Annotated in this window: 40 protein-coding genes and 1 pseudogene; 20 read left to right on the top strand and 21 right to left on the bottom strand. The window is 71.8% G+C overall.

The window, feature by feature from the left end:
* Positions 1-215: 215 nt before the first annotated feature.
* Positions 216-1,114 (bottom strand): annotated as a pseudogene (locus IE294_RS40535) (NADP-dependent oxidoreductase).
* A 134-nt stretch (positions 1,115-1,248) separates the two neighbouring features.
* Between IE294_RS40535 and IE294_RS40530 the strand changes: the two are divergent.
* The 4 genes from IE294_RS40530 (at position 1,249) to IE294_RS40515 (ending at position 3,241) form a co-directional block, all read left to right on the top strand.
* On the top strand, positions 1,249-1,653 hold the full coding sequence (locus IE294_RS40530; protein ID WP_189894395.1) for a winged helix-turn-helix transcriptional regulator: 405 nt from the start codon (positions 1,249-1,251) through the stop codon (positions 1,651-1,653).
* Positions 1,654-1,905: 252 nt separating this feature from the next.
* Positions 1,906-2,244 (top strand): YnfA family protein, encoded by a 339-nt coding sequence (locus IE294_RS40525; RefSeq protein WP_103817826.1) that lies wholly within the window; start codon positions 1,906-1,908, stop codon positions 2,242-2,244.
* A gap of 62 nt (positions 2,245-2,306) precedes the next feature.
* Positions 2,307-3,083, top strand: coding sequence for an SDR family NAD(P)-dependent oxidoreductase (locus IE294_RS40520; protein WP_189894394.1), 777 nt, complete (start codon positions 2,307-2,309; stop codon positions 3,081-3,083).
* Positions 3,080-3,241, top strand: coding sequence for a hypothetical protein (locus tag IE294_RS40515; RefSeq protein WP_189894393.1), 162 nt, complete (start codon positions 3,080-3,082; stop codon positions 3,239-3,241). The genes IE294_RS40520 and IE294_RS40515 overlap by 4 nt, the downstream gene beginning before the upstream one ends.
* Before the next feature lie 10 nt (positions 3,242-3,251).
* Here IE294_RS40515 and IE294_RS40510 read toward each other — a convergent pair whose 3' ends face one another.
* Positions 3,252-4,097 (bottom strand): SDR family oxidoreductase, encoded by an 846-nt coding sequence (locus IE294_RS40510; protein ID WP_189894392.1) that lies wholly within the window; start codon positions 4,095-4,097, stop codon positions 3,252-3,254.
* 80 nt (positions 4,098-4,177) lie between these two features.
* Here IE294_RS40510 and IE294_RS40505 point away from each other — a divergent pair, with 80 nt between their 5' ends.
* Positions 4,178-4,774, top strand: coding sequence for a TetR/AcrR family transcriptional regulator (locus IE294_RS40505; protein WP_189894391.1), 597 nt, complete (start codon positions 4,178-4,180; stop codon positions 4,772-4,774).
* Between the two features lie 177 nt (positions 4,775-4,951).
* Entirely contained in the window at positions 4,952-5,752 is an 801-nt protein-coding gene (locus tag IE294_RS40500; RefSeq protein ID WP_189894390.1) for an SANT/Myb-like DNA-binding domain-containing protein, read from the top strand.
* Positions 5,753-5,795: 43 nt separating this feature from the next.
* Here IE294_RS40500 and IE294_RS40495 read toward each other — a convergent pair whose 3' ends face one another.
* Complete coding sequence (locus tag IE294_RS40495) at positions 5,796-6,989, bottom strand: RtcB family protein (RefSeq protein ID WP_189894389.1); 1,194 nt, start codon at positions 6,987-6,989, stop codon at positions 5,796-5,798.
* 214 nt (positions 6,990-7,203) lie between these two features.
* Here IE294_RS40495 and IE294_RS40490 point away from each other — a divergent pair, with 214 nt between their 5' ends.
* The 3 genes from IE294_RS40490 (at position 7,204) to IE294_RS40480 (ending at position 10,490) form a co-directional block, all read left to right on the top strand.
* Complete coding sequence (locus tag IE294_RS40490; RefSeq protein WP_189894388.1) at positions 7,204-8,076, top strand: DUF3558 domain-containing protein; 873 nt, start codon at positions 7,204-7,206, stop codon at positions 8,074-8,076.
* A 126-nt stretch (positions 8,077-8,202) separates the two neighbouring features.
* Positions 8,203-9,105, top strand: a complete 903-nt coding sequence (locus IE294_RS40485; RefSeq protein WP_189894387.1) for a DUF3558 family protein — start codon at positions 8,203-8,205, stop codon at positions 9,103-9,105.
* 140 nt (positions 9,106-9,245) lie between these two features.
* Positions 9,246-10,490, top strand: a complete 1,245-nt coding sequence (locus tag IE294_RS40480) for a DUF2637 domain-containing protein (RefSeq protein WP_189894386.1) — start codon at positions 9,246-9,248, stop codon at positions 10,488-10,490.
* A gap of 61 nt (positions 10,491-10,551) precedes the next feature.
* On the opposite strand, the gene lysS is transcribed toward IE294_RS40480, so the two are convergent.
* Positions 10,552-12,291 carry a lysine--tRNA ligase gene (lysS, locus tag IE294_RS40475; RefSeq protein WP_189894385.1) on the bottom strand — a complete coding sequence of 580 codons (1,740 nt, stop codon included), beginning with the start codon at positions 12,289-12,291 and terminating at the stop codon, positions 10,552-10,554.
* Between the two features lie 128 nt (positions 12,292-12,419).
* Between lysS and argS the strand changes: the two genes are divergently transcribed.
* The 4 genes from argS (at position 12,420) to IE294_RS40455 (ending at position 22,199) form a co-directional block, all read left to right on the top strand.
* Entirely contained in the window at positions 12,420-14,183 is a 1,764-nt protein-coding gene (argS, locus tag IE294_RS40470; RefSeq protein WP_189894384.1) for an arginine--tRNA ligase, read from the top strand.
* A gap of 229 nt (positions 14,184-14,412) precedes the next feature.
* Complete coding sequence (fxsT, locus tag IE294_RS49185) at positions 14,413-19,875, top strand: FxSxx-COOH system tetratricopeptide repeat protein (RefSeq protein WP_268252844.1); 5,463 nt, start codon at positions 14,413-14,415, stop codon at positions 19,873-19,875.
* 6 nt (positions 19,876-19,881) lie between these two features.
* Entirely contained in the window at positions 19,882-21,153 is a 1,272-nt protein-coding gene (locus tag IE294_RS40460; RefSeq protein WP_189894382.1) for a CHAT domain-containing protein, read from the top strand.
* A complete protein-coding gene (locus IE294_RS40455; protein ID WP_229917846.1) occupies positions 21,150-22,199 on the top strand; it encodes a hypothetical protein in 1,050 nt (349 codons plus the stop codon). The genes IE294_RS40460 and IE294_RS40455 overlap by 4 nt, the downstream gene beginning before the upstream one ends.
* Here IE294_RS40455 and IE294_RS40450 read toward each other — a convergent pair.
* Positions 22,174-23,172, bottom strand: coding sequence for a helix-turn-helix transcriptional regulator (locus tag IE294_RS40450; protein ID WP_189894381.1), 999 nt, complete (start codon positions 23,170-23,172; stop codon positions 22,174-22,176). The genes IE294_RS40455 and IE294_RS40450 overlap by 26 nt on opposite strands.
* 73 nt (positions 23,173-23,245) lie before the next feature.
* Here IE294_RS40450 and IE294_RS40445 point away from each other — a divergent pair, with 73 nt between their 5' ends.
* Both IE294_RS40445 and IE294_RS40440 read left to right on the top strand, forming a co-directional pair.
* The gene (locus tag IE294_RS40445) at positions 23,246-23,635 is read left to right on the top strand and encodes a VOC family protein (RefSeq protein WP_189894380.1); all 390 of its coding nucleotides are present in this window, start codon (positions 23,246-23,248) and stop codon (positions 23,633-23,635) included.
* 80 nt (positions 23,636-23,715) lie between these two features.
* On the top strand, positions 23,716-24,540 hold the full coding sequence (locus IE294_RS40440; protein ID WP_189894379.1) for a DUF4253 domain-containing protein: 825 nt from the start codon (positions 23,716-23,718) through the stop codon (positions 24,538-24,540).
* A gap of 10 nt (positions 24,541-24,550) precedes the next feature.
* Here the strand turns inward: IE294_RS40440 and IE294_RS40435 are convergent, their stop codons facing one another.
* Entirely contained in the window at positions 24,551-25,876 is a 1,326-nt protein-coding gene (locus IE294_RS40435) for a transcriptional regulator (protein WP_189894378.1), read from the bottom strand.
* Between the two features lie 189 nt (positions 25,877-26,065).
* Between IE294_RS40435 and IE294_RS40430 the strand changes: the two genes are divergently transcribed.
* A complete protein-coding gene (locus IE294_RS40430) occupies positions 26,066-26,800 on the top strand; it encodes a DUF4232 domain-containing protein (RefSeq protein ID WP_189894397.1) in 735 nt (244 codons plus the stop codon).
* Here IE294_RS40430 and hemB read toward each other — a convergent pair.
* Positions 26,790-27,800 (bottom strand): porphobilinogen synthase, encoded by a 1,011-nt coding sequence (gene hemB, locus IE294_RS40425; RefSeq protein ID WP_189894377.1) that lies wholly within the window; start codon positions 27,798-27,800, stop codon positions 26,790-26,792. The genes IE294_RS40430 and hemB overlap by 11 nt on opposite strands.
* A 265-nt stretch (positions 27,801-28,065) precedes the next feature.
* Between hemB and IE294_RS40420 the strand changes: the two genes are divergently transcribed.
* Complete coding sequence (locus IE294_RS40420; protein ID WP_229917844.1) at positions 28,066-28,917, top strand: hypothetical protein; 852 nt, start codon at positions 28,066-28,068, stop codon at positions 28,915-28,917.
* Between the two features lie 73 nt (positions 28,918-28,990).
* Here IE294_RS40420 and IE294_RS40415 read toward each other — a convergent pair whose 3' ends face one another.
* The 5 genes from IE294_RS40415 to IE294_RS40395 form a co-directional block, all read right to left on the bottom strand.
* The gene (locus IE294_RS40415; protein ID WP_189894376.1) at positions 28,991-30,700 is read right to left on the bottom strand and encodes a bifunctional uroporphyrinogen-III C-methyltransferase/uroporphyrinogen-III synthase; all 1,710 of its coding nucleotides are present in this window, start codon (positions 30,698-30,700) and stop codon (positions 28,991-28,993) included.
* Complete coding sequence (gene hemC, locus IE294_RS40410) at positions 30,697-31,668, bottom strand: hydroxymethylbilane synthase (RefSeq protein ID WP_189894375.1); 972 nt, start codon at positions 31,666-31,668, stop codon at positions 30,697-30,699. The genes IE294_RS40415 and hemC overlap by 4 nt, the downstream gene beginning before the upstream one ends.
* Positions 31,665-33,359 carry a glutamyl-tRNA reductase gene (locus tag IE294_RS40405; RefSeq protein ID WP_189894374.1) on the bottom strand — a complete coding sequence of 565 codons (1,695 nt, stop codon included), beginning with the start codon at positions 33,357-33,359 and terminating at the stop codon, positions 31,665-31,667. The genes hemC and IE294_RS40405 overlap by 4 nt, the downstream gene beginning before the upstream one ends.
* Positions 33,356-34,132, bottom strand: a complete 777-nt coding sequence (locus IE294_RS40400; protein ID WP_189894373.1) for a redox-sensing transcriptional repressor Rex — start codon at positions 34,130-34,132, stop codon at positions 33,356-33,358. Before IE294_RS40400 ends, IE294_RS40405 begins: the two co-directional genes overlap by 4 nt.
* A 280-nt stretch (positions 34,133-34,412) precedes the next feature.
* On the bottom strand, positions 34,413-34,694 hold the full coding sequence (locus tag IE294_RS40395; protein ID WP_189894372.1) for a glutaredoxin family protein: 282 nt from the start codon (positions 34,692-34,694) through the stop codon (positions 34,413-34,415).
* 117 nt (positions 34,695-34,811) lie between these two features.
* On the opposite strand from IE294_RS40395, the gene IE294_RS40390 reads away from it, so the two are divergent.
* The 3 genes from IE294_RS40390 (at position 34,812) to IE294_RS40380 (ending at position 38,266) form a co-directional block, all read left to right on the top strand.
* On the top strand, positions 34,812-35,732 hold the full coding sequence (locus IE294_RS40390; protein WP_078611795.1) for an HAD family hydrolase: 921 nt from the start codon (positions 34,812-34,814) through the stop codon (positions 35,730-35,732).
* A gap of 286 nt (positions 35,733-36,018) precedes the next feature.
* The gene (locus tag IE294_RS40385; RefSeq protein ID WP_189894371.1) at positions 36,019-36,798 is read left to right on the top strand and encodes an ECF subfamily RNA polymerase sigma factor, BldN family; all 780 of its coding nucleotides are present in this window, start codon (positions 36,019-36,021) and stop codon (positions 36,796-36,798) included.
* 235 nt (positions 36,799-37,033) lie between these two features.
* A complete protein-coding gene (locus IE294_RS40380) occupies positions 37,034-38,266 on the top strand; it encodes a DUF5667 domain-containing protein (protein ID WP_189894370.1) in 1,233 nt (410 codons plus the stop codon).
* Positions 38,267-38,337: 71 nt separating this feature from the next.
* Here IE294_RS40380 and IE294_RS40375 read toward each other — a convergent pair whose 3' ends face one another.
* The 9 genes from IE294_RS40375 to IE294_RS40335 all read right to left on the bottom strand — a co-directional run bounded on the left by IE294_RS40375 (position 38,338) and on the right by IE294_RS40335 (position 46,065).
* Entirely contained in the window at positions 38,338-39,402 is a 1,065-nt protein-coding gene (locus IE294_RS40375; protein ID WP_189894369.1) for a lysophospholipid acyltransferase family protein, read from the bottom strand.
* A 14-nt stretch (positions 39,403-39,416) separates the two neighbouring features.
* Positions 39,417-40,478 (bottom strand): NAD-dependent epimerase/dehydratase family protein, encoded by a 1,062-nt coding sequence (locus IE294_RS40370; protein WP_189894368.1) that lies wholly within the window; start codon positions 40,476-40,478, stop codon positions 39,417-39,419.
* Between the two features lie 187 nt (positions 40,479-40,665).
* Complete coding sequence (locus tag IE294_RS40365) at positions 40,666-40,764, bottom strand: 30S ribosomal protein bS22 (protein ID WP_003948845.1); 99 nt, start codon at positions 40,762-40,764, stop codon at positions 40,666-40,668.
* A 135-nt stretch (positions 40,765-40,899) separates the two neighbouring features.
* Positions 40,900-41,112 (bottom strand): helix-turn-helix domain-containing protein, encoded by a 213-nt coding sequence (locus tag IE294_RS40360; protein ID WP_121791081.1) that lies wholly within the window; start codon positions 41,110-41,112, stop codon positions 40,900-40,902.
* A 129-nt stretch (positions 41,113-41,241) separates the two neighbouring features.
* Complete coding sequence (locus IE294_RS40355; RefSeq protein ID WP_189894367.1) at positions 41,242-42,057, bottom strand: phosphatase; 816 nt, start codon at positions 42,055-42,057, stop codon at positions 41,242-41,244.
* 102 nt (positions 42,058-42,159) lie between these two features.
* A complete protein-coding gene (locus tag IE294_RS40350; RefSeq protein WP_189894366.1) occupies positions 42,160-43,332 on the bottom strand; it encodes an acetoin utilization protein AcuC in 1,173 nt (390 codons plus the stop codon).
* A complete protein-coding gene (locus IE294_RS40345; RefSeq protein ID WP_189894365.1) occupies positions 43,283-44,500 on the bottom strand; it encodes an MFS transporter in 1,218 nt (405 codons plus the stop codon). Before IE294_RS40345 ends, IE294_RS40350 begins: the two co-directional genes overlap by 50 nt.
* A gap of 114 nt (positions 44,501-44,614) precedes the next feature.
* Positions 44,615-45,328 carry a VC0807 family protein gene (locus IE294_RS40340; RefSeq protein WP_189894364.1) on the bottom strand — a complete coding sequence of 238 codons (714 nt, stop codon included), beginning with the start codon at positions 45,326-45,328 and terminating at the stop codon, positions 44,615-44,617.
* Positions 45,329-45,420: 92 nt separating this feature from the next.
* Complete coding sequence (locus IE294_RS40335; protein WP_189894363.1) at positions 45,421-46,065, bottom strand: HAD family hydrolase; 645 nt, start codon at positions 46,063-46,065, stop codon at positions 45,421-45,423.
* Positions 46,066-46,184: the final 119 nt, after the last annotated feature.

The raw sequence follows: 46,184 nt of genomic DNA, 5'->3' as shown, positions 1-46,184 counted from the left end.
CGCGATGGCGACCATGGCCTTGATCCGCTCGCGCTCGGTCGGAGTCCGCCCCGTGGTCGGGTCCGGCGTGACATCGCCGACCGAAAAGATCCCGAACTGCATGGTCGCTCACCCTCCAGGTTGTTGAGCGTTCAACTATACCCCTCCAACGGCCACCCCGCCCCGCGTATTCCAGCCCCCTCCACCGCTCCCTCCCCACACCCCCTCCCCGGCCCTTACGGCACCAGCACCACCCGCCCCCGCACCCCGCCCTCCGCCAGCCGGGCATGCGCCTTGACCGCGTCCTCCAGGGCGAAGGTCCCGGCCACGCGCAGGGTCAGCACCCCCTCGTCCACCAGCCGGACCAGCTCCGCGAGCCGGGCCCCGTCCGCCGTCACCGCCACGGCCCCCGTCCGCACCCCGCGCACCGACGCGGGGTGCGCCCCGGGCCGCACCCCCATGTACGCGCCCCCGTCCCGCACCCACTCCAGCGCCGGCTCACCGAGCACCGCCGCGTCCAGCACCGCGTCCACGCTCCCCGGCTCGACGCCCTCGGCCCGCCCGCCGTGAAGTGCGCGGCCCCCAGCGACCGCACCAGCTCCTCGTCGCCCGCCCGGGCGTGCCCGGTCACCTCGATCCCCCGGTGCGCGGCGAGCTGCACGGCGAAGGCGCCGACCGCGCCCGCCGCCCCGGTCACCAGCAGTGACGCACCCGGCGCGAGGTCCAGCAGGTCCAGTGCCTGCACGGCGGTGAGCCCGTTCAGCGGCAGGGTCCCCGCGTGCACGGCGTCCACCGTGGCCGGCGCCTTCGCCACCGCGCCCGCGTCCACGACGACGTACTCGGCGTGCGCGCCCAGCGGGTCGGACACCCCCGGCACCAGCGCCACCACAGGGTCGCCCACCTGCCAGGCGGCGGCCACCCCGACCGCGTCCACCGTCCCGGCCGCGTCCCAGCCGAGCCCGAGCGTCTTGCCGGCCCCGCCGAAGAACCCGGCGCGCACCCCGGCGTCCACGGGGTTCAGCGCGCCCGCGGCCACCTTGATCCGCACCTGCCCGGCCCCCGGCTCCGGCACCGGAACCTCGGCGATCTCCACCGCGTCCGGACCGCCGAACGTCCTCACCACAGCAGCACGCATGACAACTCTCCTCAGCCCTAAGGCAGTTGACGGATTCCGCGGCACCTTTCCGGCCGCACGACCCACCGTAGGAGAGCTACTATCCACAGGTAAGTAGTTACCTGAGAGTGCGTAGCCGACCCGGAGGAGAGCCCATGGCGACCACGACCGCCGCCCAGCGCCGCGAACAGGCCCGCGCCGACTACGACGCCTTCCTGCGCAACTGCCCCACCAACCAGCTCCTCGGGCGGCTCAGCGACAAATGGGTCAGCCTGGTCGTCGCCGCCCTCTCCACCGGCCCCCTGCGCTACAGCGACCTCGGCCGCAAGATCGCCGGCGTCAGTCCCAAGATGCTCACCCAGACCCTGCGCACGCTGGAGCGGGACGGCATCATCAGCCGCACGGTCACCCCGTCCGTCCCGGTCCGCGTCGACTACGCGCTCACCCCGCTCGGCACCGGCCTCGCCGGCCTGCTCACCGCCGTGAAGACCTGGGCCGAGACCCACTTCGACGAGGTCCGCGAGGCCCGCGAACGCTACGACACCGAGAACCCCGCCTGAGCCGACGGCCGCTCCCGCAGCCGGACCGTGACGGCGGCGGGGCTGTTGTCGCGCGGGATCAGCAGCACCTCCACCTGGTCGCCAGCCAGGCCCGCATCCGCCTGCCCTCACCCCTCCTCGCGCGCGACCGCACCGCCGTATCCCCGGCCGCCGTACGGAGGTACGCCACGCGAGCCGCCCGCCAGGCGCCCTCCCGCCAGGTGACGCGCCCTCCCCGCCGGTGGCGCGGGAACGGCGTGCGAAGCTGCCCCCATGCCGATCCTCCGCTCCGCCGCCCTGTTCGTCGTCGCCGCGCTGTTCGAGATCGGCGGCGCCTGGCTGGTCTGGCAGGGCGTGCGGGAACACCGGGGCTGGCTGTGGATCACCGGAGGCGTCCTCGCCCTCGGCGCGTACGGCTTCGTCGCCACCTTCCAGCCGGACGCCCACTTCGGCCGCATCCTCGCCGCCTACGGCGGGATCTTCGTGGCCGGCTCGATCCTGTGGGGCGTCGTCGCGGACGGCTACCGCCCCGACCGCTGGGACATCACCGGCGCGCTGATCTGCCTCGCCGGGATGGCCGTCATCATGTGGGCGCCGAGAAACGGCGGCTGAGGCTCACTTACGCTGGACGGAACCGCTCGACCGACCGCCCAGCCGCAGCCCCAGGAGCAGCCATGGCCACCGCCGCACCGTCCGCCGCCTCCCGCATCGCCGTCGTCACCGGCGCGAGCAGCGGCATCGGCGCCGCCACGGCCCGGCAGCTCGCCGCGGCCGGCTACCGCGTCGTCCTCACCGCCCGCCGCAAGGACCGCATCGAGGCCCTGGCCGAGGAACTGACCAAGGCCGGCCACTCCGCCGTGGCCTACCAGCTGGACGTCACCGACCGCGCCGCCGTGGACGAGTTCGCCACCGCCTTCGAGACGATCGGCGTCCTGGTCAACAACGCCGGCGGCGCCCTCGGCGCGGACCCGGTGGCCACCGGCGACCCGGCGGACTGGCGCACGATGTACGAGACGAACGTCATCGGCACCCTGAACCTCACCCAGGCGCTGCTGCCGAAGCTCGTCGCGAGCGGCGACGGCGTGGTCGTGGTCGTCTCCTCCACCGCCGGCCACGGCACCTATGAGGGAGGCGCCGGCTACGTGGCCGCCAAGCACGGTGCCCACGTCCTCGCCGAGACCCTCCGACTGGAGATCGTCGGCCAGCCGGTCCGGGTCATCGAGATCGCCCCCGGCATGGTCAAGACCGACGAGTTCGCGCTCACCCGCTTCGGCGGGGACACGCAGAGGGCCGAGAAGGTGTACGAGGGCGTCGCCGATCCCCTCACCGCGGACGACGTGGCCGAGACGATCACCTGGGCGGTGACCCGCCCCAGCCACGTCAACGTCGACCTCCTGATCCTGCGCCCGCGCGCCCAGGCGTCCAACACGAAGGTGCACCGGGAACTGTGACGGACGAGAACTCCCCGGCGGAGGACACCTTCGAAAAGCGGCGCCTGGCACAGGAGACGAAGGACGAACGCCAGGTCTGGTACTTCCTGGCCTACTTCCTCTTCGGCATCCACTTCATCGCGTTCGTCATGATCTACGCCGTACGGCACGCGAAGTAGCCCGCCGGGCCTAGGCGAACACCGGCAGGTTCCGCGCGACCCACGCGGCGAAGGGCGCGGCCGGGCGCCCCAGGACCGCCTCCACGTCCACGCTCGCCCTGCGCTCGGCCGGCAGCGGTGCGCCGAGGACGTCCAGGGTGCCGGCGACGACCTGCTCCGGCATGAACCGCGCCATTCCCGCGTGCGCCGCCCCACGGGACAGCTCGACGAAGGTCACCTCCTCGCCGAGGGCCGCGGCGATGACCTCGGCCTGCTCGCGCGGGCTGATGGGCTCGGGCCCGGTCAGCTCGTACACCCGGCCGGTGTGCCCGTCCTCGCGCAGTGCGGCGGCGGCCACGGCGGCGATGTCCGCCGGGTCGACCACGGGCAGCGCGACATCGCCGAAGGGGGCGAAGACGGTGCGCTCGGCGCGGACCGCATCGGCCCAGGCGAGGGCGTTGGAGGCGAATCCGCCGGGGCGCAGGATGGTGAACTCCCGCCCGGACGCGCGTACCGCGGCCTCGAAGGCCCGCAGCCGGGCGTGCGAGGGCGCGTCGGGCCGGGTGGCGCTGGCCTGCGAGGACACCAGCACGATCCGCTCGGCCCCGGCGTCCGCGACCGCATCGAGCAGGGCGTCGGGGCTCTCCCCCCGGAAGTTCAGCTCGCCCCCCAGGACCAGGAACACGGCGCGGGCACCGTCGAGGGCGGCCCGCATGCCTGCCGCGTCCCCGGCCCCGCCCGGGACCCACCGCACCCCGGCCGCGGGCGGCGCGCTTCCCGGCCGCCGCGACACGGCCACGACCTCCTCACCGGCCCCCGCCAGCAGCTCCACCAGCACACGCCCGATGTTCCCGGTGGCACCGGTCACAGCGATCATCACGAACCCCCACTGAGTCAGTCAGCTAACTAACTGTGAACCTAGCAGCCCACCACCCCCGGCTGTCTATAGTCAGTCAGGTGACAAACTCAGTGGACCGGCGGGCACAGGCGTCACAGAAGCGCCGGCGACTCACGGCGGCGGCGGCCCGGGTCCTGCACGAGCAGGGCGTCGAGCGCACCACCCTCGCCGACATCGCCCGCGAGGCCGACGTCCCGGTCGGGAACGTCTACTACTACTTCAAGACCAAGGACGAACTGGTCCAGGCCGCGCTCGCGGAACACCGCGCCCACCTGGACGAACTCACCGGCGAACTGGACCGGTTGGCGACCCCGCGCGACCGCCTCAAGGCCCTGGTCGAGGCATGGACCGCCCAGCGCGAGACCGCCGCCCGCCACGGCTGCCCCACCGGCACCCTGGCCGTCGAACTGGACAAACGCGCGGACGGCACGCTGGACGCGGAGGCCGGCGCGGTGATCCGCCGCCTCCTGGACTGGACCGCCGGCCAGTTCCGCACCTGGGGCATCCCCGACCCCGACGACCACGCCCTCACCCTGATCGCGGCCTACCAGGGCATGTCCCTCCTGACCAACGCCCTGCGCGACCCGGACATCATGACGAAGGAGGGAGCCCGCCTGCTGCGCTGGCTGGACTCGCTGGAACCGGGGGGCAGGTAACCCACACGGGCGAACCTCTTCGATCACCCGATCAGCGCACGAACATCCGCCCTAGGCTCGCGACACACGATCAACTCGACGGCCCTCGCCCGGGATACCGGTCCCGAACGAGGGCCTGACCAGCAAGGAAGTGGAGGCTTCCCTGTGGCTGACTGCGAGCCTAACGCCCCACGGTTCATGGACCTCACGGTCCCCGAGTACGCGTACATGTTCGGGTTCTTGCAGGCGGACGGGCACTTGCACCAAGGACCGGGACAAAAAGGCCGCCTGACGGTCGAACTCAATGTCAGGGACATCGACCTGCTGTACAGGTTCAAGCACCTGACGCCGTACAGCAGCAGCGTCACCGAGCGAGAGCGGTCCACGAACTACGCCGAGAATCAGCACTCGGCAACCTGGACGCTGTGTTCTTTGGAAGGCAGGATTAGGCTCAACGAGCTGGGCCTGCCGTACGGTAGGAAATCCAGGGCGATTGCTCCCCCGAACGGTGGATTCTCCGAGCGCGACTACCTTCGCGGACTCATCGACGCCGACGGCTCGCTGGGCTTCACAGATCGCGGCTGGCCCATTCTCTCACTGACCACGTCAAGCACGGCCATCAGCACCTACGTGTGTTCCTATGCCCAGCAGGTCACTGGCGTGGAACGCACCGTCAACCGGAACACACGCGACGAGGCTTACAACATCCTGTACGCGAAGGAGGCCGCTCAGGACCTGGCAGCCGACCTGTACTACCCAGGCTGCATGTCACTCGGGCGCAAGCAGGTCAAAGCGGACGCGATCGCATCCTGGAGGCGACCGCCCGACATGCGTGTCGTGCACTCGCGCCGCAACTGGACGGCCCAGGAGGACCTCACCCTGCTTCGGTCTCACGACATCACTGCGGTGGCCCACGAGCTGGGCCGCACCGAGCAAAGCTGTCGCCTTCGTCTGTGGAGACTCCGCAACGGCCGGTTGCTGATGCCCAGCGAGCAATGACCAAATAGCGAGGGGCCTCCGGCTCCAGCCGGGACCCCTCGCGTCACCCCTTGACGCAGACGACCTGCTTCAGCTTGGCCACGACCTGGACCAAGTCCCGCTGCTGGTCGATGACCTGGTCGATCGACTTGTAGGCGCCCGGGATCTCGTCCACGACACCGGAGTCCTTCCGGCACTCCACGCCCCGGGTCTGCTCCTCCAGGTCCCTGGTCGAGAAGCGCCGCTTGGCCGCGTTCCGACTCATCCGCCGACCGGCGCCGTGCGAGGCGGAGTTGAAGGCCAGTTCGTTGCCGAGACCCTTCACGATGTAGGAACCCGTGCCCATCGAGCCCGGGATGATCCCGTACTCACCGGCGCCGGCCCGGATCGCTCCCTTACGGGTCACCAGCAGGTCCATGCCGCCGTACCGCTCCTCCGCCACGTAGTTGTGGTGGCAGGAGATCTCCGGCTCGAAGGTCGGCTTCGCCTTCTTGAACTCCTTGCGGATCACGTCCTTCAGGAGCGCCATCATGAGCGTGCGGTTGTACTTGGCGTACTCCTGCGCCCAGAACAGATCGTTGCGGTAGGCCGCCATCTGCGTGGTGTCCGCGACGAAGACGGCGAGGTCCCGGTCGACCAGGCCCTGGTTGTGCGGAAGCTTCTGGGCCACGCCGATGTGGTGCTCGGCGAGTTCCTTGCCGATGTTCCGGGAGCCGGAGTGGAGCATGAGCCAGACCGAATCATCTTCACTTACACAAACCTCCACAAAGTGATTCCCCGACCCAAGTGTCCCCATTTGTCCGATTGCTCGACTCTTGCGGAAGTGCACCGCCTCCGCGACCCCCTCGAACCGCCCCCAGAAGTCCTCCCACCCGGACGTGGCCAGACCGTGGAAGTCCCCCGGCTCCACGGGATCCTGGTGCATCCCCCGCCCCACCGGAATCACCTGCTCGATCCTCGACCGCAGTCGCGACAGGTCCCCGGGGAGGTCGTTCGCCGTCAGGGACGTCTTCACCGCCGACATCCCGCAGCCGATGTCCACCCCGACCGCCGCCGGGCACACCGCGCCCCGCATCGCGATGACCGAGCCGACCGTGGCGCCCTTGCCGTAGTGCACGTCCGGCATCACGGCCAGGCCCTTGATCCACGGCAGGGTCGCCACGTTCTGGAGCTGGCGCAGGGCCACGTCCTCGACCGTCGCCGGGTCCGTCCACATCCGGATCGGGACCTTGGCGCCCGGCATCTCCACGTACGACATACGTTCCTCATTCCCCCGGAAGCGATAACAAAAGTCTTGAAAGCGGCAAAACGCAAAAGCGGCGCCAAGGTCGATGAAAAGGGACAAGGGACCGGCGTCCACGGCAGTGCGTGCGATACACATTGTCTCCAGGGGACGCCCCGCCGCGGCAAGCGAATAACCAGCGGGGACACTGGAGCACCAGCGATCGCACACCGTCGAGAGGAGCCCGACCGTGCAGCGGAAGGCGTACGTAACCGGCACCGCCGCCCTCCTCGCGGCGCTGCTGGCCGGCTGCACGAGCGGCTCCGGGGACACGGGACCGGCGGACAACGCCAACCCGGGTGACGCCGGCTCGGCCACCGCCGCCGCCCAGCCCGGCAGGTACCGCACGCTCCCCGAGCCCTGCGGCGCGGTCGGCCACGACACCCTGGACGCGCTGCTGCCCGGCATCCAGCAGATCACCGACCCGGCGCAGCGGGACAAGGCCTACCAGGGCGACGCCACGCTCACCTACGACACCGATCGCAAGGTCGGCTGCCACTGGAAGGTCGAGTCGGCCGACGCCACGGACCGGCTGTCCGTCGACTTCGAGCGCGTGGTGTCGTACGACAACACGGTCAGCGACGACGACCAGGCGCATAGGCTGTTCCTGGAGAAGGAGACGGCCGCCGACCTCCCGGCGCCGGCGACCTCCTCGGCGCCGCCCTCGTCCCCGACGCCCACCGCGTCCGCGTCCTCGTCGGCGAAGGGCCTCCCGGGTGGTGCAGCCTCCCCGGGCTCGACGCAGCCTCCTTCCTCCAACTCCCCTGCTTCCCCGGGCTCCTCCGAGTCCTCCGACGCGTCCTCCGGTGCCGCGTCCTCCGACCTCCAGCCGCGCGTGCTGACCGACCTCGGTGACGAGGCGTATCTGGACGACGGGCTCAGTACGTCCGGTTCGACGGCCGAACAGCGGACGGTGACTGTGGTGTTCCGCACGTCCAACGTCATCGTCACCATCCAGTACGAGGAGCAGCCGATGGCCATGGGAACGGTCCCCGACAGCAAGGAAATGCAGGACAGGGCCCGTGATCTGGCCTCTCGGCTGGATGACGCGCTGGGCGGCTGACGGTCTCGCCGGTCCCGTCCGCCCGCGCCCGCGTAGCGCGCGAACGGAAACGGCACAGGTCCTTCACCGCGTACCGTGGCCCCGCAGGAACCCGCACGAACACCGAGCGTCATGAGTGAAGGAACCATGCAGCGAGCAGCCCAGCGAGACGACCGTGCCCAGCGACACCAGCGAGCCATGCGCCTGCGCCGCGTTCTTGTCTGCGCGGCAGCCGTTCCCGCGGTTCTGATCACCGCGGCGTGCTCCTCCGACTCGGGTGACTCCAAGGCCGGGTCGAGTGGCGGGAGCGGCGGGCAGTCGGCGGGGAGCAGCAGTGCGAAGCCGTCGGTGAGCGCGTCGCCGACGGTGCGGGCGGCGGCGTACGGGAAGCTTCCCGACGCGTGCGCGGTGCTGTCGAAGAAGACGCTGGGCGATCTGGTCCCGAAGAGCGACAAGTCCGGCAAGAAGGGCAGTTCGGACGAGCCGTCCTCGCGTGCCTCCTGCTCGTGGAACAGCCTGGACAACAACGGCGTCAAGGGCTCCCAGTTCCGCTGGCTGAACGTCTCGCTGCTCCGCTTCGACTCGGACGTCACGCGCGGCTCCGGTGACGACCAGGCGCACGCGTACTACGCCCGGCAGGTGAAGGACGCGCAGGCGGTGGACGGTGCGAAGAACACCAAGGCGATACCGCTGTCCGGCACGGGCGCGGAGGCGATGGCGGTGCGCTACGACCTGAGGAAGAAGGAAGGTCTGTTCAAGCAGCAGACGGTCGTGGCCCGGGTGGAGAACGTCGTCGTGACGGTCGACTACAACGGTGCCGGTCTCGCGGGTGAGAAGACGCCGGACGCCGACGACCTGACGAAGGCCGCGGAGAAGGCCCTGAAGGAGGCCGTGGCGTCGGTGTCGTCGGCCAACGGGGCTGGTGGTACCGCTACTTCGCCGGCGTCTCCCTCGAAGTCGGCGTCGTCTTCCGGGGCTCCGTCGAAGTCCCCGTCCAAGTCGGCCTCCGCCGACGCGTCCGCGTCCGCGTCGGCCGCGAAGGACAGCTGACCGGAGGGCTGTGGCGGCTGACGGAGGGCCGTGGCGGCTGACCGGCACCACGTTCGCCGTACACGTGTGCCACTCTGTTGCGCGCACCAACACGCAATGGGAGGGGAGTACGAGTGGCCGCGCCACTACAGCTGACTCGGATGCACCGCGTGCTGATCGGCGTGGTCGTGACCGGCGCGTTGATCATCGCCGGCATCGGCTTCGCCGGTTCGTACGCGGCCGTCCGGGCGCTGGCCGTCAAGAAGGGCTTCGGGAACTTCTCCTATGTGTTCCCGGTGGGCATCGACGCGGGCATCTGTGTCCTCCTCGCCCTGGACCTGCTGCTGACCTGGATCCGGATCCCCTTCCCGCTGCTGCGCCAGACGGCGTGGCTGCTGACGGCGGCAACGATCGCGTTCAACGGCGCCGCCGCCTGGCCGGACCCGCTGGGTGTCGGGATGCACGCGGTGATCCCGGTGCTGTTCGTCGTGGCGGTCGAGGCGGCCCGGCACGCGATCGGCCGGATCGCCGACATCACGGCCGACAAGCACATGGAGGGGGTCCGCCTCACCCGCTGGCTCCTCTCCCCGGTGCCCACGTTCCTGCTGTGGCGCCGTATGAAGCTGTGGGAGCTGCGCTCCTACGACCAGGTCATCAAGCTGGAGCAGGAACGCCTGGTCTACCAGGCCCGCCTGCGGTCCCGTTTCGGCCGTGCCTGGCGCCGCAAGGCCCCGGTGGAGTCCCTGATGCCGCTGCGGCTGGCACGGTACGGCGTCCCCCTGGCGGAGACGGCCCCGGCGGGTCTGGCGGCGGCGGGCATCGAACCGGTCCTGCTGCCCCCGGCTCCCCAGCCGCAGCTGGAGGCGGCGGCACGCCCCGCGGTCGCGGGCCCTCGTCCCGCCGGGGCGGCGCCCGTCCCCCGGCAGGCTGCGCCGCCGAGCGAGCAGCACCCCGACGAGCCTCCGGTGGAGGAGCAGAGCCCCTGGTTCCAGACCCCCCGGGAGGTCGAGTACCACGGCGGTTACGACCCCACCTACGACCCCATGCTCCAGGAACCCCAGTACGCCCCCGAGGAGCAGTACGAGGGCTGGTACGAGGACCAGCCCCCGGAGCAGTTCCAGCAGCCGTCCCCGGAGGAGACCGGCAGCTTCCCCATTCCGGTGGGTCCGAACCGCACCCGTGAGCTGGGCGAGGGCGGGGGCACCCCCCAGCCGGACCCGACGGAGGAGGACTACTACCAGGTCTTCCGCAAGTCGATCGACGGCAGCTTCCCCACCCCGCACCAGTTCGGCGAGGCGGTGGAGGCGACGTACGGCATCACGCTGCCCCCGCGCGACGCCGACCGCATGGTCAACCGCTTCACCAACCGCTTCAACGCGGAGCTGGAAGAGGACCACATCGCGTGAACGGCATGAAGAAGGGGCCCTCCGCCGGTGGAGGGCCCCTTCTTCATGCCGGTTACGCGCCCTACTCGCCGAGCAGGCGCCGCACCCGGTCCTGTCCCACGGCCAGCAGCAGCGTGGGCAGCCGGGGCCCGGTGTCGCGGCCGACGAGCAGGTGGTACAGGAGGGCGAAGAACGTCCGCTGAGCGGTCTTGATCTCGGCGGGCAGCTCCTTGGGCGTGGCGTCGGCGGGGAACCCGGCCTGCACCTTGGGCACGCCGTACACGAGGTGGGTCAGTCCGTCGAGCGACCAGTGGTCGGCGAGTCCGTCGAGCAGCAGGCGTACGGACTGCTGGGAGGCCTCGTCGAGGGACTTCAGCAGCTCGGCGTCGGGCTCGTCGCGCACGATGGTCCGCTGGTCGGCGGGGACGTGCGTGTTGATCCACGCCTCGGCCCTGTCGTACCGGGGCCGTACCTCGTCCAGGGAGGCCAGCGGCTGCTCCGGGTCGAGCTCGGAGAGGATGCGCAGTGCCTGGTCCTCGTGTCCGGCGGTGATGTCGGCGACGGACGCGAGCGTGCGGTACGGCAGCGGTCGCGGCGTCTTCGGCAGCTCACCGGCGGCGGTGCCGACGGCGCGGGTGTACGCGGCCACGTCGCCGGGCAGGGCGGAGCCCTCGGTGACCTTGGCGGCGAGCTTGTCCCACTCGTCGTAGAGCCGCTGGATCTCCTGGTCGAAGGCGATCTTGAAGGACTGGTTGGGCCGGCGGCGGGCGTACAGCCAGCGCAGGAGCTGCGGCTCCATGATCTTCAGCGCGTCGGCCGGGGTCGGGACCCCGCCCCGCGAGGAGGACATCTTCGCCATGCCGGAGATGCCGACGAAGGCGTACATGGGGCCGATGGGCTGCTCGCCGCCGAAGATGCCGACGATCTGGCCGCCGACCTGGAAGCTGGAGCCCGGCGAGGAGTGGTCGACGCCGCTGGGCTCGAAGATCACGCCCTCGTAGGCCCAGCGCATCGGCCAGTCGACCTTCCAGACCAGCTTGCCGCGGTTGAACTCGCTGAGCCGGACGGTCTCGGCGAAGCCGCAGGCGGTGCAGGTGTACGACAGCTCGGTGCTGTCGTCGTCGTAGGAGGTGACCGTCGTCAGGTCCTTGCCGCAGTTGCCGCAGTAGGGCTTGTACGGGAAGTACCCGGCGGAGCCGGAGCTGCCGTCGTCCTCGGACGCGGCGCCGGAGCCCTCCTCGGCCTCCCGTTCGGCCTCGTCCAGGGGCTTCTGCTGCTGCTTCTTCGGGGCCTTCTTCGTGCGGTACTGGTCGAGGATCGCGTCGATCTCGTTCCGGTGCTTCATGGCGTGCAGGATCTGCTCGCGGTAGGCGCCGGAGGTGTACTGCTCGGTCTGGCTGATGCCGTCGAACTCGACGCCGAGCTGGGCCAGCGACTCGATCATCGCGGCCTTGAAGTGCTCGGCCCAGTTCGGGTGCGGCGAGCCCTTCGGCGCGGGGACGGAGGTCAGCGGCTTGCCGATGTGCTCGGCCCAGGACTCGTCGATGCCGGCGACGCCGGCCGGGACCTTGCGGTACCGGTCGTAGTCGTCCCAGGAGATCAGGTGCCGGACCTCGTGGCCGCGGCGGCGGATCTCGTCGGCGACGAGGTGCGGGGTCATGACCTCGCGGAGGTTGCCGAGGTGGATCGGACCGGAGGGGGAGAGTCCGGACGCGACGACGACCGGTTTGCCCGGGGCCCGGCGCTCCGACTTCTCGATGACCTCATCCGCGAAACGGGAGACCCAGTCGGTGGTCTCGGTGCTCTGAGCCACGATCGGCACGTCCTTCTTTCTGAACGGGGTGACACTCCATTCTCACAGACCGGATCGCGCCCGGGAAAACGGCTTTACCCCCCGTGGGATACTGGCTGGGTCTATCCATCCCCACGAGGAGAACGGCACCCACTCCTATGGCCTCGGTCACGTCCCTCAGCGACAACGTCCAGCAGCACCTCGCGTCCGCCCTCTCGGCCACCCTGCCCGAGGCCGCCGGCGCGGACCCGCTGCTGCGACGAAGCGACCGGGCCGACTTCCAGGCCAACGGCATCCTGGCCCTGGCCAAGAAGGCGAAGGCGAACCCCCGGGAGCTGGCGACCCAGGTCGTCTCCCAGGTGGTGACCGGTGACGTGATCAAGGACGTCGAGGTCTCCGGGCCCGGCTTCCTGAACATCACGATCGCGGACAAGGCGATCACCGGGAACCTGGCCGCGCGGTACGCGGACGAGACGGGCCGCCTCGGCGTGCCGTACGCCGAGCAGCCCGGTACGACGGTGATCGACTACGCGCAGCCGAACGTGGCGAAGGAGATGCACGTCGGCCACCTGCGCAGTGCGGTGATCGGCGACTCGGTGGTGCAGCTGCTGGAGTTCACCGGCGAGAACGTGGTCCGCCGGCACCACATCGGCGACTGGGGCACCCAGTTCGGCATGCTCATCCAGTACCTGGACGAGCACCCGCACGAGCTGGACCACAAGGACGCCCGGGTGACGGGTGAGGAGGCGATGTCGAACCTCGACCGCCTCTACAAGGCCGCGCGGAAGAAGTTCGACTCCGACGAGGAGTTCAAGACGCGGGCCCGGCGCCGGGTGGTCGACCTCCAGGCCGGGGACGAGCACACGCTCGCCATGTGGCAGAGGTTCGTGGACGAGTCGAAGATCTACTTCTTCTCCGTCTTCGAGAAGCTGGACATGGAGATCCGGGACGCGGACATCGTCGGCGAGTCCGGGTACAACGACATGCTGGCCGAGACCTGCCGCCTCCTGGAGGAGTCGGGTGTCGCGGTCCGCTCCGAAGGCGCGCTCTGCGTCTTCTTCGACGACATCAAGGGCCCGGACGGCAACCCGGTCCCGCTGATCGTGCAGAAGTCGGACGGCGGCTACGGCTACGCGGCCACCGACCTCTCGGCGATCCGTGACCGCGTCTTCAACCTCAAGGCGAACACCCTGCTGTACGTGGTGGACGCCCGGCAGGCCCTGCACTTCCGGATGGTCTTCGAGACCGCCCGCCGGGCCGGCTGGCTGAACGACGACGTGACGGCGGTGCAGCTGGCCTTCGGCACGGTCCTCGGCAAGGACGGCAAGCCGTTCAAGACCCGTGAGGGCGAGACGGTCCGCCTGGTCGACCTGCTGGACGAGGCGATCGACCGCGCCTCGGCCGTGGTCCGGGAGAAGGCGCAGGACCTGTCCGAGGAGGAGATCGCCGAGCGGGGCGCCCAGGTGGGCATCGGCGCGGTGAAGTACGCGGACCTGTCGACGTCGGCGAACCGGGACTACAAGTTCGACCTGGACCAGATGGTCTCGCTGAACGGCGACACGTCCGTCTACCTCCAGTACGCGTACGCCCGTATCCAGTCGATCCTGCGCAAGGCCGGCGAGGTCTCCCCGGCGGCCCACCCGGAGCTGGCCCTGGCGGACGCCGAGCGTGCCCTCGGCCTGCACCTGGACTCCTTCGCGGAGACGGTGCGGGAGGCGGCCACGGAGTACGCCCCGCACAAGCTGGCGGCGTACCTGTACCAGGTGGCGTCGCTGTACACGTCGTTCTACGACAAGTGCCCGGTGCTGCGCGCCGAGACCCCGGCGCAGGTGGAGAACCGCCTCTTCCTGTGCGACGTCACGGCCCGCACCCTGCACCAGGGCATGGCCCTGCTGGGCATCCGCACGCCCGAGAAGCTCTGACGGCATGCGCGCTCGGCTCCGCGTCCCGCGATCCCCGGGGCGCGGGGCTGTCGGTCGTGACAACTCGCAGCCGTTTCAGTACGGTTGGTTGCCCGCCGGGAGACTCTGGCGGGCGTGGGGCGGTGGCATCGGGGGGCTCGTTGGTCGTGGTGATCTCGCCTGAGTTAGGTTCCGTTCGTCCCGGGACCTCCCTGTCGGTCGTGGACGGCCATCACATCCGATGGCCGCGATGATCACCGCCCAGGGCTCGCTGACCGCCGAGAACCTGCTGGGGCAGGCCGATGGGGCGACCGCCCTGTGGCGTGCGAAAGCGATCGACGCGGGCGGCAATCCGCATCTGGAAGAACGCGCGGTGGTGCTCCCCGCCGCGGCGAGGGCGGCCACTGCCTGGTTGTCCGCGCCCCCGGGGCTGCACAACCTTCCCGCCGCCAAGGACGGTCTGATCGGCCGGACGGACGCTCTGCGGGGGCTCCGTGAGTCGCTGACGTCCGGCGCGGGCGTCATCTGTCAGGCAGCGGCCGTCCACGGCCTCGGCGGTGTGGGCAAGACGACACTGGCCCTCCACTACGCGCACGCGCACCTCGGCGACTACTCGCTGGTGTGGTGGATCACCGCCGAGAGCGAGGAGCAGATCGCTTCGGCTCTCGCCGATCTGGCCGTCCGCGTCTACCCGGACTGGGCGCTGGGCGCCGGTGCCAGGGAGCGCACCGAGTGGGCCGTGAGGTGGCTGCAAGCCCACCCCGGCTGGCTGGTCGTCTACGACAACGTCAACGAGCCGCTCCACGTCAACCCGTACCTCAGCCGGCTCTTCGGTCACGGCCACCAGCTCGTCACGAGCCGCCGGCGAGCCGGATGGCGGGCGGGTACGCACCTGGTGAGCCTCGATGTGCTGTCCCCGCACCTGGCCGTCGACCTGCTGTGCACCGTGGCGTTCCCCGATCGCCGCCCGACCGCGGCGGAGCGGAGGCAGGCCGGTCTGCTGGCGTCGGACCTGGGGCATCTCCCCCTGGCCCTGGCACAGGCCGCGGCCTACGTGCGCGAGACCGGCACGTCCTTCGCCTCCTACCGCTCGAAGCTGGTCGCGACCGCGGGCGACGCACTGGAGACGACGGCACCGTCCGAGGGGCTGGACCGGGCCATCACGCAGATCTGGCGCACCAGTTCGCGAGCGATCGGCGAGCGCTGCCCGGTCGCTGTGGACCTGTTGATGGCACTGGCCTGGTACGCGCCCGAGGCGCTCCCGGTGCGGGTGCTCCTGTCGTTGGCGGACAGCGAGGCCGAGGCACGGACCGCCGTCGAGATGCTGGCCGACTACAACCTGGTCAGCGTGGCCGGGGACTCCGTCTCGCTGCACCGGCTGATGCAGAAGACCCTCCGTGCCGCGGCTTCCGTCAGGGCGGCCGACATCCGCGGTCGTGCCGAACGGGCCCTGGCCAGGGCGCTCCCCGACACGTCCGCCCTGGGCGGCGAGGCGGAGCGGGGAGTCTGGCAGCGGTGGCTTCCGCACGTGCAGGCGCTGGCGAAGACCGGGCCGTCGAGCACCCCCCGCCACGAAGTGACCGAGATGTACCGGCGCGCGGCCGACGAACTCGTCGCCCGTGAGCAGCATGTGCTGGCCATCCCCCTGGTCGAGCGCGTGGTCGAGAACCAGCTTCGGCTGCTGGCCCCGGACGACAGCGCCACCCTCGCCGACCAGGACCGTCTGGCCGAGCTGCACGCGAAGGCCGGTGACCCGGCCAAGGCCGTACGGCTGTGCCAGGAAGCCTTCCGCGACCGCTTGCGGTTGTCGGGCGGAGACGCGGCATCGACGCTGGCCGGCAGGCACAGGCTCGCGTACGCGTACCGGAAGGCCGGCGACGTGCTGGCCGCCGTGCGCGAGTTCGAGGCCGTGGTCGCGGACCGCCGGCGCGTCCTCGGTGACAACCACCCCGACACCCTCACCAGCCGCAACGACCTGGCCTACGCGCGTCAGATGGCAGGTCGCTACCGGCGTGCGGTGGAGGAGTTCGAGGCCGTGGTCGCGGACCGCCGGCGCGTCCTCGGCGACGACCACCCCGACACCCTCACCAGCCGCAACAACCTGGCCTACGCGCACCTCAGGGCCGGCGACCACCGGCTCGCACTGCGGCTGTACGAGCAGGCGGTGGCCGACCGGGAGCGGGTCCTGGGCGCCGACCATCCCGACACCCTGACGAGCAGGGGCTGGCTGGCCTCCGCCCATGAGGCGGCGGGCGACCGACAGCAGGCCGTCTCCCTGTACACGGCCCTGCGGGCCCAGCGCGGACGTATCCAGGGCGAGGACCATCCGGAAACGCTGAAGACCCGCCAGAGCCTGGCGTACGCCCTGATGGACGCCAAGGGCCCCGCCGCGGCCCTCCCGGAGTTCGCGTCCCTGGCCGAGGACAGTGAACGGTGCCAGGGCCCCGACCATCCCGACACGCTCGACTACCGTGAGGACATCGCCTACGCCCACCGGGTCCTCGCGGACTACGCGCAGGCGCTCGCGGAGTACGAGCACCTGGTCGAGGACTACGCCAGGGTCCGGGGCCCGGAGCACCCCGAGACACTGTCCACCCGCAACGCCCTCGCCTACGCCCGGCAGCTGGCCGGGGACCACCCCAGGGCGATCGTGGAGCTCCAGGACCTCCTCGACGACCGCACCCGTGTCCAGGGGGAGGACCACCTCGCCACACTGACCGCCGCCGAGAACCTCGCCTACGCGTACCAGGCCGCTTCCGAGTACGACCAGGCCATCGCCCTGTACGAGCGCGTCCTGCGCGACCGGACCCGGATCATGGGTGACGACCACCCCCGGGTCCTCGACACGCGGTGGAGCCTGGCCCGCTGCCGTCAGCTGGCGGGTTTCCCGGAGCGTGCCGTTTCCGAACTCCGCGCCTTGGTGGCGGACCAGGTGCGCGTCCTGGGCCCCGGGCACCGGGACGTGTACCTCACGCGCCGGGCGCTGGGCGGGGCGCACTCCGCCGCCGAGGACCACGCCACGGCGATCAGCCTGTACCGGGAGCTCCTCGAAGAGATGGAGCGGGCGCTGGGCGCGGATCACCAGGACGTCCTCAACACCAGGGGCTGGCTCGCCGAGGCGTATCGGCTGGCCGGCGAGTACTACCGTTCGGTCTCCGCGTGGGAGGCACTCGTCGCGGACCGTCGGCGGGTCCAGGGAGCCGACCACCCCTCTGTGCTGGAGGCCAGGCACCAGCTGGCCTGGTCGCTGCGGTCCGCCTGCGAATACCGGCGCGCGATCGAGATCCAGGAGGACGTCCTGAGGGACCGCGTCCGGCTCCACGGCGCGGACAGCCGGATCACACTGATCGCACGCAACGAGGTGGCGCTCGGCCACAAGTACGCGGGTCATCACCAGCGCGCGATCGACGGGTTCGCCTCGCTCCTGGCCGATTACCGGCGGGTGTTCGGCGAAGACCATCCCGACACCCTCGTGGTCTGGGCGAACCTCGCCCACGCGTACGCGGCGGCCGAGCGCCACGGTGAGGCCAGGTCCCTGTTCGAGGACGTGATCAGCCGGTGGACCCGCCTCAAGGGAGAGGATCACCCGCAGACGCTGGACGCCCGTCGAAGCCTCGCCCAGTCGTACGGGGACGCCGAGGAGTACCGGCTCGCGCTCGCCGAGTTCGAGGCGATCTGGACCGCCCGGACACGGCTGAACGGAGCCGACCACCCCGACACCCTCGACGCCCTCGACGATCTGGCCGCCGCCTGCCGTGACGCGGGCGAGTACCAGCGGGCGGCGCTTCTGTCCCAGCGGATCGTCGACGACTGGGGGCGGCTGCGGCACCCGGACCATCCCAGGACGTTGCTCGCCCGCAGGTGGCTGGCCCTCGCGCACCAACTGGCAGAGGAACACAGCCGGGCCATCGCCGAGTCCGAAGCGCTCGTGGCGGACCGCGAACGCGTCCAGGGCCCCCTCCACCTGGCCACGATCGTCGCCGGGGAGAACCTCGCCAACGCCTGCCGGAGCGCGGGCGAACACGAACGGGCCGTCCGGGTCCGCGAGCACTGGCTGGCCCGGCGGCTCCAGGTCCAGGAACACGACCACCCCCAAGTCCTCACCTCACGGCACTGGCTGGCCCGCACACGGCTCGACGCCGACGACTTCGCCGGCGCCCTGCGCGATGCCGTGGCAGTGGTGGCGGACCTGGAACGCACACTGGGGGCCTCCCACCTCGACACGCTCAACGCCCGGCTCTCCCTCGCCCTGGTGCGTCAGCAATCGGGCGAGACCGCGGAGGCCATCCGGCTGTCCGAACGGCTCGTCGACGACTGCGTCCGCTTCCTGGGACCTGATCACCCGCTGACGTTCACGGCACGGGGCAGGCTCGCGTTCGCCCACCGCGCGGCCGGGCACTTCGCCCGGTCCGTCCGGCTCCAGCGGGAACGGCTGGCCGATCTCTTACGGGTGCGGGACGCCGACCACCCCAGCGTGCTCAGCGCACGCGACGCGCTCACCCGGGTCCTCCGGCTCAGCGGTGCCTACAAGGAGGCCGTGGGCGAACTGGACTCGCTGGTCGCCGACGGCTTCCGGCTGCACAGTCCCCTGCACCCCAGTACCGTCGAATGGCGAGTGGACCTGGCCTTCGCGTGCCGGGACGCGGGTGATCACTGGCGGGCGATCGCGGTCATGGAGGAGTTGCTCCGCGACTGCCGTACCGTCCTGGCGGAGGACCACCCCACGACCCTGCACGCCCGCGCCCGTCTCGCGCTGCTGGCCACCGAGTTCGGCCCGCCGAGGCGAGCGGTGGCCCAGTTCGAACGGCTCGTCGAGGACGCGGCGAGGGTGTACGGCCCCCGCCATCGCGTCCCGCTCCAGTTACGGGACCACTTGGCCTACGCGCTGCTCCAGGCGGACGACCCCGAGGGGGCCCTCGCCGTCCAGCGGGCGTCGCTCGCCGACCGGGCCCGGCTGCTGGAACACTCGGGGTTCCCCAGCACTCCCGAGGGCATCGCCGAGGCTCACCGGCGAGCGGCGGACGGCAGCGCCGACGACCGTGCCAGGTCGGTCGTCATGGTGTGCCTGGAACGTGCCGACGACGGCTGTCCCACCTGGACGGAGAGTCTGGCCCGCGCGATGGCCGAAGCGGGCGACGCCGAAGGAGCCGAACGGCTGCTGCGGGCGGTACACGCCGGACGCGAACACGTCCTCGGCCCCGACGCTCCGGAGACGCTGGACAGCCTGACCATGCTGGCGTTCGTCCGCGCGGAGGCGGAACAGCACGACGCGGAGCCGTCCCACGACGAGTTGCTGACGCGCTGGGAGCGGGTGCTCGGGCCGGACCACCCACGCCTGGAGGCGCTCCGCGCCCAGCTGGCCCGGCTGCGGCCCGCCTGGCTGCCGCGCATGACCCTCCTGGACGACCCGGGCGTCGGAACCGAAGCGGCCATCGAGGTGTGGCTGGAACGCTCCGGGGGCACGGCGGCGCCCGAACTGCCGCCGCTGCTGTTGGTGGCGGGAGCGCGCACGGCAGCGGTGATCGAGCCGGCCGCGCAGGAATACACGGCCGGGGGCGAGCCGGCCCGGTTCGGCTTCACCGCCAAGGAACCCGGCGCGCACCGGCTTCGGTTCACCGTCTACGACCAGGAGTACGGCTTCGTGCTACAGGACCTGGAGGCGACCGTCCACGTCCCCGCACCCCCTGTCCCGAGTTCCCCGGGGAGAGACTGACCGACCATGCCCCAGGACCTGACCGTCGACATACGCAGCAATCCCTCGCTCGACTACACGGTGCTGCCACGGCAGCGCACCGGCTCGGACAAGAACCCGTCGCGCAGTGAACCGCTGGATCTCAGCGTCGTGCTGCGCCAGGTCCACGGAGGCGACCTCGATCTGCTGGTCCTGGGATCGGCTGTGCCCCGGGTGCGCACCCGGTCGCCTCGTGCCTCCCTGTCCATCACGGCCCCGACCCTGGTGCGCAAGGCCGCGAGACTGCGGACGATGTGGCGGGACCGCCTGGTCTGCCACACGGAGACGATCGACGGAGAGGTCCGCTACCCGCTCGCCGAGTCCGCGGACCTGTCCGCGCACGCCGGTCTGATGGACCGGTTGACGGGCGAGATGGCCGAGGAGGGCGCCTACCTGCTCGACTGCCTGCTCGGCGGCGACACCCACGAGGAGCGCTCGCTGCGGGCCCTCTTCACGGACATCCTGGGCGGCGAGCGGTCGCTGCGGATCAGCTTCGACTCGGACATCTATCTGCCCTGGCCCATGCTCTCCCTGGACCCGAGGGACCACGGCGGGCCGTGGGGCTCCTTCCTCGGCCACCGTCACCAGATCGAACAGACCGGCGGCACCTGGCCGGAGTACGACTTCCCCTGGGGCGCCCGGGCCCAGGCGATCACCAGCCTCAACACCGACACCCAGCTGGACTCGGTCGGCAGAGCACCCGACGTGCGCAAACTGCTGGAGGAACGCTCCCGGCTGACCGTGCGCACCGAGGCCGGCCCGCTCCTGGAAGCGTTGTCCGGTGCGCATTTCGACGAGGACCTCATGTACTTCTGGTGCCACGGTCATTTCGTCGACAACGGTTCGCCCCATCCGCACCTGGTGCTCCGGCTCTCCGACGAGCAGCACATCGACGCCGACAGCATCGAACTCAGGCGCAGGCGCATCGACTACACCGCGCGCACCCGCTTCAAGCCGTTCGTCCTGCTCAACGCCTGCCACGCGGGACAGCCGGCTGCCGCTCCCCAGTTGGAACACCTCGGCCAGGCCCTCATCAAGTTCGGGGCCGACGGTGTGCTGGGACCGCAGATCGAGATACCCCAGGACTTCGCGAGCGAGTACGCGTACGAGTTCCTGAACCTCTACCTGAGCGGGAACCACACGGCCGGAGAGATCAGCCTGCAACTGGTGCGCCGTTTCGCCGAGGGCTTCCGCAACCCCCTCGCCCTCACCTACTCGCTGCACTGCGGCCTCGACAGCAGACTGGACCTCTCCTCGTGACCCGCACGCCGGCGGACCCCAGGCCCCTGCCACGGCCCGCGGAGATCGACCTGGACGAACAGGGCAGGATCCAGGTTCCGGGCACCCGCGTGCCGGTACCGGCCCCGAGGGTCCGCGAGCATCTGGAACGCCATCTGCGGATCCCCGCCTGGGCGAGCGACATCTACGTGTACGTCCACGGCTGGCAGACCGCCCCCGGCACGGCGACCCAGACCGCGGCGCGGCTGCTGCGGCACGCGCTGGACCTGCGGTCCGCCCGGCCAGGACGGTATCCGGGCGTGACCGCGGGCTACCGGCCCTGGTGCGTGGTGGTCCGCTGGCCCTCCTCCAGCCTGCCCTCCTTGCGGGGCTACCGCAGGATCCGGGACCGGGCGCACGCGATGAGCGCCCAGGGCGCCGGCCAGGCGCCCTACGTACTCGCCCACCTGCTCGGCTACCTGGACGACCGGCGCGCCCATCCGGCCCACCCCTCGGTCCTGGCCAACCGCGCGGGGCAGTACCTGCACCTCGTGGGACATTCCTTCGGCGGACGGTTCCTCTGCGAGGCGGTGCAGCGGGCGGCCGAACGACCGCCGCGCCCCCCTGTCCTCGGCTGGAGCACCCCCCGCGACCCCCGGCAGCCCTTCACGGTCGACAGCATGCTGATCTTCCAGATGGCCGCTCCCCGCGACGCGTTCCTCCGCCACTTCCCCAGGCTGTTCCCCTCCGGGGAGACCCTGGGCGCGCCGCTGCGGGGGCCGCTCGTCCTGACGCATTCCCGCTGGGACCGGGCCACGGGCTTCTGGCACCTGCGCGCGGAGGGAGCCCCCGGCATCGGGCACTCCGGTGCCGGCGCCGCTCCGGTGCCCCCGTTCCCCACCCGGCTGCTCCCCACGGACGCCGTGTATCCGCAGCAGGCACTGGACCACCGCATCGTCAACGTGGACGCCGGCTGGCTCTACCGGGGCGGCAGGCTCACCCGCCTTGCCCCCGCGGGCGCCCACTCGGACTTCCAGCGGGCCGAGTCCGCCCACCTGTTGCTCACACTGGCGGAACGCTCCCGCTGACGCCCGCCGGCCGTGCCGGTTCCGGGGCCGCGTTCTCCTCGGCGAGCTCCCGCGCCCGCCGCGCCAGTGCCTCCCGTACGGCGGCCGGGGCGAGGACGCGCAGGGGGGTGGCGAGGCCCAGCAGGTAGCGGGCGAGGCCGTCCGGGTCCGGGCCGCCGATGTCCACGAGGGTGGCGTCCGGGCCGTCGGCGCGGTGGGTGCCGACGGTGGGGGGTACGACCCGCAGCGCGTCCGCCATGGGCAGCGGCAGCCGGATGGTGGCCGACATCGGGTAGGGGCCGTTGGCGGTGTTGCGGGAGACGAGGTGGGCCGGGTCCGGTGGGTCGGTGATCTCCACGGGCCGGCCGGTGGGCTGGAGCCGTTCGACCCGGTCGGCCCGGAAGGTCCGCCAGCCCCGGGCGACGTCCCGGGCGACGAAGTACCAGCGCCGGCCGGTGTGGACGAGCCGGTAGGGATCGACGTCGCGGACCGTGTGCCGGTCCTGTCCGTCGCGGTACGACAGCCGGGCCCGCTCACCGCGCCGGCAGGCGGCGGCCAGCTCCAGCAGCATGCCGGGCCGGATGCGTGGCTCTTCGGGCCAGTCGAGCCGTACGAGGGCGTCGTCCCACTCCGCCAGCCGCTCGGCGATCCGGGGCGGCAGCACCTGCCGCAGCTTCAGCAGCGCGGACAGGGCCGCCTGGTCGCCGCCCAGCGCGCCGCCGAGTGCCGCCTCCCGCAGCCCCACCGCCACGGCCAGCGCCTCCTCGTCGTCCAGGATGAGCGGAGGCACCCGCGAGCCCGCCCGGAGCCGGTAACCGCCCCAGGGACCGGCGTCGGAGTCGACGGTGTACCCGAGTTCCCGCAGCCTGGCGATGTCCCGCCGGACCGTGCGGTCGGTGACGGCCATGCGCCCGGCCAGCTCGGCACAGGTCCAGGAGGGCCGGGCGGCGAGCAGCGCGAGCAGGCGGAGCAGGCGGGCGGAGGCGCTGAGCACGGGCGGAAGTCTTCCACATGGGTCCGCACGACCAGGACCGTATCTGTCCGGGTCATGTCCTACGGTCGTCCCCATGAGCACAGACACCGCTTCCGCACCCGTCTTCCGCTACGCCGCCGTCACCTTCGACTGCGCCGACCCGGTCGAACTGTCCCGTTTCTACGGCGGGATGTTCGGCCTCTCCGTCGCCTACACCTCCGACGACTTCGTCTTCCTGGGCGGCAAGGACGGCGCGCCGGGCCTGGGCTTCAACCGCCTGGCCGACTACCGCCGCCCCACCTGGCCGGACCCGGCCCAGGAGAAGCAGGCCCACATCGAGGTGGGTGTGGACGACCTGGACACGGCCGAGGAGCGGCTGCTGAAGCTGGGCGCGACCAAGCCGGAGGTCCAGCCGCAGCCGGACCGCTGGCGGGTCCTGCTGGACCCGGCGGGGCACCCGTTCTGCATCACGACCCTGGTCTGACACCGGGTCGGACGCCCGGCCCGCCACGGCGACCGCGCAGCTCAACGGCGTTGTCAGTGGCGGGCTTTACAGTCACCGGTATGGCGACTCTTCCCAACCCGCTGCCCAAGCTGGCCACCGACCCCAGTGGGCGTTCCCTCGGCCTCCGGCTGCCGCCCGGCAGGCTGGTGGACGAGACGGACGACGGCCCCTGGCACGAGCCCCTGCTGTGGCACGCGGAGAAGCCCTCCTCGCCCGGCACCTGGAAGGCGCTGGGTGCGCCGGCGTCCCGTGCCGGGCTGCTGCCGGTGCTGGTGGACCTGGCCGGCTGCCGGGCCGGGGTCGAGGACTGGGTGCTGCTGCCGGGCGAGGCGTCGTACCCGGGGGACCACGAGGCCGAGGAGGTGCTGTCGGAGTACTGGACGGAGGAGACCGACGGGTACGCCGGCGAGGAGATCGAGCCGTTCGGCGTCCAGTGGCCGGGGCTCGCGTCCGCCGGGCTCCTGGCCGCCGATCCGGGGAGCCGGGCCGCGCAGGTCGCCGACGCGCTGCACCAGGACCTGAGCACATGGGCCGAGTGGGTGGAGGAGCCGCACCTCGCCCTCGTACCGGCCCGCCGGTCCGCCGACATACCGGCGGCGATCGGCTGGACCGGCACCCTGGACCACGACGGCGACGTGGCCCGGGTCTGCGCGGTGCTGCGGTCGTGGGAGGACCGGTTCGGGGTCCGGGTGGTGGCGCTCGGGCCGGACGCCCTGGTGGTGTCCGTCGCGGCGCCGCCCACCGCCCTCGACGCCGCCGAGGTGCTGGCCGCCGAGCACTACGCCCTGTGCCCGAACGCCGTGGTGCAGAGCGGCCCGGGGAGTGTGGGGGCGTACGCCAAGGAGCTGGTCGGCGCCACGAGCTGGTCCTTCTGGTGGGAGTGAACCGGCGGCGTCAGTTCGCCTCCGACGCCGGTCCCCATTGCTCGCCGCCGAGGGGGAAGGCATACGCGGGCCGGCCGTTGTTGCCGCTGGTGCGGAACGGCCGGCCGGCGTCGTCGACCACCAGCGTGCCGTGCCGGTCCCCGCTGGACCAGGACAGCTCCAGGTACCAGCTGACGTCGTAGGCGGACGCGTCCGCGGTGACGTAGAAGACCTCGGGGTCGGACCGGCTCACCTTGAACGGGAAGTCCCGGCTCCCGGCCTCCGGTACGGGCGCGGGGCGCATCGCGTCCAGGGCGACGGTGAAGGAGTGGGTCGGCACACCGCCGCCGCAGCCGACGCCGGGATAGCCCATGGCGTAGTCGTTCCAGGCGAGCGGGGACCGCTTGCCCGCCATGCGCACGGACAGCTTCTCCAGGACGACGGTCTCCTCGCCGGTGCCCTGCACGGTGAAGGTGACGAACTGCTCCCCCGCCGAGACCGCCTTGTGCACGTCCACCCAGGCGGGCGCGTCCTGCTCCAGTGGCGGCGGGGCGACGGCGGTGGGCGGCCGGTCGATCAGGTAGTGCTGGGAGCAGGGGCTCTCCCAGCTGAAGGGGTGCGTGGTGACCGTGAGGGGCGGGGCGGCCGTCGTCCGGTCGGTCGTGGCGGCGGCCGAGCCGCCCGCCGGGGATCCGCTGCGGGCGGCGGGGGCCTCGGGTGAGGGGGAGGCCGAGCGGGTGGCGGACCGGTGCGGCGCCGGGCTCCCGGCCGTCGGCACCGGCGACGCGCTGTCCCGGGCGGCGGCTGACCAGGTGGCCGCGGCGCCCTTGGCGTCCCGGCCGTCCCGCTCTCCGTCCCCGGAGTGCCCGGGGGGCAGGTTCAGTACGACCGCCACGGTGCCGAGCAGCGCGGTGACGGTCAGGGCGGCGAGGAGAGCGGCGGGACGGCGGCGCCCGGCGGGCACCGCCGCCACCGGCTGGGCTTCAGGTCCGGCCGACGGGGCCCGCACCGCCTCGGGCTCAGGCTCAGGTCCGGCCACGGGCACCGGCTCAGGTGCGGGTTCAGCCACCGGCTCCGTCACCGTCACCGGCGACGGCTCCTTCCGTCCCCGCCACGCGTCCGCCAGCACCCACCGCCGGTGCAGCTCCACGAGTTCCTCGGGCGTGGCCTTGCACAGCCGGGCGAGCCGCTCCACGGGCGCGTAGTCCGCCGGTACGGCGTCCCCGTTGCAGTACCGGTGGAGCGTCGACGTACTCATGTGCAGCCGCTTGGCGAGCGTGCCGTAGCTGTGCCCGGAGCGGTCCTTCAACTCCCGCAACAGCTCGGCGAAACCGCTCTCGGACGTGCCTCCCGACACCGTTTCTCCGTCCCCCTCGTCCCACCCCGGCGTTCCAGGGAGGGACTGTTCCCGCAGGTCAAAGCCGGTGTGGGCGTTCCAGCGTCCCGGATTCCCGGCCGCTGCTGGCCGCCGGGACGGACCCGCCCACAGGCTGAGGTCATCCAAGCACGCCAACCGGCCCAGCCCGAAAGAGGACTTGCCATGCGAATGCGCCATATCCGTCTGCTCGCCGCCACCGGCACCGCCGTCGCCGCCCTCGCGCTCACGGCGTGCGGCGGCAACGGGACCGGCACCGAGGACGAGGGCGCCGCCCTGTCGACGACCCCCACGACGTCGGCGGAGAAGGCCGCGTCGGAGAAGGCCGCGTCGAAGACGCCCCAGGCCGGCACCGGCGGCCGTACGGCGAACGGCACGCCCGTGGCCCGTACCCACACACCCGACGCACGGCCGAGCGCCTCCCCCGCCCCGCGCGGCGCCCAGGGCGGCACCGGCACCTCCGGCGGCTCCGGCACCTCCGTGGTGCTGTGCAACGGCGCGAACACGACCGTCACCGCGCAGCCGCTCGCCCGGCCCATCAACCACATGCTCATCACCGTGAAGAACACCGGCGGCAGGACCTGCGAGCTGCCGTACTACCCGGTGCTCCGCTTCGACCAGATGCAGTGGGTGCCGCAGGCGGACCGGGACACCCAGCCGCAGGCCGTGGTGTCCCTGGCGCCCGGCGAGTCGGGGTACGCGGGTGTGCTGCTGTCGGCCGCCGACGGCAGCGGCACCGGCGGGGCGACGGCCCGCAAGCTGACCGTGGGCTTCCAGGGCCTCAGCCCGAACAGCAGCGGCGGCCCGTCCGCGACGCCGTCCCTGCCGGCCAAGGGCGTCTACTACGACAGCTCGCTGAAGGTGACGTACTGGCAGCAGGAGATGGACGACGCCCTCAACTGGTGAACGGGGAACGGCGCAGCTTCTGGGCCACCTCGGTGGCCCAGTAGGTGAGGATGTTGCGCGCCCCGGCCCGCTTGATGCCGGTCAGGGACTCGAAGATCGCCCGGTCCCGGTCGATCCAGCCCTTCTCGGCGGCGGCCTCGATCATCGAGTACTCGCCGGAGATCTGGTAGGCGGCGACGGGCACGTCCACGGCGTCCGCGACCCGGGCGAGGACGTCGAGGTAGGGACCGGCCGGCTTGACCATCACCATGTCGGCGCCCTCGGTGAGGTCCAGCTCCAGTTCCCGCAGGGACTCGCGCCAGTTGGCCGGATCCTGCTGGTAGGTCTTGCGGTCGCCCTGGAGCGAGGAGGCGACGGCCTCGCGGAAGGGGCCGTAGAAGGCCGAGGAGTACTTGGCGGTGTAGGCGAGGATCGCGACGTCCTCGCGGCCGATCTGGTCCAGCGCGTCCCGGACGACGCCGATCTGGCCGTCCATCATCCCGCTGGGGCCGACGACATGGGCGCCGGCGTCGGCCTGCACCTGGGCCATCTCGGCGTACCGCTCCAGGGTGGCGTCGTTGTCGACGCGCCCCTCGGCGTCCAGCACCCCGCAGTGCCCGTGGTCGGTGAACTCGTCCAGGCACAGGTCGGACATGACGAGCAGGTCGTCGCCGACCTCGGCCCGGACGTCCCGGAGGGCGACCTGGAGGATCCCGTCCGGATCGGTGCCGACGGTGCCCTGGGCGTCCTTCTTGGCCTCCTCCGGCACGCCGAACAGCATGATCGCGGAGATCCCGGCCTCCACGGCCTCCAGCGCGGCCTTCTTCAGGCTGTCCCGGGTGTGCTGCACGACGCCGGGCATCGCCGCGACCGGCACCGGCTCGCTGACGCCCTCCCGGATGAACGCCGGGAGGATGAGGTCGGCGGGGTGCAGCCGGGTCTCGGCGACCATGCGGCGCATGACGGGGGTGGTGCGCAACCGTCGGGGACGCGTACCGGGGAAGGATCCGTACTTCGTCATGCCCCCTACGCTACGCCCGCCGGGCCTGCGCCTTTGCCGACGCGGTGTCGGGCCGGGAGGGGCGGTCCGGGACCCTCTCGGCCCGACACCGCTCACCTGACCGACGCCTCGCGCGCACCGGTGCCGCAGCGGGCAGCGGCCACGGGTGACACGCGGTCACACCGCTGTGACATGGACCCGACGATTCCGGAACGCGTGATCTTTAGGGTTGTTTCCGCTGGTCAGAGCAGCCAGCCGCCAGAAGCCGAATCCGCCAGGAGCAGCCATGCGTACCGCACTCCGTACCGCCCTCGCCGCCGTCGCCCTCGTCGGTGCCACCACTGCTTCCATGGTCCCGGCCACTGCCGCCACCTCACCCGCTCCGGCCGGCAGCAGCGCCTGCGTCGCCGCCACGACCATCCCCTCCGTCTACGGCGGCGGCATGAAGGTCCGGCTCGTCGGCAGCGCCGACAACGGCGCCTCCGCCACGCTGCTGGACGCCAAGGGCCACGCCGTCGCGACGGTGGACCAGAGCAGGCCCACCGACCTGGCCGACGGACTGAAGATCACCGGAGTGCTCTCCGCCAAGCCCGTCTTCGGCCAGCGCAGCCAGGGCGGCACCACACCCTGGCAGTCCACGCCCTTCCCGGCCCTGTCCGCCGACTGCACCCTGCACGGCACGCTCTCCCGCACCCTGCGCCTCGACGCACGTACGACCGCCCAGATCTTCAAGGTCTCCGCCGACCACCACCAGGCCCGCGTCTTCCAAGGCGGCAGGCTGGTGCGCTTCCTCGACGCGCACTCCCGCGCCGGCGCCGCTCTGTTCGGCAACCGCACGCTGGTGCTCGACCCGGTCGGCGGGACCGTCGGCTGGACCGGCGCCGAGACCGCCGCCAGCCCCCGGCCGGGCCGCTACAGGCTGGCCAACGGCGCGATCGTCGAGCTCGTCAGGCACAAGGGTGTCTACGGGGCGCGGCTGACCACCAGCCACGGCACGTTCCCCGTCTCGTACGCCAAGGGCCGCCCGGTCGTCCTCCAGGACGACGTCACCCTGGTCGTCCTGGGCGCCGACGGCACCCTCAGCAACCACATCTACGGCAAGTCCACCCAGAAGGCACCGGTCTATCTGGGCGCCTGAGCCCTGACCGAAGACGGCCGTAGGGGTGCTCCGGTTCCCGGAACACCCCTACGGGCGGCGACTTGCTCGCCGATCAGGTCGTAGACCTCCGCCTGCGCGCCCCCGGCCTCCGCTCGCTCGGGCGGGTCACCGGGTCACCGGCCTCCAGCGCGGCGGCGCGCCGCTTCATGCCGAAGTCCGCCAGCGCCTCCGCCAGCTTGTGCACGGACGGCTCCGGGGCCATGACGTCGACCCGCAGCCCGTGCTCCTCGGCGGTCTTGGCCGTCGCCGGGCCGATGCACGCGATCACCGTCACGTTGTGCGGCTTGCCCGCGATGCCCACCAGGTTCCGGACCGTGGACGAGGACGTGAACAGGACCGCGTCGAAGCCGCCGCCCTTGATCGCCTCCCGGGTCTCCGCCGGCGGCGGCGACGCGCGCACGGTCCGGTAGGCCGTGACGTCGTCGACCTCCCAGCCCAGCTCGATCAGACCGGCGACCAGGGTCTCGGTCGCGATGTCGGCCCGGGGCAGGAAGACACGGTCGATCGGGTCGAACACCGGGTCGTAGGGGGGCCAGTCCTCCAGGAGGCCGGCCGCCGACTGCTCGCCGCTCGGCACCAGGTCCGGCTTCACGCCGAAGGCGACCAGCGCCCTGGCGGTCTGCTCGCCCACCGCGGCCACCTTGATGCCCGCGAAGGCACGCGCGTCGAGGCCGTACTCCTCGAACTTCTCCCGGACCGCCTTCACCGCGTTGACGGAGGTGAACGCGATCCACTCGTAGCGGCCCGTCACCAGGCCCTTGACCGCCCGCTCCATCTGCTGCGGGGTACGCGGGGGCTCCACCGCGATCGTCGGGACCTCGTGCGGCACCGCGCCGTAGGACCGCAGCTGGTCGGAGAGCGACGCCGCCTGCTCCTTCGTGCGCGGCACGAGCACCTTCCAGCCGAACAGCGGCTTGGACTCGAACCACGACAGCTCGTCGCGCCGGGCGACGGCGGAACGCTCGCCGACCACGGCTATCACCGGCCGGCCGCCGTCCGGCGACGGCAGCACCTTCGCCTGCTTCAGCGTCTGCGCGATCGTGCCGAGCGTCGCCGTCCAGGTCCGCTGCCGGGTCGTCGTACCGGCGACCGTCACCGTCAGCGGGGTGTCCGGCTTGCGGCCCGCCGAGACCAGCTCGCCCGCCGCGGCGGCGACCGAGTCCAGGGTCGTCGAGACGACCACCGTGCCGTCCGACGCGCCCACCTCCGTCCAGCACCGTTCGGAGGCGGTCCGGGCGTCCACGAACCGGACGTCCGCGCCCTGCGCGTCCCGCAGCGGCACACCGGCGTACGCGGGCACGCCGACCGCCGCCGCGACACCGGGGACGACCTCGAAGGGCACCCCGGCGGCGGCGCAGGCGAGCATCTCCTCCGCCGCGTACGTATCCAGTCCCGGGTCCCCGGGCACCGCACGGACGACCCGCCTGCCGCCCCGCGCGGCCTCCATGACAAGATGAGCGGCATCCCGGGCAGCGGCCGGGACGGCGACGGGTGTTGACGTGCCGTCAACGACCGTCAGCTGGGGCGTGCCCGTGCCCGGCGGGGGCACCGCGGCAAAGTCCGCGTCCGTCTGCACGACGGAGACGCCCTGCCGCGCGTGCGTCCGGATGACGTCGAGCACCTCGTGCTCGGCGACCAGGACGTCCGCGTTCGACAGCGCCTCCACGGCGCGCAGAGTCAGCAGTCCCGGATCCCCGGGTCCGGCACCGAGGAAGGTGACGTGCCCGTGTTCCGGACCGGCGGGAAGGGTGGTGGGGCTCAATGTGCTCGCTCCCCCATCAGACCGGCCGCGCCCTGGGCGAGCATCTCGGTGGCGAGTTCGCGACCGAGTGCCGTCGCCCGGTCGTGCGTCTGGGGCACGGGACCGGTGGTGGACAGCTGCACCGTGCGGGTGCCGTCGGTCGTACCGACGACGCCGCGCAGGCGCATTTCCTTGACAGTCTGCCCGTCGGCCAGAAGGTCGGCCAGCGCGCCCACAGGTGCGCTGCAACCGGCCTCCAGGGCGGCGAGCAGTGACCGCTCGGCGGTGACGGCGGCCCGGGTGAACGGGTCGTCGAGCTCGCCGAGCGCGGCGACGAGTGCGGCGTCTCGGGCGGTGTTCCCCGCCCTGCACTCGATCGCCAGGGCCCCCTGGCCGGGGGCGGGCAAAACGGTGTCGACCGACAGGAAGTCGGTCACTTCGTCGATCCGGCCGATCCGGTTCAGTCCGGCGGCGGCCAGCACGACCGCGTCCAGCTCGCCGGCGTGGACGTATCCGATCCGCGTGTCGACGTTGCCGCGGATCGGGACGGTCTCGATGTCCAGGCCGTGGGTCCGGGCGTACGCGTTCAGCTGCGCCATGCGGCGCGGCGAACCGGTGCCGATGCGCGCGCCCCGCGGCAGGTCCGTGAACTTCAGCGCGTCACGCGCGACGATCACGTCCCGCGGGTCCTCGCGCACCGGTACGGCGGCCAGGACCAGCTCCTCGGGCTGCGTGGTCGGCAGGTCCTTGAGCGAGTGGACCGCGAAGTCGACCTCGCCCCTCAGCAGCGCGTCGCGCAGCGCCGTGACGAACACGCCGGTGCCGCCGATCTGCGCGAGCGCCTCGCGGGAGACATCGCCGTAGGTGGTGATCTCGACCAGCTCGACGGCCCGCCCGGTCACCTGGCGGACGGCCTGCGCCACCTGCCCGGACTGGGCCATGGCGAGTTTGCTCCGCCTGGTCCCCAGCCGCAACGCCTTCTCAGTCATGCCGGTCGGTCCTTCGTGTCTGTGCTGTCCCCGGCCCGGGAGACGGCGGCCACCGTCTCGGGATCGAGGTCGAACAGGGTGCGCAGCGCGTCGGCGTACCCGGCGCCGCCGGGCTCGGCCGCGAGCTGCTTGACCCGTACGGTCGGCGCGTGCAGCAGCTTGTCGACGACCCGGTGCACGGCCTGGCGGATCTCGCCGCGCTGGCGTTCGTCCAGGTCGGGCAGACGGCCGTCGAGGCGGGCGATCTCACCGGCGACGACGTCGGCGGCCATGGTGCGCAGCGCGACGACGGTGGGCGTGATGTGCGCCGCCCGCTGTGCCGCGCCGAAGGCCGCGACCTCGTCGGAGACGATACGCCGGACCTGGTCCACGTCGGCCGCCATCGGCGCGTCGGCGGACGCTTCCGCCAGCGACTCGATGTCGACCAGGCGGACCCCGGCCAGCCGGTGCGCGGCCGCGTCGATGTCACGGGGCATGGCCAGGTCGAGCAGGAAGAACAAGGGCGCGGGCCGCTCGGCGACCGGCTCGGGCCTGCGCCGCTCGGGGATCCGGCCGACGGTGGCGGCGGTCGCGGCGAGCGCGGTGATCAGCTCGGCGTCCGCCTCGGGCGTCCGGCGCTCCCGGCGGTCGATGGTGCCTCCCGCGACCCAGGCCGCGTGTTGCTCCAGGGTGGCCGCGTCCATGCCGGCCACGGCGGCCTCGCCCATCACGGAGAAGCCGGGCTGTACGGCGGCCAGGTCCAGCGGGCAGTTCTCGTCGGAGCCGGTGCCGGCCGACCGCGCGGGGGCCTCGGGCCGCACGGCCTCCGGCTGCGCGGCCGTGGCACCGGTGTCGGCGACGGGGGCGCCGGTACGTCCCTCGACCGCGTGCGCGACCGCCTCCGCCGTGAGCACCAGGCCCGTCGCCCCGGTACAGGAGACGACGACGTCGGCACGTGTCAGCTCGGCGGCCACCGCGTCCATGCGCACCGCGCGGGCGGTCACCTCGTTCTCGTCGGACCCGGTGAGGATCTCGGCGAGCCGCTCGGCACGCTCGAAGGTGCGGTTGGCGACGACGACCTCGGCGACCCCGGCGCGCGCGAGCGTCGCGGCGGCCAGGGACGACATCGACCCGGCGCCGATGATCAGCGCCTTCTTGCCCGCGGCCCACTCGGGGACGGGCGTCCCGACGGCCAGCTGCTCCAGGCCGAAGGTGACCAGGGACTGGCCGGCGCGGTCGATGCCGGTCTCGGAGTGGGCGCGCTTGCCGACCCGCAGGGCCTGCTGGAACAGGTCGTTCAGCAGCTTGCCGGCGGTGTGCAGCTCCTGGGCGCGGGCCAGCGAGTCCTTGATCTGGCCGAGGATCTGCCCCTCGCCGACGACCATCGAGTCGAGCCCGCAGGCCACCGAGAACAGGTGGTGGACGGCCCGGTCCTCGTAGTGCACGTAGAGGTACGGGGTGAGTTCCTCCAGGCCGACCCCGCTGTGCTGGGCGAGCAGCGTGGACAGCTCGGCGACACCGGCGTGGAACTTGTCCACGTCGGCGTACAGCTCGATGCGGTTGCAGGTGGCGAGCACCGCGGCCTCGCCGGCGGGCTCGGCGGCGACCGTGTCCTGGAGCAGCTTGGCCTGGGCGTCCGCGCTCAGCGCGGCCCGCTCCAGCACGCTGACCGGGGCACTGCGGTGGCTCAGTCCGACGACGAGGAGGCTCATGCCGGCATCACGGCGGGGACGTCCCCGTCGGGCCCCTGGTCGGCGGAGTCGTCGGCGGTCACGCCCCGGGAAGCGGCGGTGGGCAGCACGCCGTCGCCCGCGGGGGTCTCCTCACCGGCCTTGCGCTGCTCGTGGAAGGCGAGGATCTGGAGTTCGATCGAGAGGTCGACCTTGCGCACGTCGACGCCGTCCGGGACGGACAGCACGGTCGGCGCGAAGTTCAGGATGGAGGTCACGCCGGCGGCCACGAGCCGGTCGCAGACCTGCTGGGCGGCGCCGGCCGGGGTGGCGATCACACCGATGGACACGCCGTTGTCCTCGATGATCTTCTCAAGGTCGTCGGTGTGCTGCACGGGGATGCCCGCGACCGGCTTGCCGGCCATCGCCGGGTCGGCGTCGATCAGGGCGGCGACCCGGAAGCCGCGGGAGGCGAAACCGCCGTAGTTGGCGAGGGCGGCGCCGAGGTTGCCGATACCGACGATCACGACCGGCCAGTCCTGGGTGAGGCCGAGTTCGCGGGAGATCTGGTAGACGAGATACTCCACGTCGTAGCCGACACCGCGCGTTCCGTACGAGCCCAGGTACGAGAAGTCCTTGCGCAGCTTGGCGGAGTTGACCCCCGCCGCCGCGGCCAGCTCCTCGGAGGAGACCGTGGGGACCGAGCGCTCCGACAGTGCGGTCAGGGCTCGGAGGTACAGCGGAAGCCGGGCGACGGTGGCCTCGGGAATCCCTCGGCTACGGGTCGCCGGTCGGTGTGTTCGGCCAGTTGCCACGGTGCTCCTGCGGGTAGAGCGGGGCTGTAGGCGGTCATACGTCCCCAGACCGCCCCGTCGACAGCAGGCTATGTCTTTGTGAACGCGTGCACAAAGATGGTGTCCGATTTGCCCGGCAGAAGTGACCGGGGTCACGCAACTTTTGCGCCCTGGCCGGGAACCGGCGCATACGCACCGGTGCTCCTTCGTTACTGGGGGCAAAACCGCACACACTCCTCACGAATCCCGCCCCCGAGACCAAACCGCCGTCGATCCTAAGCGACTTTCGGGCCGGTTTGGACTAGTCGGTCAGTGCCCGGCGCAGACGCTCCTCGTTCACGCGCCAGAAGGTGTGCTGTTCACCGTCGACCAGGACGACCGGGATCTGCTCCCAGTAGCGGTCGTGCAGCTCGCGGTCCTCGGTGATGTCCTTCGGCTCCCACGGCACGCCGAGGTCGCCGCACACCTTCTCGACCACCACCTGCGCGTCGTCGCACAGGTGGCAGCCCGGCTTGCGGATGAGGGTGACCAGCCGCGCGCGCGGCTCGGCCTTGCGTCGGAAGAGGGGGCTCATAGCGGCCATTCTCGCGCGCTCGGCGCCCGTTCCGGATCGCTGCCTTGACGACCCGGTCGCGCAGAGTTCACCACCTCCCAACCTCCGGTCGCCGGAACCACCGGGCGGACTGGCTATGCTCACGACATGGCCGCTCTCGGATGGCTCACTCCCCGTAGGCGCTCCGCCACGGCGCGGAGCGTGTTGGCAGGCGAGGCCTCGGCGGAGGCCGCCCGCAAGTCCTCGCAGGAAGCCCCGCGCGCCACGCCGGAGGAACCTCAGTTCCCGGTGATCGGCGACGACCGGGCCGCCGCCTTCTTCGACCTCGACAACACGGTGATGCAGGGCGCCGCGCTGTTCCACTTCGGCCGGGGGCTGTACAAGCGGAAGTTCTTCGAGACCCGCGACCTGGCCAGGTTCGCCTGGCAGCAGGCCTGGTTCCGGCTGGCCGGCGTCGAGGACCCCGAGCACATGCAGGACGCCCGCGACTCGGCGCTGTCGATCGTCAAGGGCCACCGGGTCGCCGAACTGGAGTCGATCGGCGAGGAGATCTACGACGAGTACATGGCCGACCGCATCTGGCCCGGCACCCGTGCCCTCGCCCAGGCCCACCTGGACGCCGGCCAGAAGGTGTGGCTGGTGACCGCGGCCCCGGTGGAGATCGCCCAGGTGATCGCCCGCCGCCTCGGCCTCACGGGCGCCCTCGGCACGGTGGCCGAGTCGGTCGACGGCGTCTACACCGGCAAGCTGGTCGGCGAGCCGCTGCACGGACCGGCCAAGGCCGAGGCGGTCCGCGCGCTCGCCGCCGCGGAGGGACTGGACCTGTCCCGCTGCGCGGCCTACAGCGACAGCCACAACGACATCCCGATGCTGTCCCTGGTCGGCCACCCCTACGCCATCAACCCGGACGCCAAGCTGCGCAGGCACGCCCGCGAGAAGGACTGGCGCCTGCGCGACTACCGCACCGGCCGCAAGGCGGCGAAGGTCGGCATCCCGGCGGCGGCCGGGGTCGGCGCGGTGGCCGGTGGCACGGCGGCGGCGATCGCCCTGAGCCGACGGCGCCGATAACCGCCACGGCGGGTCCCGCGCGCACGAATTATGCCGCGGCCATTTCAACACGCGCCGCTCCTCACCGAAACCGGCCTCTTTTCGGTCAACAAGCGATCATCTTGCGAAACTTGACCCACCATCAAACGGTTACGGATGCGACGCAATCGATGATTTGAGCAACTCGGTGTAGCAGGCCCTGCACGAAGCGTTATTCTCCTCAGACGCAAACCGGTACCCCTCCGTCGCTACGACGGGTGAAAGGTCCCGCACTGCACGTGATGGAAGCTCTGCCTCTGGGAGTCCCGTGTACCCACACGTCGGGGTTGACGCCTCGGGCCTGGCTACGCTGCGCGCAACAGTCGCAACGGTCAAAGAGTCGCTGCGCGGCTTCGTCCCCGCCGCGTACGCCGTCCCCGCCTTCGCCGCCGCCGCGCCCGTCGGCCCGTGCTACGCACTGGCCGACGGCAGCGCCGCCGTCGGCAGACGGGGGCGGGCCACCGGTGCGGCCACCGCCCGCCGCCCGGCCGCCGACAGCGACAGCGCCCGGATGATGGACCTGGTCGAACGCGCCCAGGCGGGGGAGGCCGAGGCCTTCGGGCGGCTCTACGACCAGTACAGCGACACCGTCTACCGCTACATCTACTACCGTGTCGGCGGCCGGGCGACCGCCGAGGACCTCACCAGTGAGACCTTTCTGCGGGCACTGCGCAGGATCGGCACCTTCACCTGGCAGGGCCGCGACTTCGGCGCCTGGCTGGTCACCATCGCCCGGAACCTGGTCGCCGACCACTTCAAGTCCAGCCGCTTCCGGCTGGAGGTCACCACCGGCGAGATGCTCGACGCCAACGAGGTCGAGCGCTCCCCGGAGGACTCCGTCCTGGAGTCCCTGTCCAACGCCGCCCTGCTCGACGCCGTGCGGCGGCTCAACCCCCAGCAGCAGGAGTGCGTGACGCTCCGCTTCCTCCAGGGCCTCTCGGTCGCCGAGACCGCCCGGGTCATGGGCAAAAACGAGGGCGCCATCAAGACTCTCCAGTACCGCGCCGTACGCACCCTCGCCCGGCTGCTGCCGGACGACGCCCGCTGAACCACGTGACCCAGGGCGACGGCCAACTCACCTACGGTGAAGGTCCGTTGCCTTTCCGATCCGGTCATCCGCCGTCCGTAACCCAAGTGCCGCGCCAGTCGTTGTGCGGGATACAGGCTCCCTGTGGTCACGTCCTGGCCGACCCCGATCGCTCGATCGCGTGGAAGTGCCGTGGGCGTGCAACCCTCAGGACCCCCTGGGGAGTCGACCGTCATGACGAGAGGAGGTGCCGCCAGTGATCGCGAACGTATCGGCGCACCGGCGGGCGAACGCCTTCGCCCAGGCCCTGGAGGAGCAGTCCGACCGGGACACGGCGGCCGAGCAGTCCGTTGGCCAGGCGGGCGCACCGCCGACCACCGAGGAACGGACCGAGCAGGGCGAGTTGCTGGCCCTGGCGGCGGGCCTCGGCGCGCTGCCCAGACCGCAGCTCGACCCCGAGGTCAAGGTCGTCCAGCGGGCCCAGTTGGTGGCCGCGATGGAGGCCATGCTCCAGGAGGGAACCGGGGCGGCGGACGCGTCGGTACCGCAGCAGCGGTCCCACCGGGCCAAGGGCGCGCACCGGGCGAGCCCGCTGGGCAAGCTCCGCCCGCGCACGAGACTGACCAAGGGCCTGGCGGCCGGCGGGCTCAGCGTGGGCGTGGCCGCCGGGGCCTTCGGCGGGGTCGCCGCCGCCAGTTCCGACGCCCTGCCCGGCGACTCGCTGTACGGACTGAAACGCGGCATCGAGGACTTCAAGCTCAACTACCTGACCGACGGCGACGACCAGCGCGGCCAGACCTACCTCGACCAGGCCTCCACCCGCCTCAGCGAGGCCCGACGGCTGCTGGAGCGCGGCCGGGGCGGCCGGCTGGACCACGAGTCCATCGGCGAGATCCGCCGCACCCTGTCCGGGATGCAGCGCGACGTCACCGAGGGCCACCGCCTGCTCCACGCGGCCTACCAGGCCGACCCGGACTCGCTCGGCCCCATCCAGGCGCTGTCCACGTTCTCCCGGTCCCACCGCCAGGCCTGGAGCGCGCTCAGCGACAAGCTGCCCACGCAACTGGGCGATGTGAAACAGCAGGTGTCCTCGGTCTTCGACGCCATAGACGAAGAGGTCGCCCCGCTCCAGTCCCTGCTGCCGCAGCCACCCGCCCGGCCGGGCGACGGCAGACACCCGGGCGGCTCCGGCCCGGCGTCCCCCGGCTCCTCCGGCAGCCACCGGTCCACCACGCCCAGCGCCGGGAACACCCCGTCCGCCGGCAAGCACACCGGTACCGGCACGCCGAGCGGCCCGGCCACCGGCAGCAACGGCGACGGGCTCCTCGGCGGCGACACGGGCGGTCTGCTCGACCCGCCGAAGACCGGGTCCGACACCACGTCCCCGTCCGCCGGCAAGCCCCCCACGGGCCAGCCGGACGTCACGATCCCCCCGCTCATCCCCGACCTGCTCCCGGGCCTGGGCATCGACGGGGAGAACGCGGACTGACGCGACACGGCCACGGCATCGAGGGCGCCCTTCTCCGAGCAGGGGCGCCCTCGACGCCGTTCACCGGCGTCTCAGAAGAACACCGAGCGCCGCTGCACCAACAGCTTGTACAGCGTGTGCTGGATCTGCTCCCGCACCTGATCGGTCAGGTTGAACATCAGCATCGGATCCTCCGCCGCCTCCGGCGGATACCCGTCCGTCGGAATCGGCTCACCGAACTGGATCGTCCACTTCGTGGGCAGCGGAATCGCACCCAGCGGCCCGAGCCAGGGAAACGTCGGCGTCAACGGGAAGTACGGGAACCCCAGCACCCGCGCCAGCGTCTTGGCGTTGCCGATCATCGGGTAGATCTCCTCCGCCCCGACGATCGAGCACGGGACGATCGGCACACCCTGCCGCAGGGCCGTGGAGACGAAGCCGCCCCGGCCGAACCGCTGGAGCTTGTACCGCTCGCTGAACGGCTTCCCGATCCCCTTGAAGCCCTCCGGCATCACCCCGACCAGCTCGCCCTGCCCCAGCAGCCGTTCCGCGTCCTCCGCGCAGGCGAGGGTGTGCCCCAGCTTGCGGGCCAGCTCGTTGACCACCGGCAGCACGAAGACCAGGTCGGCGGCGAGCAGGCGGAGATGGCGGCCGGCCGGGTGGTGGTCGTGCACCGCCACCTGCATCATCAGCCCGTCCAGCGGCAGCGTCCCGGAGTGGTTGGCGACGATCAGCGCCCCGCCCTCGGCCGGGATGTTCTCGATGCCCTTCACCTCGACCCGGAAGTACTTCTCGTACACCGGCCGCAGCAGCGACATCAGGACCTGGTCGGTCAGCTCCTCGTCGTAGCCGAAGTCGTCGACCTCGTAGTCCCCGGTGAGCCGGCGCCGCAGGAAGGCCAGCCCGGCCGCCACCCGCCGCTCCAGGCCGCCGCCCCGCCCGTCGTCCTCCACGGCCTCCACCGGCTCCTCCTCGCGGCTCACAGGAGCATCCTCCCGTGCCCGCTCCCGCCCCGGCAGCGGCTGGACCGCGCCCATCTCCCCCGGCTCCCCGAGCGCAGCGCGCCGGCTCCCCCCGCTCCGCCGCCGCGGCTGGCGCTGTGCGGCGCTTCCGCGGGACCGGTCGTCGTCGAACGGAATGACCTTGGCGTCCGCCATCGTTGCCGCTCTCCTCAGTTGGCGCTGTGCGTCTGGGGGTGGCCGTCCGCCCTCGCGGTCAGCGCGGCGATCCGGTCGACGGCCGCCGCCAGGCTCTCCGGCGGCAGCAGCCCGGCGCCCTGGCCGCGCGCGAAGTCCGCGAAGGTCCCGGCCGTCGTGTAGCGGGGCGTGAAGCCCAGCGTCTCGCGCATCTCGACGGTGTCCACCACCCGCCCGTGGGTGAGCAGCCGGATCTGCTCCGGCGAGAAGTCCGTCATACCGAGCGTACGCACCAGGGAGCCGGCCCAGGTGACCGCGGGCAGCAGCAGCGGCACGGTGGGCCGCCCGAGCCGCCGCGAGCACTGCGAGAGCAGCAGCACGCCGTCCCCGGCGATGTTGAAGGTGCCGCTGTTCAGGGTGCCCCGGCGCGGCTCGTGCGAGGCGATCCGCAGCACCTCGATGACGTCGTCCTCGTGCACGAACTGAAGCCGCGGGTCGTAGCCGAACACGGTCGGCAGGACGGGCAGCGCGAAGTACGAGGCGAGCGGGGTGTCCGCGGCCGGCCCGAGGATGTTGGCGAACCGCAGCACGCACACGGCGACGTCCGGCCGCCGCCGGGCGAACCCGCGCACATACCCCTCCACCTCGACGGCGTCCTTCGCGAAGCCGCCGCTGGGCAGCGACTTGGGCGGGGTCGTCTCGGTGAACACGGCCGGATCGCGCGGTGCGGAGCCGTAGACGTTCGTACTGGACTTCACCACCAGCCGCCGCACGGTCGGCGACTTCTGGCAGGCGCCGAGCAGCTGCATGGTGCCGATGACGTTGGTCTCCTTGACCGTGGCCCGGCTGCCGCCGCCCAGGGCCGTGCCCGTGACGTCCAGGTGGACGACGGTGTCCGCGCCGGTCTCGGCGAGCACCCGGGCGATGGTCGGCTGCCGGATGTCGGCCTGGATGAAGTCGGCGCCGCCCAGGTGGTGCGCCGGCGGCACCGCGTCCACGGCGATCACACGCTCGACCTCCGGGTCCCGCTGGATCCGCCGCACGAACCGGCCGCCGAGCTGCCGGGCGACTCCGGTGACGAGCACGATCCGTCCCAAGACCAGCGCCTTCCTTCCCGCGTAACCGGTATCCCGCGTTCCCCGTGTGCGGCCAACCTAGCCGGTCGATGTTGCGCTGTGATGACCCCAGGTGCCCCCGGCGACGGAAATTCCCCCATCGGTATATGCCTGTGGCCCCCCACCACTGCTGGTGGGGGGCCACAGGGCCACGCTCTCGCGGCGCCGCTTACTTCTTGTTGCGGCGCTGAACGCGCGTGCGCTTGAGCAGCTTGCGGTGCTTCTTCTTGGCCATCCGCTTGCGCCGCTTCTTGATAACAGAGCCCACGACTACCCTCGCTCACTTCTCATCACTCGGTTGTTTGGGCGCCATGGGCCCACACGACCTACGAGGGGCTAGCCTACCCAACCGAGCGCCGAGGTCGTAATCGAGGGGGTTCCCCCGGGTCACCGGGGGTCGTCGTCAGGCCGTCTCCACCCCCACATAGCTGTCGCGGAGGTACTCGTGTACCGCTTGTTCCGGGACGCGGAACGACCGTCCCACCCGGATCGCGGGCAGATGACCGCTGTGCACCAGGCGGTACACGGTCATCTTCGACACTCGCATCACCGAGGCGACCTCCGCCACGGTAAGGAACTGAACCTCGTTCAGAGGCCTCTCGCCAGCTGCAGCCATGACACACCTGAACCTTCCGCACTCGACGGCCACCGGCTTCCCCTTCCGGTGACTCTTCGTCGTTGCGTGCTCACTCCCCAGACTAGGGGCGGGTGATGCGAGTGGGGAAGAGGTGCACCCATCGGCGGCCTACCGTGACAGACACGCTCGATCGAGTACGTAGCGGATCAACGGCCGGTAGTGAGCAGACCGCACTGCGTCATCAACCGGAACGGCGACGGACACCCGTCCCTCGGCCTCCCCCACGAACAGCGCGGGATCATCCGTGTCGGCCAGACCGATGGCCTCAAACCCGAGCTGACCAGCACCGCAGACCCACCCGTGGTCCCCCACGACCAGCTCCGGCAGCGGCCCTCCGGCCTCCGCCGCGGCGTCCAGCGCGACCCGAACCGGGAGCGGCGAGTGGCTGTGGGCGCCCGGCTCACGACCCGGGCGCCCGCTCGCCGGTTCCCGCACCAGGGCAACCCCTCGTACGTAGTCGAGGCGATGGGTACGTAGGCCGAACCGGGTCAATATGTCGACACAGCGACCCTGCGCCGGGGTGAGGACCTCACATCCCGCCGCCGACAAAGCGTCCGCGAGACCGGCGTAGAAACCGAGCAGCGGACGCGGGTGCCCGGTGCCCAGCAGCACGGGCGCGCCACGCCGGGCCACCTCCCGGATCCGCCCGGCGAAGACGTCCAGCGCGGCGAGCGTCCGCTCCGGATCGATCACATCCAGTCCGGAAATGTACCGGAGATCGGCCGAAACCCCGCACTTCTCCGCCATCAACCCGAGCAAGTCCCGGACTCCCCACGCCCCTTCGGGATCGATCCCGATCAGCACGCGTGGATCCCGGGCGGCGAACAGCCGGTAACTCCGCAGGCTGTCCTCCCGCGACGTCGCCACCACCCCGGCCAGCCGGGCGGCCACCAGATGCGCGCGAAGACGGGCGGCGGTCAACACGGATGCGATGGTGGCCCATGGGGGGTGCGGGCGGGACGGGAACGCCGGAAGTCCGCACGGTTGGCCTAACGCCGGCCCGGGAGGGATGGGCGGGCGCGGTCGTCAGGGAAGGAGCCCGCGCAGCGGGAACACGGCCCGCCTGGTCGCCAGCACCGCCTGGTCGACCCGGTCGGCGGGGTCGTACCCCTCCTCCCAGGACGCCCACGCCACCGGCCACAACCCGTCCGTCATCCGCCACGGCCCCGACTGCCGCGTCCGGGCGAACACGTGCTGCCGCCACGCCTCGGGGATCATCGCCTCCGGAGCGACCGGCTTCCCGGCCGCGATGCCCACCAGATGCGTCCACGACCGCGGTACGACGTCCACCACCGCGTACCCGCCCCCGCCCAGCGCGACCCACTTGCCCCCGGCGTACTCGTGCGCCAGGTCGTGACACGCCATCTGCACCGCCCGCTGCGCGTCCAGCGAGACCGCCAGGTGCGCGAGCGGATCCTCGAAGTGCGTGTCGGCCCCGTGCTGGGTGACGAGGACCTGCGGCCGGAACTCCGCGAGCAGCTCCGGCACCACAGCGTGGAAGGCCCGTACCCACCCGGCGTCCCCGGTCCCGGCCGGCAGCGCCACGTTCACCGCGGTCCCCTCCCCCGCGCCCGCCCCGGTCTCCTGCGGCCACCCGGTCTGCGGGAACAACGTACGGGGGTGCTCGTGCAACGAGATCGTCAGCACCCGCGGATCCTCCCAGAACGCGGCCTGCACCCCGTCCCCGTGGTGCACGTCGACGTCCACGTAGGCGACCCGCTCGGCCCCCAGCTCCAGCAGCCGCGCGATGGCGAGCGACGCGTCGTTGTAGACGCAGAACCCCGACGCCCCACCGGGCATGGCGTGGTGCAGCCCGCCCGCGAAGTTCACGGCATGGTCGGCGTCCCCCCGCCACACCGCCTCGGCCGCCCCCACCGACTGCCCGGCGATCAGCGCGGACACCTCGTGCATCCCGGCGAACGCGGGATCGTCGACCGTCCCCAGCCCGTACGAGCCGTCCGCCCCCGCCGGATCGGCCGACGCGGCCTTCACGGCGTCGATGTAGTCCTCCCGGTGGACCAGCCGGAGCGTGGACTCGCCGGCCGGCTTCGCCGCGACGACCGCCACCTCCCGGTCGAGCCCGAAGGCACCGACCAGCCGGCGGGTCAGCTCCAGCCGGACCGGATCCATCGGATGGTTCCGACCGAAGTCATAGCCCGTTACTGCCTCGTCCCACATCAGCTGTGCGCGGCCGCTCATGCCCGCCACCGTATCGGTCCGGTTGAGCGGAGAACGACCTGGCGTACCCCAGTGTCACCAGCACCAACACCATCGGCACGAGCATGGCCCCCCGGTAGCTCCACGCGTCACCGAGCGCGCCCACCAGCGGCGCCCCGACCAGGAACCCCACGTAGTTGAAGATGTTCAGCCGTGCGACCGCCGCGTCCGAGGCCCCGGGGAACAACCGGCCCGCCGCCGCGAACGTCTGCGGCACCAGCACGCACAGCCCCAGCCCCAGCAGGGTGAACCCGAGCATCCCGGCCCACGCGCCGGGCGCCGCGGCCACCACCGCGAACCCGCCGGCCGCGACCACCGCTCCGAGGCGTACGACCGCCACGGCCCCGAACCTCCGTACCCCGAGGTCCCCGAGGGCCCGCCCCACGAGCGTGGTCACCATGTACACGTTGTACGGCACGGTCGCCAGCTGCTCCGAGCTGCCCAGCACGTCCTTCAGATACTTGGCGCTCCAGTTGGAGACGGTCGAGTCCCCGATGTAGGCGAACATCATCACCAGGCACAGCGGCAGCAGCAGCCTGAAGACGACGGTCCCCTGCTCCGCGGTCCGCTCCGGAGCCGGCACGGGCTCCCCGTCGACGTACCACCGGCTCCCCACCAGCGCCGCCGGCAGCAACACGGCCACCACCGGCAGGTACGACACCCACAGCGCGAGGTGCCAGTGCGCCCCCGCCCAGGCCAGCGAGGCCCCCAGGATCGCGCCCAGGCTGTAGACGGCGTGGAAGCCGAACATGATGCTGCGCCCGTACGACCGCTGGAGGCTGACGCCGAGCATGTTCATGGACGCGTCCAGCGCGCCCACCGCCAGGCCGAACACGCCCAGCGCCACGGCCAGTACGGCCACCTGTCCGTGCCCGCCCGTCCCGGCACCGAGCAGCGCCAGCAGCACCACCGGCTGGGACCAGCGCAGCAGCCGGCTGGGCCGTACCCGCTTCACCAGGTGCTCGGTGCCCACGCTGCCGCCCCCGGCGAGGATCGGCACGGCGGCCAGGAAGACCGGCAGCAGCGCGTCGGAGACCCCGTACCGGTCCTGGATGGCCGGGATGCGCGTCACCAACAGGGCGAAGGCGACGCCCTGGGCGAAGAAGCCGAACGCCAGCGAGGCCCTACCGCGCCGCAGCACATCAGTCATGGCGGCGAGAGTAGGGCCCCGGGCTACCGCTGGGTAGATCCGGCCAAAGGTGAATTCGCCTCAGCTTCGGAACGGGCTTCTACTCGCCCGGCCCGGCTCGGCTCGGCTCGGCGATCAGGCGGCCACGGCCACCTCGGGCCGCTCCACCCGGCCGGCCGCCACCTCGGCCGCGACCATCCGCTCCATCGGCCCCGCCGCCAGCCCACCGCTGACCACGAAACCGATCACCATGGCGGTGACCAGGACGACGGAGCCCAGCCACACCATGGTGTCCACGGGGACGGTGTAGGCACCCACGACCCGTACGACGCACTCGGCCAGCAGGACCAGCCCCCACACCACGGAGAACGCCCGCTCCCTGGACCGGAAGGCCATGGACTCGGCCGCCGCCCCGGACACCAGCCGCTGCCAGGCGGCTTCCCTGGCCGCGTCGCCCTTCACCACGAAGGGCTTCATGCCCGCGGTCATCATCGGCCTGCCGAGCCGGACGGACACCAGGATGCCGATGGCCACCGTGCTGCCGACCCCGCTGTCCTTGGCCAGCATCAGCCGCGGGTCACCCGAGACGGAACTCAGCAGCAGCGACACGACGTTCACGACGAGGATCAGACCCGCCAGCGCGTTGGTCCTGCGCTCCCTGACCAGTCCCCCCACGGTCCGCACCGCCGGTACGACACTGCTCCAGGCGAGCGCCGCGAAGGTGCTCGTCCCGAAGGCGTCCTTGAAGAGGTAGTACGAGCCGAGCGGCAGCGCCACATCGATGAGCAGCGGCTTGAAGTTGTCCAGCACGCTCGGCTTCCGGCCCTGGTTCCCCGTGTTCTTCGTCATGCCCTCAGCTTCGTCCCCGGGCCGGGTCCGGCAGTAGGAACGTTCGTCCGGAGCTCCGCATGACATGTGTCAGCCCGCACGGCCGACCGGGGTCACACCAGCAGGTCGGGCAACTGATCCATACGGGAGAAGAGTTGACCGGCACCCGCGAGCTTCGCCGCCGGCGTCATCGCGGTGAACCCGTACACGTCCATCCCTGCCGCCACGGCCGCCCGTACGCCCAGCGGGGAGTCCTCCACGACCACGCACCGCTTGGGGGCCACGCCCATCCGCTCGGCCGCGTGCAGGAACAGATCCGGTGCCGGCTTGCCCCGCCCGACATCCTCCGAGCTGAAGACGCGCCCTTCCGGGAACCACCGGTCGAGCCCGGTCGTCCGATGCCCCACCCGGATCCGCGCATGGCTCCCCGAGGAGGCCACGCAGTACGGCACCCCGTCCGCGGCCAGCTTCTCCAGTACGCCGGCCACCCCGGGCACGGGCCGCAACTCCCGTTCGAACGCGGCGAACACCCGCGCGTGGAAGACCTCGTCGAAATCCACCGGCAGCCGCTGTCCCGTCCGCTCCAGAATCAGGTCGTGGATCCGGTGCATCGCCGACCCCATGTAATCGCGGATGGAGTCCTCGTACGAGGTGGGGTGCCCCAGCTCGGTCAGATAGGCGGCCAGGAGCCGGTTGGACAGGGGCTCACTGTCCACGAGGACACCGTCGTTGTCGAAGATGACGAGGTCATAGCGCATGAGTTCACCCTAAACGCAGAAAACCCCCGCACCGAAGGTGCGGGGGTTTTCTCAACATTTGTTCGGCGGCGTCCTACTCTCCCACAGGGTCCCCCCTGCAGTACCATCGGCGCTGTGAG

The sequence above is a fragment of the Streptomyces canarius genome (assembly GCF_014650735.1).
Lineage (GTDB): Bacteria > Actinomycetota > Actinomycetes > Streptomycetales > Streptomycetaceae > Streptomyces > Streptomyces olivaceoviridis.
The sequence above is the reverse complement of the archived record's forward strand: the minus strand, read 5'-3'. Positions and strand labels throughout refer to the sequence as shown.

Bases quoted from the DNA above. Each gene is read 5' to 3' on its own strand.
- IE294_RS40480 (WP_189894386.1), top strand. From the start codon at position 9,246: ATGCACCGCGTGCTGATCGGCGTGGTCGTGACCGGCGCGTTGATCATC.
- IE294_RS40360 (WP_121791081.1), bottom strand. From the start codon at position 41,112: ATGGCTGCAGCTGGCGAGAGGCCTCTGAACGAGGTTCAGTTCCTTACC.
- IE294_RS40405 (WP_189894374.1), bottom strand. From the start codon at position 33,359: ATGAGCCTCCTCGTCGTCGGACTGAGCCACCGCAGTGCCCCGGTCAGC.
- hemC (WP_189894375.1), bottom strand. From the start codon at position 31,668: ATGACTGAGAAGGCGTTGCGGCTGGGGACCAGGCGGAGCAAACTCGCC.
- IE294_RS40350 (WP_189894366.1), bottom strand. From the start codon at position 43,332: ATGAGCGGCCGCGCACAGCTGATGTGGGACGAGGCAGTAACGGGCTAT.
- argS (WP_189894384.1), top strand. From the start codon at position 12,420: ATGGCCTCGGTCACGTCCCTCAGCGACAACGTCCAGCAGCACCTCGCG.
- IE294_RS40460 (WP_189894382.1), top strand. From the start codon at position 19,882: ATGCCCCAGGACCTGACCGTCGACATACGCAGCAATCCCTCGCTCGAC.
- IE294_RS40500 (WP_189894390.1), top strand. From the start codon at position 4,952: ATGGACCTCACGGTCCCCGAGTACGCGTACATGTTCGGGTTCTTGCAG.
- IE294_RS40375 (WP_189894369.1), bottom strand. From the start codon at position 39,402: ATGGCGGACGCCAAGGTCATTCCGTTCGACGACGACCGGTCCCGCGGA.
- IE294_RS40345 (WP_189894365.1), bottom strand. From the start codon at position 44,500: ATGACTGATGTGCTGCGGCGCGGTAGGGCCTCGCTGGCGTTCGGCTTC.
- fxsT (WP_268252844.1), top strand. From the start codon at position 14,413: ATGATCACCGCCCAGGGCTCGCTGACCGCCGAGAACCTGCTGGGGCAG.
- IE294_RS40340 (WP_189894364.1), bottom strand. From the start codon at position 45,328: ATGACGAAGAACACGGGGAACCAGGGCCGGAAGCCGAGCGTGCTGGAC.
- IE294_RS40510 (WP_189894392.1), bottom strand. From the start codon at position 4,097: ATGATCGCTGTGACCGGTGCCACCGGGAACATCGGGCGTGTGCTGGTG.
- IE294_RS40485 (WP_189894387.1), top strand. From the start codon at position 8,203: ATGCAGCGAGCAGCCCAGCGAGACGACCGTGCCCAGCGACACCAGCGA.
- IE294_RS40495 (WP_189894389.1), bottom strand. From the start codon at position 6,989: ATGTCGTACGTGGAGATGCCGGGCGCCAAGGTCCCGATCCGGATGTGG.
- IE294_RS40430 (WP_189894397.1), top strand. From the start codon at position 26,066: ATGCGCCATATCCGTCTGCTCGCCGCCACCGGCACCGCCGTCGCCGCC.
- IE294_RS40520 (WP_189894394.1), top strand. From the start codon at position 2,307: ATGGCCACCGCCGCACCGTCCGCCGCCTCCCGCATCGCCGTCGTCACC.
- IE294_RS40530 (WP_189894395.1), top strand. From the start codon at position 1,249: ATGGCGACCACGACCGCCGCCCAGCGCCGCGAACAGGCCCGCGCCGAC.
- IE294_RS40335 (WP_189894363.1), bottom strand. From the start codon at position 46,065: ATGCGCTATGACCTCGTCATCTTCGACAACGACGGTGTCCTCGTGGAC.
- IE294_RS40420 (WP_229917844.1), top strand. From the start codon at position 28,066: ATGCGTACCGCACTCCGTACCGCCCTCGCCGCCGTCGCCCTCGTCGGT.
- IE294_RS40445 (WP_189894380.1), top strand. From the start codon at position 23,246: ATGAGCACAGACACCGCTTCCGCACCCGTCTTCCGCTACGCCGCCGTC.
- IE294_RS40390 (WP_078611795.1), top strand. From the start codon at position 34,812: ATGGCCGCTCTCGGATGGCTCACTCCCCGTAGGCGCTCCGCCACGGCG.
- IE294_RS40525 (WP_103817826.1), top strand. From the start codon at position 1,906: ATGCCGATCCTCCGCTCCGCCGCCCTGTTCGTCGTCGCCGCGCTGTTC.
- hemB (WP_189894377.1), bottom strand. From the start codon at position 27,800: ATGACGAAGTACGGATCCTTCCCCGGTACGCGTCCCCGACGGTTGCGC.
- IE294_RS40440 (WP_189894379.1), top strand. From the start codon at position 23,716: ATGGCGACTCTTCCCAACCCGCTGCCCAAGCTGGCCACCGACCCCAGT.
- IE294_RS40395 (WP_189894372.1), bottom strand. From the start codon at position 34,694: ATGGCCGCTATGAGCCCCCTCTTCCGACGCAAGGCCGAGCCGCGCGCG.